Raw genomic sequence first — 57359 nt, forward strand, 5'->3', positions numbered from 1 at the left:
CTACTTTTGCTTGAGTTGAGAAGCCTGCCGAATTTGCTGTACCTGCAAAGCTATTTCCGGAAATATCTGCAGCTATATTCACTGCATCAAGCGTATCAACATTTAATGTACCGTTTAACTTTTTCGTACCGAAATCAGCATCAAACTTTGATGTCCCATCCAACCAATCTTTGTCTTTAAATTGAGCGGAATTACCCGTAACAAGTGCATAGCCGTTATAAGTTGCCGTACCGCTTGTCGGCATAGATTTAGTCGGAGAGCCGTTATAGAACATATACCCTTTCTCACCATCTTTAACAATACCGAAACGTACCGCACTGTATTTATCACAACAAGCGTGTAAACCATTTATATTTAACCAAGTACCGGCATAAATTCCTGAATTCTTATAACTTACGCGAATCGCTTTTCCATCTACATTTAGAGTAGATGTGCTTGGGTCATTAATTTCCACTCGTTTTTCTACTACATTATCATCTTGATTAGCAAGAATAAGAGCGGCTCCCGTATCGGAAGTCGAAGGAATATTATTTGATTGAGACGGATTATTCGTCTTAGGAGTATTATCTGCTATCGGCGGATTCTTAGCAGTATTTGATGAATTACCGCCACCGCTTCCACAAGCACTTAAAACCAACCCGACTAATATACTCAAACCTAGTTTTGCAATTTTCTGCATAAACACCTCCTGATATACTTTTATACAAAAATGAACAATCTAAAAAAATAATGTAAATTACATTTCACTGATAAAAAATAATTTTATTGAGTAAAAAGCGGTAGTATTTGCTATAATTTATGCAAAATCTACCGCCCTACACATTAAATCAATATATTACTTTTGTATTTGTTTAGCCCCAAATACGCCGCCCCAGCTTTTATCGCCGAGTTTGGCACCTTTTTCCTTGGCACTATCGAATGCTCCTGCCAGTTCTTTAGCTTTTTCGCCGTAGAACTTACCTTCAACGAAAGCATCAATATTTTTAAATCGCTCGGATTTAGCGGTACCGGCAAATCCATTACCGGAAATCGTACCATCAACATTAACACTATTATGACCGCTTAGTTTGTCAAACGTTAAAGTACCGGTTAATTTTTTGGTAGAAAAATCAGCTTCGAATTTTGAAGAACCGAATGATTTATCAGGATCTCCCGCTGCTAATAAATAAGCATCACCGGTATAAGTAAATTTACCGGACGTCGGCATTTCCGTCGTTACATTACCATTATAAAATGCATAATCTTTATCGACTTTGCCATCATATACGCCAAAACGAACCGAGTCGTACTTATCGCAGCATACTTTTAAGCCGCCGTCTTTCGATACTTTCCAATTACCTTTAGCTTCCGTTGCATCCGTTAATGTAATAGTAATGTCATCAACCTTGATTGTCGTTAAACTCGGATCGCTTAATTTCGCTTTCGTTAGTTGCGGTTTATTTTTTGAAGCTCCTTCAACGATAAAAACGCCACCGCTTGTTTTATCTTTAGGCTGATCTTGTTTAGGTTGGTCTTGCTTTGGTTGTTCCTGCTTAGGCTGATCCTGTTTCGGTTGATCTTGCTTCGGCTGTTCCTGTTTAGGAGGTTGCTATTTAGGCTGCTCCTGTTTAGGTTTATCGGATTTAGGTTTAATATCAATAGAATGGTTCTTACTGCCACAAGCGGTAATAACCAATCCGGCTAATAAAGTTACTGCAAATTTTGTTATGTTTTTCATATAAAACTCCTCATAGATATTATAGGTGAGAGAATTATACACAAACAACTTTAAATAAATGAACAAAATTTACAATTATTATGTAAAGATAAAAAAGCCAATATTTCTCATATTGGCTTATCTAGGTTTGTTTTACGCTTTCGTTCTGTATTTAGAATGCTGTTTTACCGCCTTACGAATTTGGCGGATATTAGTACGACGACGATTTTTCGTTACATCCACTTTGGTTTCGGTTTCCGCCGGTAGGCCGACAAGCTCACGCAAATAATTTACTTGCTCTAAGCCCATTTCTTCCCAACCGCCGCGCGGTAAACCTTTTTCCAATTTGATATTACCGTAACGAATACGAATTAAGCGGCTAACTTCAACACCTTGCGATTCCCATAAACGGCGCACTTCACGGTTACGTCCTTCGGTTAAAGTTACGTCAAACCACTGATTTAACCCCGTACCGCCAACCGTTTTAATTTGCTTAAAGTTTGCCGGGCCGTCTTCCAACTGCACGCCTTTGCGTAAACGTTGTAACATCGCTTCATCAATATTACCGAACACTCGCACGGAATATTCACGCTCGACTTCACGGCTCGGGTGCATTAAACGATTCGCTAACTCGCCGTCCGTAGTAAACAGTAATAAACCCGAAGTATTAATATCTAAACGACCAACCGCAATCCAACGTGCTCCGGTTAAACGAGGTAAGCGATCAAATACGGTTGCACGACCTTCCGGATCTGAACGAGTACATAATTCACCTTCCGGTTTGTAATACATCAATACGCGACAAATTTCTTTTTGTGCCGGAATTAAGCTGATTAAATTACCGTCAATACGAATTTTAGTCGCACTGCTGACTTGCACACGATCGCCTAAGCTGGCGATTTTACCATCAACGCTCACACGTCCTGCCGCAATAATCTCTTCCAATTCACGACGAGATCCTTGACCGGCACGTGCTAGAATTTTCTGTAATTTTTCACCAGCTACTTTCGTTTTTTTCTCTGCTGTTTCAGCCACAGAAGCGGTCAGTTTTACGGATTTTTTTACTAATGGTTTAGATGTTGGACGAATACGTCTTTCCGATTGTTCATCAAATTTTTTAGATGATGTACGCTTATCTTCGCTACGTTTGTCAAAACGCTTTTCGCTTTGCGAATGTTTAAAAAGCGGTGAACGTTTATCGGTTTGTTTTTTTTGAAATGTTGTCATTAAAATTCCTTAAATTGTCGCTCTCACGAGCGTCTGAAATATGGATTTCTCCGCTGATACACAAGCGGAAAAATACAATTAGTTAAAAGGCGTAATATCGCCCGATCCTTCACGAATAATTCGAGGACTCTCTTCGGTTAAATCAATCACGGTTGTCGGCTCTTGACCTAAATAACCGCCGTGAATAATTAAATCCACACGATGTTCCAAATGTTCTCGAATTTCATCCGGATCCGATTCGGTAATTTCCGTATCAGGTAACATTAGCGAACACGATAAAATTGGCTCGCCTAACGCTGCAATTAATGCCAACGCGATCGCATTATCCGGTACACGAATCCCTATCGTCTTACGTTTGGTCATTAATCTACGCGGTACGTCTTTAGTTGCCGGTAAAATAAAGGTGTAAGGATTTGGGGTGTTATTTTTGATTAAGCGATAAGATTGATTAGTGACTAATGCGTAAGTGGAAAGCTCTGACAAATCACTACATACCAAGGTAAAATTGTGATTTTCAGGTAATTTACGAATCGCAACAATGCGATCCATTGCGTGTTTTTCACCGATTGCACAGCCTAAAGCATAACCTGAATCTGTCGGATAAATAATAACGCCACCATTTTTAATAATTTCTACCGCTTGATTAATCAAACGTGCCTGAGGGTTATCAGGATGAATATAAAAAAATTGGCTCATAGCGTAATATCCTTCGAAAAAAATGTTGGTGCATTATACACCAACATTCTTATATTCTCTAAAGTAATTGTGCGTTATAGAAATCATCTCGTAAAAGAACACTATAGATGAGATTTTTTAACACTACGTACAATAAAAAAAGCAAATGTAGATAAAAGCACGGCAACGATAACAAGTCCGATTGATAATCCCATTGTTTATTCCTCCATCAAATTCTCTTTATTTTTACGTATAAAATCTGCCATAAATAAACATATATACATTGAAAATAAAAGCACAGTGCTATTAAATAATTTATAAAACAAGCCGTTCGGGCTATATAGTACAACAGGAATTGCTAAAATCTCAACCTTACCGATATCATCTAATATCTTACACCAAGCATCCAGACTATCTTTATTAAAGGGTTTCTTAAATATATTGAACATTTACTCCTCCGTTTATCAGAGGATATAAGCCTAAAATAAAAATATATGCTAAACAGCAAGTTAGCTCCATTTTTACGACTTAGATCGCAAAAATTCCATTTATTAAAGTGCCGCTAATTGCTCTAGCGACGGTGCAAAATAATAACTACCGGAAACCGGCTTAGTAAAGCCTAACAAGCGGTCGGTTTTGCCGTCTAATTCGCCAAACATACTTTTAAGCTGTTGGTCGATATTATGTAAACGTTTTGCAAAAGCAATGAAATATAGACCATGCTCACCACTTGCTAAGCCATACGGTAAACTATGGCGTAGAATTTTTAGACCTTCGCCGTTTTCTTTTAAATCCACACGTCCTACGTGAGAATTTTCCGGCACATCATCAAGCTCAACGCTATCTGCTTTTGTTCTGCCGATCACCTGCTCTTGACGCTCCGTGTTCATCTTATGCCATTTTGCTAATTGATGAACATAACGTTGGCTCAAGACATAACTACCACCGGCATCTTCACCCTCTTCAATTAAAGCGACTTCACGCAATTTTTCATCGGTTTGCGGATTTTCGGTACCATCAATAAAACCGGTTAAATCACGTTCTTCCACCCAACGAAAACCGTGGGTTTCCTCCGCAATTTCCGCCACCGCTTTTAATTGTTCCACCACCATTAAAGCGATAGAAAAATTAATATCCGGACGATTAGATTGGATATGCACTAAAAAATCACGTTGGGTTGCCGGTGCATACTCTCGTTCCGCTTTGCCTAGTGCGACAAAATCCTTCAATTCAGCAGCAGAATTAGATTTTAACTGGCTCCAAAGCGTTTTACCGAAAGCAAGGGTAAGCCCTAATGCCTCTGTTGCAAACTGCTGTTGAATTTCTTGAAATTGATTCTGAATGGTATGAACGCTAGAACGAAAGGCTTCAATATTTAACACATTCGCTTCAATAAAAATGCCTGATTTGCGATGGGTTAATGTAATGCCTGATTGTGGAGTTGCCATAATATATCCCGTAAGTAAAAAATAATGGTTATTGTACAAAAGCAAATAAATAAAATCTGTCGTTTTAGTCAAATCTTGCACATTTAAAAAATGTGCTTGACTTATTGAAATCATACTAGTTTAATAGTACATAAATAATTTAAACAAGGAATCGTGAAATGAATCTCCATACTCAGCAAACACAACTTCCCTATTATGAAGATACAACCGTAGCGTTTTATCACTTATGTGATAATAAACCACATACGTTGTTATTGGATTCAGCAGAAATCCACAGTAAAAACAGTCTAAAAAGTTTATTGTTTGCTCAATCCGCATTACATATTTATTGTGATGCTCAAACCGTCACTTTTGAGGCGTTAACTGAAAACGGTAAAGCCATACTTCCTCATCTTCAAACTGTACTGGAGCAATTATCTCTGGCACCCAATTGCAAAGTTTCAACGGAATTTAACCGCTTGTCGGCAACCTTTCCACCCATTGCCCAAAATTTAGATGAAGACAGTAAACTTAAAACCAGCGCCGTGTTTGACGGTTTACGTTGTGTGAGCCAACTTTTTGCCGATAAAGCGGATCCAATCTATTTAGGCGGTTTATTTAGCTACGATTTGGTCGCCCATTTTATTCCGATGGATGGTATTCAACTACAAGATGACGGCTTACGTTGCCACGATTACAGCTTCTATCTTGCCGAACAATTAGTGTTTATTGATCACCAAAAACAGGAATCGGTATTGCACACTTTCTGTTTTGATGAAACACAGCAAAGCCGCTTACAGCAACAAGCGGTCGAATTTAGCCAAATTCTTGCAAAATATCAGCCTTGTGAATTACGTTTACCGATTCAAGCGGCAAGTGGTGAAGTAAAAACTAATATTGAAGATGAAGACTTTAAACAGATCGTTCAAAAACTCAAACATCATATTCATATCGGCGATGTATTCCAAATTGTACCTTCACGCCGTTTTAGTTTGCCTTGTCCAAATATTTTAGCCGCTTATCGCCAGCTTAAAATGAATAATCCAAGCCCGTATATGTTCTTTATGCAAGGCGAAAACTTTACTTTATTCGGTGCATCGCCCGAAAGTGCCTTGAAATATTCGCAAGCTACTCGTCAATTAGAAATCTATCCGATTGCCGGCTCTCGTCCGCGTGGCTTTGATGCTAATGGCAATATCGATCCGGAATTGGATTCACGTTTGGAATTGGAATTACGTTTAGATCAAAAAGAATTGGCAGAACATTTAATGTTAGTCGATCTGGCTCGTAATGATGTCGCACGAGTCTGCCAAGCCGGTACACGTAAAGTGGTGGATCTGATGCAAATCGATCGCTATTCACAAATTATGCACCTTGTCTCTCGTGTAGTCGGCACATTGCGTAGCGATTTAGATGCGTTACACGCTTACCAGGCGTGTATGAATATGGGTACATTAACCGGTGCGCCAAAAATTAAAGCGATGCAATTAATCTACCAAGTAGAGCAACAAAAACGCCATAGCTACGGTGGTGCGGTCGGTTACTTAACTTCGCACGGCGATTTAGATACCTGCATTGTGATTCGTTCTGCATTCGTGCAAAACGGCATCGCTTATGTACAAGCCGGTTGCGGCGAAGTATTGGATTCAGATCCGCAATCGGAAGCGGATGAAACGCGTCACAAAGCGAAAGCCGTATTAAAAGCAATCGCACAAGTTAATACCAAATAAGGACGGATAAGCTATGGCACATATTCTTTTTGTTGATAATTTTGATTCGTTTACCTACAACCTTGTCGATCAATTTCGTGAATTAGGTCATCAAGTGACGATTTTTCGTAACGATTACCCGTTAGAAGATTTTTTGAAAAAAGCACAAACTACCGAAAATTGTATTGTGGCACTTTCACCCGGCCCCGGCACACCGGCAGAAGCCGGCAATATGTTAGCAATCATTAAACAGCTCAAAGGCGTTGTACCGATGATTGGCATTTGTTTAGGGCATCAAGCAATTATCGAAGCATTAGGCGGGCGTATCGTTCATACCGGCACCGTTTTACATGGTAAGGTGTCAAAAATTGAACACGATAACCAAGCAATGTTCCACGGTATTAATAACCCGATGTCGGTTGCCCGTTACCATTCATTAATGGGGGATGAGCTACCGAAGGAGTTAGAAATCAATGCTCGCTTCGATAATATCGTGATGGCGATTCGCCACAAACAATTACCGATTTGCGGCTTTCAATTTCACCCGGAATCAATCCTAACCGTAGAAGGTACTAAATTATTAAAACAATCGGTCGAATGGCTGCTTTCCACACAACATTAAGCAAAAAAATTTAGAAAAATAACCGCTTATCAACATAACAAAAACAGGATAACACTATGCAACTCGACAACATTCTTAGCCAATTATTTGAGAATCAAACGCTCACAAAAGCAGAATCGCAATACTTTTTTGAGCGAGTGATTCAAGGTAATGTTTCTAACGAACAACTTTCCGCGGCTCTTATTGCATTAAAATTACGAGGTGAAACAATTGAAGAAATCGCCGGAGCGGTTGAAGCAGCATTTGCAAATGCAACCGCATTCCCAACTCCCGATTACGATTTTGCCGATATTGTCGGAACTGGTGGTGATGGGCAAAATACGATTAATATTTCTACCGCCAGTGCGATTGTAGCGGCGACCTTAGGCTATAAAGTCGCAAAACACGGTAGCCGTAGCATTTCCAGTAAAACCGGTGCAAGCGATGTATTAGCCGCATTAGGGATTAATGTGGCGATTTCCCCCCAAACCGCACGCCAAGCGTTAGATGAAAATAATCTCTGTTTCTTATTTGCACCGCTTTACCATGCCGGTTTTAAACACGCTGTACCGGTACGCCAAGTGCTGAAAACTCGCACGCTATTTAATATTTTAGGGCCATTAGTCAATCCGGCACACGCTAAACGCCAATTACTCGGCGTATATTCACCGGAAGTTTTGAAAATTTATGCGGAAACAGTGCGTAGCTTAAACCATCAACATTCGATTGTGGTACACGGAGCAGGCTTGGATGAAGTTACTGTTCACGGCGAAACATTAGTCGCTGAAATTGAACATGGCGAAATTCACTATTTCAGTCTCACACCAGAGGATTTTGGGATTCAACGTCATTCGATTGAAGCCTTAAAAGGCGGAGAACCTGCAGAAAATGCGGAAAAAATTACCGCTTTATTACAAGGCAAAGGCGAAGCGGCACATATTGATGCGGTTGCAGTAAATACTGCTATGCTCATGCGTACTTTCGGCGAGCGAGATTTAAAAGCCAACGTACAACGTGTCAAAGATTTGCTCAGCACAGATAAAGCCTATCAGACCTTGCAAAAGCTCGCCCAATACCAGTAACATATCGCCCGCATTTGTGGGCTTTTTTATAGGAATAAGCAGTTGAAAAAAAGTATTTTCGATACCCCGATTTTCTTTGAACGTTATCAACAATTACGTGAAAACCCAATCAGCATGAATGAAGTAGTGGAAAAGCCGACGATGTTTTCACTTTTGCCGGCTCTCACCAATAAAAAAGTGTTAGATTTAGGCTGCGGTACCGGAGTGCATTTGGCGCATTATTTGGAATTAGGTGCGAATAAAGTTGTCGGGCTGGATTTATCGGAACTGATGCTAAAACAGGCGGAAAGCTGTTTAGCAAAAAATTGGCAAAAATCGACCGCTTTCTCACTGCACTGCCTGCCGATGGAACAATTAGATAAAATTCCGGAAGATAATTTTGACGTAGTTACCAGTTCGTTTGCGTTTCACTATATTGAGGATTTTGCCGATTTACTTGCAAAAATTTCCGCAAAAATGATCGCTTGCGGTACGCTGATTTTTTCCCAAGAACATCCGATCGTCACTTGCTATAAAGACGGCTATCGTTGGGAGAAAAATGAGCAAAAACAACAAGTTGCTTATCGCTTAAATTACTATCGAGATGAAGGTGAACGAGATAGAAGTTGGTTCCAACAAGCATTCAAAACCTATCATCGCACCATGGCAACGATTTGCAATCAGCTGATTCAAGCCGGGTTTGAAATCGTGCAAGTGGAAGAGCCGATGCTGGCGGAACAACCGCAATGGCATAATGAGTTTAAAGATCTACAACATCGCCCGCCACTTTTATTTATTAAGGCAGTTAAAAAAAATTAAGCAGCCAATCGACTGCTTAATACTCCTTATGAAAGAGGAAGTTTATAGTCCGGTGTCGGATCCATTTCCGGCATAATTTCTTTTTCCGGGTTTTCTACTTCTTCTTTAGATTGTTTCTCCGGCGAAGTGGTTTCTTTTGCTTTAGCCGGTTCTACCGGCGTTTCCGATTCTAACGGTTTCTCGGCTTGCGTTTCTTTAACCTCTTCCGCTTTTTTCTCTATTGCAACCGCTTCTTTATTAGGCTCTACGCTTTCTTTAGCTTGAGAGTTTTTTTCCGCTACCGCTGTTTGCGAATCAGTCGTCTTATGCTCAGTTACGGCTTCTTTTTTCGTTTCTACCGTTTTTTCAGCTTCTAACGGCTTTTGCTCAACCTGTTCTTTCACACCCGCTTTGTTCTGCGCCGAAGATTTATTCATAATCGGAGAAAGTAAGCTCGGTACTCCGATAGATTTTATCGCTTTAGTCGATTCTAATTTTGTCGATAATTGTTCGGAATCCACCGCTTGTTCCGTATGCGCCGTATCATCGCTCAATTCGGAAACCGCTGAAATATTTTCTTTGCTTGGCTCAAGCGACACTTCCTCTAAACTTTGCGTATATTCCAATGAACGATGAACCACTTGCTCGGCACCTTCCACTTTTTTAGTGATGAGCTTTTGGCTAAACTCAACTTTAGGATCGAGCCAAATCGCTAACATTGCATTATTAAACGCTCGATCAAATTCTTGCTCAATTACCTGATCGTTTAATACAAAATAGCCTTTATCCTCTAAAGCAATATAACTTAGCTCATCATCAGCTTTGATGTCCGGTAAAATCTTACGTAAGCGATCAATCACTTCATCTTGTTTCGGTAACGTAATACCTAAATCCGTCCATGATTTAGCAACGGAAATCGCAAAATCCCGACCGTCCACCGGCTTACTGTATTTTAAAGTCAGCATAATCGGGCGAGATTCTTGTTTGTATTCGCCTGTTTCGGTAAAAAGGGAGATATTATAAATTTTGAAAGGACCCCAAGTGTAATCAATATCATTAATTTTTTCCCACTTAGCGTAAGCCGCACCGCTCAATAAAGCTAAGAAAAAGGATAAGAGAGCTTTGTAACGCATTATTATTGTCCCTATAAAACAAGCTGAGGCAGTATTATACCTGAGCTAATATTAGAGTAAATTCATCAATCTATTCCAAAAGAAATATTTTGTGATCAGCTTCAAAAAATCAAAAGAAAATCAATGCCGAATAAATAAAAAGGAGTAGTATCAAACTAAACCAATTGATTAACTAAGACATAATAGGAGTTGTATATGTTCCCTGAATTTCGTGAATTAATTACTCAATTAAAGAATAGTGATACGCACTTTTCCCGTTTATTTGATAAACATAATGAGTTGGACCAACGGATTAAAAATATGGAATCAAATATCGAGCTTGCTACAAATGATGAAATAGAAGTTCTTAAAAGAGAAAAATTACATATTAAAGATGAATTATATGCAATTCTTAAGAAAAAATCCGCATAGTTTCATCAAGTTCAATATAAACGCTTAGATAATATATAAAAAAATACCCAGCTAAAAAGCTGGGTATTTCAGTTAATCATTACGATTATTATTCAGCAACTACGTTTACGGTAACTGCCGCATTCACTTCAGGGTGTAAGTGAACTTTAACTTCGTGTTCGCCGGTTGTGCGAAGCGGACCTTCACCTAAACGAACTTCTGATTTAGCTACTGCAACGCCTGCCGCTGTTAATGCATCAGCGATATCTTTTGCAGAGATTGAACCGAATAAACGACCGTCATCACCTGCTGTTGCAGATACTGATACTGCTGCGATTTCAGCAATTTTAGCTGCACGAGCTTGTGCTGCCGCTAACGCTTCAGCCGCTTTCGCTTCTAACTCGGCACGACGTGCTTCGAAGTGAGCGATGTTTGCTGCTGTTGCCATAACCGCTTTACCTTGTGGGATTAAGAAGTTACGTGCAAAACCTGATTTAACGGTTACTTGGTCGCCCACAGAACCTAAGTGAGCAACTTTATCTAATAAAATAACTTGCATTGTACTCGACCTCTCTATTACTGATGGTTGTCAGTGTATGGAAGTAACGCTAAGTAACGAGCGCGTTTGATTGCGCGAGCTAATTGACGTTGATACTTCGCACGAGTACCAGTGATACGGCTAGGAACAATCTTGCCGCTTTCAGAAATGTAGTTCTTTAATGTAGCGATATCTTTGTAATCGATCTCAACAACATTTTCCGCTGTGAAACGGCAGAACTTACGACGACGGAAATAACGTGCCATTTGGCTTCTCCTGATCTATAAATTCAATATGTTCGGCATGAACGACTAATTGGCTTAAACCGTTATAGTCTTTGTGAGTGTGGATAAATCCGTAAACTCTAATTTTATCGCCGAGCTTTATTTGTTGGGTTATTAAACTAAATTGATTGCCATTTAAAATCACTTGGATTTTACACCACGCTTGACGCTCTAAATTTACTTCGGTTTGAATTGAACGATGTTCAAGCCAAAAACGATAATTCGGAACCCCTAACGGGTTTTGGCTTTGCTTAACCGTTGAAGCGACCGAGCCGCTCAGAATTAAGCAATTATCAATCGGCGAATTACTCGCCAGCTTCCTCTGATTCAACTTCAGATACCGCTTCAGCAACTTTGCTTTCTTTCGCTTTCACCATTGGTGACGCTTCAGTTACTGCCGCTTTAGTGTGAACGATTAAGTTACGAAGAACTGCATCGTTATAACGGAAGTTAGTTTCTAACTCGTCGATTACACTTTGAGGTGCTTCTACATTCATTAACACGTAGTGTGCTTTGTGAAGTTTGTTGATTGGGTATGCTAATTGACGACGACCCCAATCTTCTAAGCGATGAACTTGACCGCCAGCTTCTTTAACAGACGCTGTGTAACGCTCAATCATTGCCGGTACTTGTTCGCTTTGGTCCGGGTGAACCATAAAAACGATTTCGTAGTGACGCATTGACTATCCTTACGGGTTAGCAGCCTCCAACTTTAGCCAGTCACCGACTTGTGGAAGCAAGGATTAAAAAACAAATGTGACTGAACGGCGGAATTATACGTGAATCTGTTGCTTTTGCAAGCAGAATTTATCGTTAATCCTGCCAATGTAAGAATGAGATTAATCACTTAATATAAAAATAGGTTTTATCTGATAAAAATACGAATAATAGTTCAGTATTTTGCAATCTTCTAGTACAATTGCGCAAACGTTTGCTTTTATTAATTTATAAGGAATCCAAATGAATGTATTAATTATTGGTAACGGTGGTCGTGAACACGCTTTAGCTTGGAAAGTTCGTCAATCGCCTTTAGTCAAAAAAGTTTTTGTCGCACCGGGGAATGCCGGTACTGCTCTGGAAGAAGGTATCGAAAATGTGGCAATCGCCGCAACTGATGTTCCTACATTAGTTGCTTTTGCGAAGGAAAACCAAATTGGCTTAACGATTGTTGGACCCGAAGCACCGCTTGTTATCGGTGTAGTTGATGCATTCCGAGCGAACGGCTTAAAAATCTTTGGCCCGACTCAAGCGGCGGCACAGTTAGAAGGTTCAAAAGCCTTTACTAAAGATTTCTTAGCTCGCCATCAGATTCCGACTGCCGAATATCAAAATTTTACCGAAGTTGAGCCGGCACTTGCTTATTTAAAACAAAAAGGTGCGCCGATTGTAATTAAAGCGGACGGTTTAGCTGCCGGTAAAGGCGTAATTGTTGCAATGACGCTCGAAGAAGCGGAAGAAGCGGTAAAAGATATGCTATCGGGCAACGCATTCGGCGAAGCCGGTAGCCGCGTAGTTATCGAAGAATTTTTAGACGGTGAAGAAGCCAGTTTTATCGTGATGGTGGACGGTAAAAACGTTGAGCCGATGGCGACCAGCCAAGATCACAAGCGTGTTGGCGAAGGAGATAAAGGTTTAAATACCGGCGGAATGGGGGCATACTCACCGGCTCCGGTCGTTACGCCGGAAATCCATAATCGTGTTATGCAAGAAGTCATTTACCCGACTGTGAAAGGTATGGCGGCGGAAGGCAATGCATATACCGGTTTCCTCTATGCCGGTTTAATGATTATGCCGAACGGACAGCCGAAAGTAATCGAATTCAACTGCCGTTTCGGCGATCCGGAAACCCAGCCGATTATGATGCGTTTAGAGTCGGATCTTGTACAACTTTGTTTAGCGGCTTGCGATGAAAAACTTGATACGATTAAATCAAAATGGTGTGAACAAGCGGCGTTAGGCATCGTGCTTGCAGCGGAAGGTTATCCGGGCGATTACCGTAAAGGCGACGAAATCAGCGGTATTCCAACTCAAGCACAAAAATCACAGAAAGTATTCCTTGCCGGTGTAGAGCAAAAAGACGGAAAATTAGTCACTAACGGCGGGCGTGTTTTATGTGCAACCGCATTAGGTAATTCGGTGTTTGATGCACAGCAACAAGCGTTAAAACTTGCCGAGCAAATTCAATGGCAAGGACGTTTCTATCGCTGTGATATCGGCCACCGTGCGGTGGCAAGAGAAAAAGCGTAATTTGCTTTTAAGCTAACAGCAAAAAATCAAGCGGTCTAATTGGTAAAATATTTTGCAAATTAGACCGCTTGTTATTTATTAATAAAAAAGACTAACGCTGTGCACTTTTCTCTAACTGTGTCCAGTTATAGAAACCGTAGAGCGAGTTAAGCAGATAAGCTCCGTACATTAAATACATCGCCGGTGTTTCCGCCCATAAGGCGATTGATAACACATTAAGTACAATCCACAATAACCATTGTTCACGATAGCGTAAAATCATCAGCAATTGTGCCGCTACGGTTGTGATAGTGGTAACGCCGTCTAAACCGGTCGAGCTACCGCCCGCCGCTTTGAGTGCTTGAATAAATAGAAAAGTCCCGATACCGATTGCCGCTAACAGAATAATCCAGCCTTTGACACTTAACGACTTGGCAATCACCGCTCCACCGCCTTGGCTGTCTTTTTGCATATTCGCTTGCCACACGAAGTAACCGATAAATTGCGCCGGCAAATACACATAAAGCACACTGTTCATTTCCCCGATAAAATTATTACCCCACGCTACATAAAAATAGGTATAAGCAAAAATTAGACCGAATAAATAGTTACTGACTTTCCCCTTACTGACCAATACAACACAGATGATACCGGCGATACCGGAAATCATTGCTAAGATAGAATCAGGTGCTTGTACATAAGCCCAAACTTGAGCGGCAATAAAGGCTACAAGCCAAATCACTTCAAAAGGTTTCCAGCCGGAAAGTTCTTGTTTAACAAAATTTGAAATTGTTTGCGTATTCATAACTCGACCTCCAAATATAATAAAACCTGTACCATTCTAAGTGAAAACAAATATTAATGTAAAATATAAATCACATAATTTCCGATAAATATAAAAAAATAGGGCTGCACAAACAGCCCTATTTCGATTATAGATTATTTAAACGTACGTCAATCAATACTTTATCTTGATTGGTTGCGCTCGCTTTCGCTTTTTCATAAACGCCTTTCGCCGAAGCCTTATCGCCTTTCGCCACCAGAATATCGCCGGTTAAGACTAATTTACGTTGCTCCCATACTTGATCCGTAATTTGACCTAAAGTCGCCAACGCATCATCATAATTTTTTAATTGATAATCCAGCGTTGCCAAACGGAAACGAATGATCGTTTGTAAGCTGGCATCACTTGTTGAAGCCAGTGCGCTTTGCAATACGGTTTTCGCCGTTGCAAAATCCGCTTTTTCAACCGCTTGTTTTGCCGATTCCAATTGTGAGAACACCGCATAACTCGAATCTTTATTCTCATTGATAAACTTCTCGACTAGCGGTTGGTTTTTCTCGGGATCTTGCAAATAGCTTTCCATAATATTTTGGTAGGTCGCCGAGGTTTGTTGCGCCGCCTGGACTTGGTGATTCTGCCAAAAGTTCCAGCCTAAAGTCGCCGCACAAGCAATGATGACGGCAACTAAAATCGGCGTACCGTTCTCTTTAAACCAATTTTTCGCCTCTTCAAACTGCTGTTCTTCCGTTTTATTTAAATATTCGTTACTCATTCATTTTTCCTAATGTTAAAAACGTTTTGTAAGTTCCGCGATTAAATCCGCTTGCGCGATTGTGACTTGTTCCGCACCGCTTTGTAAATCTTTTAGCACCACGGTTTGTTGTTCAACTTCGCTTTCGCCGATAACCAATGCGATTTGAGCTTCCACTTTATCCGCACGTTTAAATTGTTTTTTGAAGTTACCGCCCGAGCAGTGAGTCATCACACCTAATTGCGGTAATTCGCTACGGATTCGTTCCGCCATTTGGAACACATTTAAAGTCGCGCCTTCACCCGAATAAACCACATAGACATCAACCGCTTTCGGTAAGTTGATTTCTTTATTCACTTCTTGAACTAGCAGAACCAAACGCTCTAAGCCCATCGCAAAACCGACGCCTTGCGTTGCATGACCGCCGAGTTGTTCGACCAAGCCGTCATAACGACCGCCGCCGCATACCGTGCCTTGAGAACCTAATGCCGAAGTTACCCACTCGAATACGGTTTTATTGTAGTAATCCAAACCGCGTACCAGTTTCGGATTCACTTCATAAGTGATACCCATCGCATCTAGTAAATGACAAAGGTGCGCAAAATGCTCACGGCTGTCATCATCTAAGTAATCCAATAATTTCGGCGCATCATTAAGTACTTCTTGTAACGCTTGGTTTTTGGTATCAAGAATACGTAACGGATTTTTAACTAAGCGTTCTTTTTCTTCATCGCTCATTAAAGCGGTGTGATTTTCTAAGAATTTTACCAATGCCGAACGATAATTCGCACGAGCTTCAAGCGAACCGATAGAGTTTAATTGTAAAGACACGTGTTGATCGATGCCCAGTTCTTTCCATAAACGTGCGGTTAAAATAATTAATTCCGCATCAATTTCCGGATTAGGAATACCGAAAACCTCTACACCGGCTTGGTGGAATTGGCGGTAACGACCTTTTTGCGGACGCTCGTGACGGAACATTGGACCCATATACCATAAACGTTGTTCGTTATTGTAAATCCACCCGCGTTCGATCGCCGCACGCACGCAACCTGCCGTCCCTTCCGGACGAAGGGTTAATTGTTCGTCATTATCCCAGAAGGTGTACATTTCTTTTGAAACCACATCGGTCACTTCGCCGATTGCACGTGCGAAAAGCGGGGTGCTTTCGACAATCGGCATACGCACTTCGGAATAACCGTAACCGGCTAATACGTTACGTACTTTATTCTCAATCCACTGCCATAACGGCGATTCTGTCGGTGAGCAATCATTCATCCCACGAATTGCTTGAATATTTTTAGCCACTTTATTTTCCTTTTATTACGCTAAAACCACGGACAACACAAAATAGTACGGCTGGTAAATTTTTGAAGAAAATTGACCGCTTGTTTTACACAATATCCGTAAATCGGTGTCACCGTGGTTACTAAAATTAAATTTGTTCGATTTGAATTCGATTGTGTTGTTCGGCAACTCTTGCTCGAATTTTTGCTTCCAGTTGGTCAATTAATTTTTCATTATCGAAACGCTCTTTTTGGCGAACGCCATCAAGATAAAAACCGCTCATTTTATTGGAACCGGTTACCCCTAAATCGGAAATCAGCGCTTCACCCGGCCCGTTTACCACACAACCGATAATGGAAACGTCCATCGGAGTTAAAATATCTTCCAAACGTTGTTCCAACGCATTTACCGTAGCAATAACGTCGATTTCTTGACGTGAACAAGTCGGGCAAGCAATGAAGTTGATACCGCGAGAACGAATACGCAACGATTTTAAAATATCGAAACCGACTTTCACTTCTTCAACCGGATCCGCTGCAAGCGAAATACGCAACGTATCACCGATACCTTCAGACAGTAATAGTCCTAAACCGACTGCGGATTTGACCGAACCGGCTCTCGCACCGCCCGCTTCGGTAATGCCTAAATGCAACGGCTGTACGATTTGTTTGGCTAAAAGACGGTAAGATTCAACCGCTAGAAACACATCGGACGCTTTTACGCTCACTTTGAAGTTCTCAAAATTAAAGCGATCTAAAATATCTACGTGACGTAATGCCGATTCCAATAATGCCTGCGGAGTCGGCTCGCCGTATTTCTCTTGTAAATCACGTTCAAGTGAACCGGCATTCACACCGATTCGAATCGGAATATTTTTATCTTTCGCACAGTCCACAACGGCGCGAATACGCTCTTCGTTACCGATATTACCCGGATTGATACGTAAACAATCCACACCGTATTCCGCCACTTTTAATGCGATACGATAATCGAAATGAATATCCGCCACGAGCGGTACGTTCACTTGCTGTTTAATCACTTTAAACGCTTCCGCCGCATCCATAGTCGGTACCGAAACGCGTACGATATCCGCACCGACACGCTCAAGCGATTTGATTTGTGCAACGGTAGCTTCCACATCGGTGGTACGCGTATTGGTCATCGACTGCACCGAAATCGGCGCATCGCCGCCGACTGCGACATTCCCCACCCAAATCTTTTTAGATTCGCGACGTTTAATTGGCGATTGATGAATTGACATTTCCAATCCTTATTGTGCTAAAGGTAATCTAATACGAGCGACACGCCCGTCAATTTTTAACGGTACTTCTTGGCCTTTATAATAAAGTTTTACATTCGCCGGCGCACCAATGGTTAAACGATACTGTTCATCGCCGTTAAATGTCAGCACTTCACCGTTACTATATAATTTTTCCGCTAAACTTTTCTTACTCTTACTGCCTTTTACCGTGATCCAGCTTTCTTTACCGGTAATTTCGATACGTAACTCATCATTACCGACGGCAGCCGCTTGAGGTTGTTCCGCTGCCGGTTCAATAGCCGGTTGTTGTAACACATTAACCGCTTCGGTTGTCGCTTCCGGCATAACGCTAACTTGCGGTTGTTCTGTAGCCGCAGCCGTATTTAGCGCATTATTTTCCGTTGGCATCGGTGAGGTAGTTTCCGCTTTAGGCGTTTCCATAACAGGTGCAACGGCTACAGGTGCAGGCGGTGTTTCTACCACAGGGGCGGTAATTGGCGCAGTAACCTGTGTCGCCGTCGGCTCTACAACGGAACTGCTTACAATATGTTCTCGGCTTTCTTGTTCTTTTTGGTAATCTTGCCACCACCAAAGTAACGTCATCCCCACCGCACCTAATAAGACAAGAATAGTAAGATACTTCACCCATTTCGTTTGAGATTTTTGCACGACTTTAGGCGAAGGCGTTTTAACCGCGTCTTTAGGAATAATCACCTCGCCGTAATTTACGGTCGAAACCAAGGCTTCCGGCAGACGTAAGAAGCGTAAATAATTACGCACATAACCGCGTACGAAGGTCGGCGCTACATTTTGTAAAATAAAAATATCGTTTTCTAAAGACTCGATGTGAGATTTTTTTAAATTCGTTTTTTTGGCGACATCCTCAATGCTTAAATGCAACGCTTCACGCGCTTGTTTCAGCTTTTGTCCTAAAGGAATATCTTGATTTTCTTGCATTGGATGAGTTGATTCGGTCATAACGAGGCTCTTGATTAAAAAATTACAAAAAATTATTCGGAAGTTTAAAGATGTCACGCTTGTTTTGCAATCTTAACTCGCAATTTTGCACGAAAAATTTTCTTACCATGAATATTTTCGGCAAATTTATTCCATAGAATAAAAGAATTATCAAAATCTCTGATATAAACCAAAGATTATGCCGGTAAAAGGCGTAGAATATATTTCGCACTTTAGTCATTGTGCTAAAGCATGCTCGAAATATAGAAATAAAAAATATAGAAATAAGTGGTACCCATAATGATTTCCGAAAAAGATAAAACCCGTTTATTTAAACAAAATTTTGCCTCCGGTTTAGTCGTATTTTTAGTCGCCTTACCTCTATGTCTCGGTATCGCATTGGCGTCGGGCGCACCGCCGCTTTCGGGAGTCGTATCAGGTATTATCGGCGGTATCGTTATCGGCGCATTGAGTTCGTCACATATCAGCGTGGCAGGGCCTGCCGCCGGGTTGGTTGCGATTGTGCTTGCGGCGATTACTCAATTAGGCTCATTCGAATTATTTCTTTGCGCAGGTATCGTCGCCGGCGTTATTCAACTCTCGCTCGGTTTTTTACGTGCCGGCAGTATTACCAACTATATTCCGATTGCAGTGATTGAAGGGATGTTAGCCGGTATCGGTATTTTAATTATTTTCTCGCAACTGCCGTACGCATTGGGGAATAAACAATTCTTCCAAGAACTGAGCCAATCCTTTATTAATATTCATCTAGGCTCGTTCAGCATTGCTCTGCTTTCGCTGTTTCTTATGTTGGGTTGGGACTCTTCCCCTACGCTCAAAAAAATTAAAATGCTTCCTTCGGCATTAATTGCGGTAATTATCAGTATTTGTCTGAATCGCTTATTTATCGGTATGGACAGCTCACTAGCCATTCCTGCAACACAGCTCGTCCAGTTACCAATTCCTAATTCTTGGGCGGAAATGAGCGATTTAATTCGTTTTCCGGATTTTGCCGGTTTCAGTTCGTCAATTGTCTGGGTAACCGGTGCAACCATGGCGATTGTCGCCTCAATCGAAACGTTATTATCAATTGAAGCCGCCGACCGTTTAGACAGTAAACGCCGCATTACCGATACCAACCAAGAATTACGCGCGCAAGGGGTGGGCAATATTGTTTCTTCCGTATTAGGCGGCTTACCGATTACTGCCGTGATCGTACGTTCTTCCGCTAACGCCAATGCCGGTGCAACCCACAAATTATCCAGTATCATTCACGGTGTTTTATTGTTGGTCTGTGTTTTAGCGATTCCGAGCATTTTAAATCAAATTCCGCTAGCCACTTTATCTGCCGTCTTAATTTTGGTCGGTTATAAATTGGCTCGTCCAACGGTTTTCAAACACTTCTGGCATAAAGGGATTTATCAGTTTATTCCGTTTGTGGCAACGGCAGCGGCAGTGGTAGCGTTTGATTTACTCAAAGGGGTCGGATTGGGCTTAGTGATTAGTATTATCTTTTTATTACAAGGTAATATGAAGCGAGCTTACTATTTAAGCCGTGAAGAATTGGAAGACGCAAGTTACATCAAAATGCAGCTTTCCGAAGAAGTTTCTTTCTTAAATAAAGCGGCGATTAAAAAGACCTTAAAAAATATTCGCCCGAATTCTAAAGTGATTATTGATGCCTCTCGCACCTCTTATATAGCTTCGGACGTATTAGAATTAATTGAAGATTTCGCCAATATTACCGCACGAGAAAATCATATTCGCGTGTATTTAAAAGGCTTTAAATCCGATTACAATAACCAAGAAATCGACCACGCCAGCCACGTCAAAGTGGAACACGGTAGCCGAATTTAGATATTATTCTGAACCACGGAAAATACCGAATACACAGAATAAAAGAGAATTTGTCGTGCGTAGGCTACAAATAAACAAGCGGTCTGATTTTGCAAATTTCTTACAAAATCAGACCGCTTGATCTTATCCAAATCTCCAAAGATAGTACTCAACTCCTGTCGAGTGCTACTCGTTAATTGATATATAAGTAAAAAATTAAAGACACTCGTCAAAGACTAGTACCATCACAAAGTGTTCTAGAGCCACAGAGTGGCTCACTCAGCCGTAGGCTGATCGTAACCACGTACGGCTTGCCGTGCGTGGTAAAACTAAGCCCCTAAATTTACTTTAGCCGCTTCAATCGCTTCACGGACACGTTCTGGATTTACCCCGCCTTTCGCGCTACGTTTTTCTAAACAAGATTCTAACGAAAGAATCGGGTAAACGTCTTCATCAATCACCGGGTGGAACTGTTTAAATTCCGCTACGCTTAACGCTTCCAACGGTTCACGTTTGCTGATGGCATAAACTACCGCTTCACCCACGATATGATGCGCTTCACGGAACGGAATACCTTTCGCCACTAAATAATCGGCAAGTTCGGTCGCATTGGAATAACCTTGCTGTGCCGCTTCACGGGTACGTTCTACGTTTACATTGATATCTTCCAACACTAACGCCCCAATCTCTAAGCAAGCCTGCCAGGTTTCCATCGCATCAAAGATGCCCTCTTTGTCCTCTTGCATATCTTTATTATATGCAAGCGGTAAGCCTTTTAAGGTAGTGAGTAAACCTGATAATGCCCCGAAAACACGGCCTGATTTACCACGAATTAGCTCACACGCATCCGGATTTTTCTTTTGCGGCATTAATGAAGAACCGGAAGTAACACGATCCGATAATTCCAAGAACGCTGATTCACCACTATTAAAGAAAATAAGATCTTCAGCAAAACGTGATAAATGCACCATACTGATCGAAGCGGTTGAGAGCAATTCCAACACGTGGTCACGATCCGAAACCGAATCCAAACTGTTACGTGTACTAATCGCAAAGCCGAGATCCTGCGCAAGCGCATCACGATCAATTGAATACGCCGTGCCGGCTAATGCGCCTGAACCTAACGGGCAGGTGTGCATACGTTTATAAGCATCGGTTAAACGGCTGAAATCACGCTCTAACATTTCGTAATACGCCATACACCAGTGTGCAAAAGTAATCGGCTGCGCACGTTGCAAATGGGTATAACCCGGCATCACCGCATTTTGATTTGCTTCGGCGGTTTCAACCAATTTGTGTTGTAAGTTACGGATACGCTCTTGCAATACGACCGCTTGTACTTTACACCACATTTTCATATCCACCGCAACTTGGTCGTTACGACTACGACCGGTGTGAAGCTTTTTACCTAAATCGCCCACTTTTTCGATCAGTTTCGACTCAACCCAGCTATGAATATCTTCCGCATCATCACGTAAAATAATAGCAATATTCGGCTCGATTTCCGCACGTAATTCTTTTAATGCCGCCACTAATTGTTGGTGTTCTTGCTCGGTTAAAATGCCAACCGAAGTAATCGCTTTCGCCCAACCGATTGAACCGTCAATATCTTGTAATGCTAAACGATAGTCAAAACGTAACGAGTCATTGAAAAATTTAAATTTTGCATCAGCTTCTTGTTTAAAACGTCCACCCCAAAGTGCCATATTGTGTTCCTTTTCGCTTCTTTAATCTTCTTAAAAGATGTCCTGTACATTTGAATAGGGATATTTTGCATAAATATGCAAAATTATTCAATAATTATTTATTGCAAGCGGTGAAATTTCCCCGTTTTTTTGCAATTTGTATGATTTACATACAGAAAATTGTAAATGTAGGCGAGTTAGATAGAGAGATCAAGAGATTTAAAGGCTATTTAGCAAAACAAAAAGCGGTGAAATTTGCAAAATATTTTACAAATTCCACCGCTTGTCATCTCAAATTTTTCTTACAACTTGATTTTCTGCCCATTACTTGCACTTTCAAATGCCGCTTCGATAATCTGTAAAACCAATATCACTTCCGCTAATTTAACGATAGGTTCAATACCTGCGGTAATCGTTTGATACAAATCATCTAGCAAATTTTGATAACTGGCTTGCGCATTCGGATAAGGCTTACGAATGACTGCGCCGTCAATTTCCGTATGCAATACGCCCCATTCGCTTTCCGGCTCAACGTTCCAATCACCAATCGGCATCACTCCGCTGTTTAAATGCGTTTCTTGGCTGTCGAGCGATTTTTTCACATAAGAACCGTTTTTACCGTGTAATACGAAGGTCGGACTTGGCTCTCGTGCGTATTTAGATGCTTGTAAGGCAACCTTTAAGCCGTTTGCATAATAAAGATGTATATCGAAGTTATCGTCCACCAATGCGCCGTCGTGTTGATAACGAATATCGGCAAACACCGCTTGCGGTTTACCGAATAGATAAATGGATTGGTCGATTAAATGTACACCCAAATCATAAACTAAACCGGTACCGCGATCGCCGGCTTCTTTCCATGCTTTAGCATTTTTGCCTTTCGCATAACGATCAAAGCGGATTTCGCAATCCACGACCTCGCCCACTAAATTTTTAGCCAAAACTTCTTTTGCGGTGGCAATATGGCTGTCCCAACGGCGGTTTTGATAAACGTACAGCACGACATTTTGCTGTTTGGCTAACCGTTCCAGTTCTAATGCCTCCGCCGAGCTTGCGACTAACGGTTTTTCAACCAACACGTGTTTACCGGCTAATAAGGCGCTTTTTACCATATCATAATGCGTTTGGTTCGGCGTAGTAATAATAACCAAATCGATTTCCGGCGTAAGTAACGCTTGATATTCATGCACAATATTCACATCCGGCAGCCATTCTTTTGCTCGCTCGGTAGTACGCTCGTACACTTTCTGAATATGAAAGCGTTTGTCATTTTTAAGAAAAGGAATATGGAACAAGCGACTGGAATAACCGCTACCGGCAATCGCAACATTAAGAATTTTCATCATTTATGCTCCTGATTAAAGAAAATTAAATCCAGTATAGAAGAAAAAGAAAAAAATGCCCCGCTTTTTCTAGCTGTGGTTATTGTTTATAGTAATCCGAATCATTATGACAAGCGGTCTTTTCTTACGAAAATTTGTTAAAACTCAACCGCTTGCCCGATCTTTTTCTAACTTTTCAATTCTTATCAAACATTTATATATTTTATGCTATTTTTATAATGCGATTTTTATTCTGAATTTGGAGGTTATATGGCAGCAGAAGGGGCAAGCCAACTCACGAGCGTAGTGGCTTTGCTTGGTGCGGCAATTATTGCCGTACCGATTTTTAAACGTATCGGTTTAGGATCCGTATTAGGTTATTTAGCCGGCGGTTTAGCCATCGGGCCTTTCGGCTTCGGTTTATTTTCCGATCCGCATACCATTTTACACGTTGCCGAACTCGGCGTGGTGATGTTTCTGTTTTTAGTCGGGTTGGAAATGCAGCCGGCGCATTTATGGGGCTTACGCAAATATATCTTCGGCTTGGGCAGTTTTCAGGTGATTGGCGCGGCGATTGCGCTCACCGGTTTAGTGATGGCATTCGGCTATTCATGGCAAGTGGCATTTGTCAGTGCCTCAGGTTTTGTACTGACTTCTACGGCAATCGTGATGCAGGTGTTAAGCGAACGAGGTGAAATGACTTCTGATCGCGGTCGCAAAATGGTATCGATTTTGCTATTTGAAGATATGTTAATCGTACCGCTATTGGCAGTAGTCGCTTTTCTGTCGCCTATCCATTCCTCGGAAACAGCCAGCACGCCGATTTGGCAAAAAATTGCGATTGCCGTGTTTGCGATGGTTTTCTTATTTATTATCGGCACCAAAGTACTGAATCCGTTCTTTAAAATGCTGGCACGCACCAAAATCCGAGAAATGATGACCGCCGTAGCACTTTTCGTGGTGCTTGGCTCTGCGTTATTAATGGAAGTGAGTGGACTTTCAGCTGCAATGGGGGCATTTGCTGCCGGCGTATTGCTTTCCACTTCCAGCTTCCGTCACCAATTAGAAGTGGATATCGACCCGTTTAAAGGTTTATTGCTCGGCTTATTTTTCCTTGCGGTCGGAATGTCGTTGGATTTGAATGTGGTGTGGGATAACTTAGGGTTGATTCTATCCGGCGTGGCATTGATGATGCTAATTAAAGGCGGTGTGATTTTTCTAGTCGCTCGCCTTTCCGGCAGTAACAATTTAGACGCACACGACCGTGCAATCGTAATGGCGCAGGGTGGTGAATTTGCGTTTGTATTATTTGCTGCAGCGCACGCTCAAAAAGTAATTGATGACACGGTACACGCCAATATGACGGCAATTGTGGTGCTATCGATGGTCTTCACGCCGTTAATGATTATTGTGAGCCAGAAATTTATCGTGCCTCGTTTGCAAAAAATTGATGAAATTAAACCGCATGATCATATTGAAGAACAGAACCCGATTATCTTGGTCGGCTTGGGTCGCTTCGGTCAAGTGGTCAATCATTTATTGCAAATGACAGGCTATCATCCGACCATTATCGAGCTGAATCCGAAACTTATCGCCGGTATGAAAAAGCGTGGCGTAAAAAGTTATTACGGTAACGGTGCTCACCCTGATTTACTTAAAGCGGCAGGCATTCAAACCGCACAAATGCTGATTGTGGCGATTGATAATCCGAAACAAACGTTAGAAATCGTGAAATACGCACGCAGCGTGAATCCACATATTAAAATCATCGCTCGTGCTTATGACCGTTACCACGTTTACGACTTGGTACAATCCGGTGCGGATATTGAAGTGCGAGAAACCTTTGACGGGGCATTGCGTACCGGCAAACAAGCGTTACGCGAACTCGGGCTGGATGCGGATAAAGTGCATGAAATCGGTAATATGTACTTCGGCAAAGATCGCCATAGTGTGAAGCTTATGTCAGAGGTGTACGACCCGAAAATCGAGCGTTTCAAAAACGAAGAAATGTATCGTATCGCACTCGAACAAGACCAAGAAATTATGGCGGAAATCCAAAAGATTTTGGCGAGAGAGTAATATTTACAAGCGGTTAAATTTTGCAAAAAGTTGGCGAATTTTAACCGCTTTTTATTCCCTATTACTTATAATCCAATATACTTATCTCTTCTATTTATAAATGAAACTTTTAGCAATTATATAAAAAGTTTAAAGTATAATTGAAACTTTTTGAAATTATCACTATAGTATCAATTATAAATTAAGGGAGAGTTATGAAAAAAGATTTAGTCTATCGTAGAAAATATCTGGAAAAAGTTCGTCCATTTATCGGTAAAAGCTTAATTAAAGTCTTCACCGGGCAACGCCGTGTTGGCAAAAGCTACTTACTATTTCAGATTATGCAAGAGATCCAAGCTGGGGATAGAAACGCCCACCTCATTTATATCAATAAAGAAGATCTCGCTTTTAGCCACATCACAAATGCCGAAACACTAAATACGTTTGTTCAGGAACAGAAAAAGTGCGGTCAGAAAAATTATATTTTTATTGATGAGATCCAAGAAATCACAGATTTTGAACAAGCATTACGTTCACTCCTGCTTGATGACGAACTAGATTTATATTGTACAGGTAGCAATGCTCACTTGCTGTCACGAGATATTGCAGGGGCATTAAGCGGACGGGCGATAGAAATTAACGTACATCCGCTTTCTTATTTTGAATTTTTAGAATTTATGCAGTTAGAAGACAGCGACAAAGCCATGTCGTTGTTTTTGAAATATGGCGGATTGCCTTATTTGAAAGACTTGCCGTTGCAAGACAATATCGTGTTTGAATACTTGCGAAACATTTATTCCACCATCGCAATTCGAGATATTGTAAATCGTTATTCTCTACGTAATGTGCAATTTTTGGAACAACTGACGCAATTTTTAGCGAGTAATATTGGTAATTTATTTTCGGCAAAGAAAATCTCGGACTTCTTAAAATCGCAAAAAATCACAACTTCCACCACACAGGTGCAAAACTACGCCGAATACCTTGCCAATGCCTTTTTAATCCACAAAGTGCCACGCTATGACATTGAAGGTAAACGTATTTTTGAAATTGGCGAGAAATACTATTTTGAAGACTTAGGCTTACGCAATGCCCTCATCGGCTATCGAGTACAAGACCGAGGAAAGTTGCTAGAAAATGCTATTTTCAATCATCTTCAAATTGCAGGCTATGAGGTTAAAATCGGTGGCTTAAACAGCCAAGAGATTGATTTTGTTGCAGAAAAAAATGGCGAACGCATTTATGCGCAAGCCACACTGACAATCAACGAGGAAAAAACGCTAGAAAGAGAATTTGGTAACTTGCTGAAAATCCAAGACAACTACCCGAAATATGTGGTTACAATGGATGAGTTTGAGGGAAATACGTTTGAGGGAGTGCAGTGTTTGAGTTTGAGGGAGTTTCTTGGGGGGTTGGGGATTAGATAAAAAATACCGTCTGAATGTTATTGTTCAGACGGTGATATGTACTTTAAATATGCACATATTTGTAAAATACTTGATTAATCATCATGAAATTTATATAGAAAAAAATAAATGTATTTCTATATTAAACACTTATTCTTTTATTAGAATAACTTAAAAAATCATTCTTTATTAAAGCAATATACTTACTTGATGATGGTTCAAAAAGGTTAAGATAATTAAGTAATCCTAGTAAAGAATCTTTAACTTTTTCCAATTCTTTAAGCGATATTTCTTTATTCTTTATAAAATTTTTCCATTCTCTTAATTTAATTCTACGTTTTTTATAAAGTTCTTTGCTTGCTTCCATTATATCTCCACTAATAAAAATTCCAGTGACAGATTTATTCTCAGTTGAATGTCTTATCTGAGTTTTATTTTTACTAACATTAAATCCATGTTTTTTAATGATCTTCTCAACCACATAAATAACGCTAGAATCAATCTTATCCCCCGAAAAAGAAACATCATCAACCCAAACACTCATTTTTAGATTTTTATCTTTAGCAAACTTATATAAATCATCAAATAATTTCTTATTTACTAAATAAGCTAACCTCATACTTATCTGACTCCCTGTTGGAATGTGGTTATTTATTGAACATAAATAAGACATAATATCAGATATTTCTGATGAGCATTGCATAGAATATTTAAAAAATGAATAAATTTTATTTCTATTAGTTGATGGAAAAAACTTAGATATATCTACATTCAGTAGCATTTTACAGCCAAAGTGAACTATAGCATTATCATATATGCTACAACCTTTTTTATCAGAGAAAAGGTAATCAGGAGTAATAATTGCTCTTAAATGATGAGCTATTCTATTATGTATACGATATAGAATTCTATATTTCTTAGGAGATTGAATATCTCTATTATTCTCTATTATTCTCTATTCGAATAGAATAATAACTAGTAGGATTATCTAATATATCTTTTAATTCCTCTTGAGACACTCTTAATATAGATAATAATTTTTTAATTGATACAAGCTTAAAGAATGGGCTTTGATTTAAATCATATTCTTTAGTTTGTCTAATTGGAATTTTTAGAGATTTTCTTCTTATCTTGTTCAATTTTCCATTCCATAATTTTTAGTATTTTATCAGCAATAAAAGTTCTTACATTGTGACTAAATGGTTTTTCATTTTCTAATTGTTCGGAAAACAGTAATATTTGAGATGTTTTTATATCAAAAACAGATGAATATTTATTTAATAATTCCATAGATATGGAATTTTTACCTGATTCTATTTCGGATAGATGAGATGGAGATATACCTAACTTGATAGCCATATCTTTTTGTTTGATATGATTGAATTGTCTAATCAACTTTAATGCTTTAGCTAACATAATATAATTCTCAAAAGTTAGGGGTTTTCAAATCATTAAAAAAACTCCTTTAACTGATTAAAAAAATCAATTAATTTATCAATTACATTAGCAATTTTTGTAATGCATTCAAGTAATGATAATAATTTTTTTACTAAGGATTTTCGCTTGTTTTTATCTTTAGATAAATTTCTGCGACTTTTTTTCTTGATTAACGAATACCAAAGGTTGTGTAACGTATACATTTTCATAAATGCACTCCTGTTATTCCTGCATCCCTTTAAAACACAATGTTTTAAACTTGGCAGTGTCATCGCAATAACAAGTCTGCTTTGGTATTCTCAACCCCTAAGATTGAGCAGCTGGCTCAGTCATAAGCCAGCTGCATTACATTTTATGCATTTATATTCTAAATACTTGAATACTTGTGCCCTGTAAGTGTTAGGATTTCTCCCAGTTCAAAAGAACTATATATGTAGTACTGACGACATTCAGAAAAATTCACAACGAGCGAATTTTATCAAACACATGAATATTAAGTCAATAAAAATTCGGTAATTGTGAATTTTAATAACATAGATACAGCCGCTAGAGTCTTTATAATATACTCTGCAATCAGAACGAATATATAAATTTCATAAAAAAACAAGCGGTCGATTTCCTGCAAAACCTTGCAAATCGACCACACTTTCTCTTTCCCCTACCAATCCCCCTTCCCCTCAAACTCTTCCACTAAAAAATCCACAAAGCTGCGGACGGTTTTGGGGAGTTGGCGGCGGGAGGGATAGACGGCGTACACTTGATAAGTCAGCATTTGCCAATCGGGTAACACAATTTGTAGTTGGTTATTTTTGGGCTGTTGTTCAATAAAATATGTTGGCAACATTACGATCATCTTCTCTCCCAATATTGAAACGATGATTGTGCTTCGCATTGTGCAGGGTTTATCTTCGGCGGGAAGTGTGGTGATTTCTCGTGCGGTGGCGACAGATTTATATCGTGGGCACGAGATGACACGATTCTTCGGTTTATTAATGGCAATCAACGGCATCGCCCCGATTATTTCCCCTGTGTTGGGTAGTGTGTTATTAGAAGTGGTAAGTTGGAAAGGTATTTTCGCCTTTTTAGCATTGATTGGCGTGATCGTTACGCTATTTAGCTTGCGATTACGAGAAAGCCTAAAACCTGAAAATCGCTTACAAGGCTCAATTTGGGCAACATTCGGCACCTTTGGTAACATCATTAAAAACCACCAGTTTATGCGTTATGTTGGGATTGAAAGTTTCCTCTTTGCTGGAATGTTTGCTTATATCGCCGCATCGCCTTTTACTCTACAAAGCGTTTATGGCTTATCCGCTTTGGCATTTAGCCTGTGCTTCGGTGCAAATGGCGCAGCGTTGGCGATTAGTTCTGCCGTAGGGAGTAAATTTTCTAATGCAACCTCTTTACGCCTTGGCGATTCGGTTTTAGTATCACCGCCTTTTACACCGCTGTAATGCTAGTTATTCAGCCTGATTGGCTTTGGGTGGAACTTGGCTTCTTCGCAATGCTATTCGTTACAGGCTTACCGCTACCAGCGATTTCTGCCTTAGCAATGGAAAGTGAGCGCCAATATGCAGGTGCAGCTTCAGCCTTGCTTGGCTGCACACCGTTTTTACTCGGTGGCATTGTTTCGCCATTAGTGGGCGTGGGCGATATTTTTATCGCAAGTGCAATGGTGATTATCATTTGCTCAATTATCGCCTTACTCATTTATTGGCGAGCGAAAAGAGAGCTATAAGGTTTTCAATTCAGCCGTTCTTATCCTAAAAAAGCGGTCAAATTTCGCAAAATTTTTACGAAATTTGACCGCTTTTGAAAGGGATTACCTATATCGAATTAGTATTTCAACACTTCGCCTTCAGTTGGCACAGCCACTTGTTTCAAGCCTTTCGCTTTCACAAATTCACGCATATCTTTTGTGCTGACTGTTGCGTGGTTTACCGCGTCCATATGCACAGTAACGATGTCTGCTTTCGGTACGGCTTGACGCATTTTCGCTACATCTTCTTTACCCATAATGATCGCACCTTTTGGCTCTAACATTTCCGCACGACCGGTGTTCATTACGATCACTTCAGGTTTGAAATCTTCTAATGCATTATCTACAGATTGATTCCAAATCGTATCGCCTACAACGTACGTTGTTTTCTCGCCTTTCGCTTCCATCACAAAGCCCATCGCATCACCTAACATTTCCGCTAACATTGGGTTTGCGTACATTGCGTCTGTACCGTGCTGCCCACCTTTAACACGTGTTAATTTCACATCGTTAAATTCAGTGTGGTTGCCCACTACACGCACATCTTTAAAACCTTGACCACGAATGATTTTCGCATCGTCTGCATTTTGTACGAAAATCGGTAAATCTTTTGGTAATTTCTCTTGAGCCGCTTTATCCCAGTGGTCATCGTGCGTGTGAGTAACGATAACCGCTTGCACACCTTTAATTACATCTTCCGCTGATTGTTTCATATCAATCAATGGGTTACGTTTTTCAAAGTTCACTGTGCCAGCAAAACCTTCATAAGCACCTTTAGTTGCTAAATATGGATCAACTAAGAATGTTGTGCCTGCGTAGTTGATTTTTGCTGTCGCATTACGGACGTGTTGATATTCCATTGCTGACGCTGAATTTGCTACGAATAAACCTAATGTTAATGCTGATAAAGTTGCTTTTAATTTCATTTGTTACCTCTGTTGTAAAAATTTTTTAAAAAATGACCGCTTGTTGCGATGTAGGGTATTTTAATGAAAATCACGTCTTGCAAAATAGGCAATATTGCCATTTATCGAAAGGATTTTGCCATTCTTTTATGTTGTTATGTTAAAATCGACAATATCTTCTACTCGATAAAGCGATTTTTAAATGAACACACCACCTCGCCTTGCTTTATACGCCCAAAATGGCTACAACGATTTTATTTTTAATATTCCCTTTTCGCTGTTTCAAGCGGAGTATGACGGCAAAAAGCTGTTTGATTTTCAAATTGTGAGTGATAACGGCAAGCCAATCATTAGTCAATTAGGAATGAAACTTACACCACACGGCGACTTAGATAATTTAGACAACGTGGATATTATTGTGATTTCAGGCTGGGTTGGCGAAAAACCGTCTAAAAAGTTTATTCAGAAATTGCAAACACATCATAAAAACAATAAGAAAATCATTGCCTTATGCTATGGCACATTTGGGTTGGCGTGGGCGGATATTTTGCAAGAAAAAACGGTTGTTACCCATTGGGCAGGCGAGAACGAATTTAGAGAAAAATTCCAATCAGTTCAATTAGATAGTAATAGGCTTTATATTGATGACGGCAATATTTTGACTTCCGCAGGGGCGTACGCAGGTATGGACTGTTGTTTGTATTTTGTGCGGTCATTATATGGCACAAAAGTTGCCAACACGCTCGCTAGAATGTTTGTTACCGCCCCACAACGAGAGGGCGGACAAGCACAGTTTAGCGATATTTCGCCCATCAGCCACGTTAAAAATGAAAAAATTGACCAATTATTGCAGTTTTTAAGTGAAAATTTGGCGGACAATCATCGCCTTGACGATTTGGCAAATCGTATCCATTTGTCCAAACGCAGCTTTAACCGCCATTTTAAGGCAGCAACCAATTTAACTTTATCTGAATGGTTGATCGCCAAACGCCTCACGTTAGCACAAACGCTGTTGGAAAATGGCGATGACGATATGGAACGTATCGCCCAAAAAGCAGGCTTTGGCACAGCGAGCAATCTGCGAATACACTTTAAAGATCGGTTTGGCGTATCTCCGCAAACCTGGCGGAAAAGTTTTGGTACGGCTTAATGAAATACGCCTAATGCTCTTTACACGCCCATTCCGTTACCACCAACTTCATTACCGCAATGCGTTTGAGTTCGTTTTCTTCAAACTGCCAATCGGATTTGCCAGTGTAATGAGCCATTAAGTATTGAAGTGCGGTAATTTTTTCTTCTCTTTCTTCAAGTAGTGAAATTTCGCCTTTGCCAATAATGCTTTGGTAGCGGAAAGAATAGTGGCGGGCGATGTCAGCGTGGACAATTTCGTTTTTGCATTGTTGTTCTCATTGTGTTTTCAAATTGACAGTCAGTGTAAAACAGGAACTGGGAAATTTCCAACCACGTACCGCTATTGGCGAATTATTTAATATTTTTCTAATTCACATCAGCCCAATGAATAGCGGAGAATCTTTGGGGGAATAGATAAAAAAGCGGTGGTAAATCTCCAACAATTTACCACCGCTTGCACATCAAACTTCCACCCGTTTGCCGATGTCTTTGAGGTTGGAAAATTCTTCGAGTAATCTTGGGGCGTCGTCAAGGCTGATTGCGAATGTCCAAAGGTAGGTGATGACGGCATAGATATGCCCTGCTTGCACGCCATTAGTGGTGGCAAGCTGAACAACGGTTACGCCAAACAAAATAGCGGACGCTATGCCAATCCATAAGTAGCCCATTGCCTCTCGGTTGAAAAGGCGGATTCGCAATTTCGCTAACAGATCGTAGTGTTTATCGAGCTGATAAGGCTCGCTTTTTTCGATCACTTGCACTTCTCTTTCCAAACGATTATTGAGCTTTAAATAGAGCAGATCGTTGGTTTTAGCGTATTTTGGCAGCAAGATTGTGAAAAATAGCAAAATGCCAAATGCCGTAACACCTGCCCAAAATTCGATGATCAGCAACATAACTGCCGCCCCGATAATCGAGAAACCAGACATTATCAATATAGGTAAATGTTGCTCAAAAAAGTCCACAAACTGACGAGATAATGCCACTCGTGCGGTAATCGCAGACGTATCCAAACCTTTCTCACGCTGGCTTAGCACCACAGGTACGGCAAGTTCCGCATAAATGCGAGCGAAGGCTCGGGTGTCCACCGCACGACGTGTCGCCCCTATGCCCCAAATGACAAGCACTACCAATGAATAAGTGAGCGACAGCCAAATATCGCCCTGCATCATCGCATTGACGGCAAAACTGCCGAACAGCGGATAGGTCAAAAACAGTGTGTTTTCAAGAGCAACCAAGAAAAAAGTGCCGAGTAGCCGTTTTTTGTTATTTTTCGCAATAGATTTCAAATTTTCAATCGCATTCGCTTGCATTTTAAGCCCCTAAATTTCGGTTTAATACTCGGTGTAGTGCTTGTAACTCTTTGACTAATAAGGCTAATTTTTCTTCGCCAAATTCCACCGCACTTTGGCTTTCCAGTGCAGTTTGCTCAGCGATAATCGGTTCAATTTTCGCCTTACCTTGTTCCGTCAAGCGGAGTAATTTGCCTCGTTTATCATTTGGATTAGCTTCGGTCGCCAACCAACCTCGCTCAATCAGTTGCTTACAGACAAAAGAAATCGTCTGTTTCGGTAAACACCATTCTTCACAAATCGTTTTTTGCGAACATTGCTCGTTGTGATAAACCGAGTACAGCACAAAATACTCATTCTCTGGTAAACCGTTCTTCTTCGCCCATTGCACATAAATATCCAACGTTTTCGCCATTGTTTCAGCGAGTAAATCTATGTTGTTCATTCGTTATTTCCTAAAAAAGTCCAAAATAAGACTATGCTGGTTATTTTAGTCTTATTTTGGACTTTTTCAAGTATTTTTAGGTTGATGATAAGAGACAGTTCTGTACGGTCAATTTCCGCTAATATTTCAAACAATGCTTCATGTCAGCTACTAATAAGTGGAGGAAGACTTTTGGGAGGCGGAGTAAAATAACCTCCCTTTTGGTTGGAGTTATCATTCCAATTTATTAATAAAAACAAAGAATTGGAATTATACTTCCAATTATGCTAAATTAGCATTAATTTAGAACTACATTTCCAATTTATTATGATTATACGTAATCAATACCTCCAGCAACTGATTCAGTTCAAAGATACTGACTTCATAAAAGTGATTTCCGGTGTTCGCCGTTCAGGGAAATCTATATTGCTAATGCAATATCAAGATTATTTACAAAACCAAGGCATACAAGCGGAAAATATTATCTACCTCAATTTTGAGAGTTTTGAATACCAATGGGTAAAAAATGCCGATGATTTTCAAGCACTTATTACGCAAAAAATCCCCAACAATTCAGATAAAATCTATTTTCTGATTGATGAAATCCAATTTGTTGAAAATTGGCAAAAAATTATCAATGCGGTGCGAGTCAGCTTTAATACTGATATTGTGATTACTGGCTCTAATGCGAATTTGCTTTCTGGAGAATTAGCAACGCTATTGAGTGGTCGTTATGTGGAAATTAAGGTTTACCCACTATCATTCAAAGAGTTTTTGCAGGCAAAAAATATCGATCCGCAATCACGATTGGTCGATCAGGCTTATGTGGAATATGAAAAATATGGCGGTTTTCCGAGTGTAGTATTGGCTGATGAGATGCTGAAAGACACAATTTTATCGGGTATTTTTGATTCTATTGTGCTAAACGACATTGCTCATCGAGCTGGTGTTCGAGATACACATATTCTAAAAAATGTGATTTTATTTTTGGCTGACAATGTTGGGCAATTGGTGAACCCAAGCAAAATTAGTAACACGCTAACTTCTGAACGAGTACCCACCTCTAACCATACGATCAATAAATATTTGGAATTATTGGAAAATGCGTTCCTGTTTTACAAAGCAAAACAATACGATATTCGGGGTAAGGGCTATCTAAAAACCAATGCTAAATATTTTATCGCAGATAATGGTTTACGCCGTTATGCCATTGGACAAAAAGATGCAAATTATGCAAATCGATTGGAAAATATTGTCTTTTTGGAATTATTAAGACGTGGGTACATTGTAGATGTCGGCAAATTAGATAGCAAAGAAATCGACTTTATCGCCCGTAAAGCGGATGAAATCTTGTATGTGCAAGTTGCCTACGATATCCCCAACAACACACATGAAACTGACAATTTGCTACATATTCGTGACAATTACCGCAAAATCCTAATTACAGGCAGATACCAGCCAGAAAAAGAGATTGACGGTGTACCAGTAGTATATGTGGTGGATTGGCTATTAAATGAATAACTACTATTTTTATTTAATGAATTAAATATGAATGAACTTGAAATACCTAAAAAATCTGAATCAGCCATTGAGCAAGAAAAGCTTGTCTTATCAGAAGGTTCTACAACAATTATTATCGGTGCTAACGGTACTGGCAAGACAAGATTAGCTGTTTATATTGAAGAACAAAAATAGCATTTTGCTCACTATTTCAAATAGTTTTAAAAATCAGGGAAATTAAACTATTTGTGAATATAACTACTAAACAAAACCGTTCATTACTATCAAACACTTTTGTTCATTAGTAATGAACGGTTTTGCTTTCTTGACATACGCTCCAAATAACAAGTAGTCATAAATCCCCAACAATTTACGACCGCTTGTCTTTTAGAATCGACTCAACTCCAATCCGCCAGCTGTTTTCTCATTCGCTTTGAGATAAGCTGGATGGGTTTCGATTTGTTCGAGGTAATGTATGATATTTGGGTAATCCGCTTTGTTCACATAGTTTAGGCCCCATTGTAGTGGGAAGCTTAACGAAAAATCTGCGCCGGTGAGTTGTTCGCCTACGATCCAAGTTTTGCCTTCTAACGATTTTTCTACGTGATTGAAATATAAACCCACTTGCGCATTGGCGTATTGGGCGAAGTCGCCTAAATCACCTTTCTTCGACACTAACGCCAGTAAGTTTGCGGAGAACATTGAGGCTGAAATCGCTAGCCAGTAAACGTAATTAGAATAAGCATCGGTTTTGTGTGCTGGGGTGAAGCGGTTTTCAGTATCATAACGATCAAGCAAGTGTTGGATAATCGCATTGCCTTCCGCTAACACTAAATCGCCGTCTTGTAACACAGGTGCTTTGCCGAGTGGGTGTTGCGCTTTTAGTTCTTCTGGTGCGAATCCAGTGCCTTCTAAGCGGTCATAAATTTTGAGTTCGTAATCCACGCCTAAGGCTTCAAGCAACCATACGATACGGTGTGAACAAGATTGTTTTAAATAGTGTAATGTGATCATCGTTATTCTCCTCGATAACATTATCAATGAATTACAAATTATGTAGATTTGTAAGTTTTTCTTAAAAGTGTATGAAGTTATTTGCTAATTGTTAATTTGTATTAAATGGAATATCATTTTATCTCACTATTCAACAGTATAATGTAAACAGGATCTATGATGAGTTTTCAAAAAGAGCAAATGCAACGTTTTCAAACTGCAATCAACACTGCTGATGAAGCATTAATGTGTGAGTTAGTGGCTGACGATGCCCCATTTTATACACCAATGTTCCCTGAACCAATGGTTGGCGGAAAAGGTTATTTAGCGATTGTTCATTTATTCCGCCAAAGCTTCCCTGATGTTCAATGGCAAGCCGAAGCAATGGTCGAAGAAGACAATATCGTTGCGGTGCAATGGCTATGCACAGGCACTCACTTAGGCGATTTTATGGGTAAAGCCCCTACGGGGAATAAATTCGCAACACGCATAATGAATTTTTATTACTTCAATGAACAAGGCAAAATTATCAACGATGTAGCAGCAGAAGGCTTGATTAAAATCATTGAAACCGTCGGTTTGTTAAGACGCTAATTTTTCCTTCATTTATGTTTATTACAAAGAATACTAATCCAAACGGTCGTAAATTTTCCACAATTTACGACCGATTATTTTTTATTCCAACTTTACTTCCCCTACACGTTCACAGACTTTGAATTTGTTTGATTAAGCTCTCTGCGTGTTCATCGGCTTTCGCTTGCACTTGGGCTAAATCGTCTTCTGAACTTACTCCCGGAATATAAAGCATTCCGCTGCTATGCACTGGTGCTTGCCATACTAAACCAGAGAATTTTGCGGTGTCTTTTAATGGGGCTAATAAATCATCAAGACGGTGGAACAATTCGCCATTGTAAGCCTCTTCTCCGCCACCAACCGTGTATGAGAAAATCACTTTTTTGCCGTGTAATTTGTCGCCATTAGTGCCGTAAGCAAAACCGTAGGCAAACACATCATCAAAATAGCGTTTGAGAATAGCAGGAATGCTGTACCAATGCATTGGATATTGGAACACCACTACATCCGCTTGCACTAACGCCGCTTGCTCAGCAGCAACGTCAATATCCTGATTGCCGTAAAGCCCTGCTAAATCACGCACTTGTACATTGGCAATTTCATTTTCTAAGCGTTTAAGAATACGTGCATTCGCTGTTGAATGAGATAAATTACTATGACCTGAAATCACTAATACGTTTTTCATCGTTGTGTCCTCTCTATTGATTGATAAAGTGCGGTTAGATTTACAAATTTTTTAGAAAATCTCACCGCTTAGTAGAAAAAATGCCGCCTGAAGCATAAACTTACAGACGGCATTGGTGGGGGATCTTACTTACAAAATATGACCAACTTCACTCAAGCAGCCTGAGTCTCTGTTAGTAATCACGCCTATTCACTATAAAAAATACCGTAGTTTCAAAAGCTAACATTTGCGTTTCGTCGTGTATATTGAAAGTGCGGTTATTTTAGGGAAACATTTTCATAAGTGGGTAGTTTATTTCTCTAAATAACTTGCCTATTTCTCTAATTCCTAAACTATTCATGGAATACCACAGTTTCACTCAGTGGCGCACGTGGTTGAATATAACTGTTGGCAGTAGAATTCGGTTTTGGTCTGCCGAAAGAAATACCTAGCACTAATTTATAATTATCAGGCACATTAAATTCTTGGCGCACTACATCAGGACTATAAGTTAATGCAATTTGCGGCACGCTGCCGAAACCGTGCGCGGTGAGTGATAGCATAAAATTCTGAGCCAACATACCAACATCTAATGCGGTAAATACGTTGTCGGTAAAATCAGGCATAAAGAAAAACGCTGCGTGCGGTGCGCCATAAAAACGTTTGTACGAATCACGCATACGATCTTCATAAACACCCGTCAATGCGTGTTGGTCAAAAATAAAATCAGGGGCAAGATTGCCAGTGCATCTTTTAAGACAGCATCCATTTCTTCTTTGGTGAGTGGTTCTGGTAGATATTCACGAATAGATTTACGAGTTTGTGTGGTAGTTGAAAAATCTAACATTTTGTTGTCCTCTGCTTAAATGAAAAGTGCGGTCGGGTTTCACTCATTTCTTTAGCGCCGTTGGCAAAGCCAACATTCAAACGTCAGCATTTATGCAAAATGTTGAGGAAATTTAACCGCTTGTTGCCATTATCATATGCAGGCTAAGGAATAATCGGTATCGCATTTCTCTAAATTTTATGCCTGATTCTACAAATATTTATTTCATGGTCAGATCATAGCTCCAATCTAACAGCTTTTTCATTTCGTCAAAATCAAAGCCGTGATCAAGCACAATACTCAGCCAATGTTTTTTGTTCATATGGTAAGCTGGTAAGACATTTTTATCTTGTTGCAGAATACTCACCATCTCAGGATCGCATTTTAGCGTAACGATATCGGAGACTTCTTCACCCGCTAAACCTAAACTTTTATTGGGGACCGTCATCAACAAAGCAAACCACTTTTGTTTGGCATTTTGGTGGTGTAATACCGCAATTGCATAAGAAGGATATTTATCGACAAAAAGAAATTCAGGCTCTACGCCGTATTGTGTTTTAGCATAATGCAAAATCGCTTGTCGTTGATTCATACCAAACTCCTTACGATACTATTATTCGAGATGAAAAAAATGCCGCCTAAAATTTCAGGCGGCATCTTGTTAATTACAAGTCAAAAGTTTGCATCACATTCACGTGTAAACGTACATCGACATTGCCACGTGTGGCATTTGAATATGGACAAGTTGAGTGTGCTTTTTCAATTAAAGTTTTTGCTTCTTCTAAGCTAATTCCTTCCACGGTAATCGTGATGTCAATTTCAAAGCTGAATGCACCGTCCCGTTTTTGACCGATACCCACCCCAACAGTTGTTGAGTGTTTAGTCGGTTTAATGCCCAGTGTTGGAGCAACGTGGATAATCGCATTATCAAAACACGCTGCATAGCCCATTGCGAAAAGCTGTTCAGGGTTAGCGCCCTCTTTGCCACTTTCGTTTTGGAAACCAACTAAATCTAAACCGAGTGAACCGTCATCTACTCGTGTATGACCGTCACGACCGCCTACTGCTGTTGCTGATGTTTTGTAAAAAATTTTCATAATATTGTCCTTGTTGAAGTGTTGTCTGAATGATGATTATTTTATGGTTTTCATGCACCAATGCGGTAGCACATTTCTTTAAAATTCTTGCCTATTTCTCTAATTTCGCTTTAAAACCGGCAACCGTACTATCTGCCGCACTCGCAAGAAAAGCAGTGTCTGCCCCAAGTGCAAAGAACGATACGCCAAGATCAGCATAGTGTTTCGCTTGTTCCGGAGTAGCGGCGATTGTCCCCACCGGTACGCCGAATTCACGAATACGCTTGATCGCATATTCCATTTTTGCCACTACGTCCGGATGCAGAATATTCGGACCTAATCCCATATCCACCGCTAAATCCGCAGGGCCTAGGAAAATCGCGCCTACGCCTTTTGTGCTTGCAATAGCATCTAAATTTTCCATACCTTTTAGGCTTTCGATTTGCAACATAATCATTGATTCATCATCAATGCGTTGTTGGTAATCAGGAATACGCCCAAAGCGAGATGCTCGCACTACTCCAGCCCCCATACCACGTTTGCCTTCAGCCGGATATTTCGCCCAACGAATGATTTGTGCCGCTTCTTCGCCACTTTCCACCATTGGTACGATGATATTTTGAACCCCTGAATCCATTAACTGCTTGAATGTGCCAGCGGTTGCCTCGCCCACACGCACCACTGGGGTCATTTCGTAAGGGGCAATCGCACGAGCCACGTTTAAAATGGTTTGAATGTTGTGCGGGCCGTGTTCAGCGTCAATGAAAAGCCAGTCATAATCAGTAGTCGCAAGCACTTCTGCTACATCAGCTGAGGTGGTTTCTAACGCCACGCCATACTGCATTTTGCCCGCTTCAATGTTACGTTTAAGGTTGTTATGTAAGAAATCTTTTACCATTGCCATTGTTTGCTCCTTATAGCATTTTTGCTAAATAAACTTGTTTTCCGACCGCTTGGATTAAGTCAATTTGCGACTTCGTCCAGTTCAAATCTTCTTCCTCATCTTTGTAATATTCTTTGATAAGGTCGTAAGTGGTAATATCCAAATAACCTGCATTTAACACGTCTTCCACGATTGGCAAGCCGTCTTGCGAGGCTTTCAAATCATACGCCAAGAAATCTTCAATATCGTTGAACAGTTGGCGTGCAGGAATTGTATCTTGGCGAAGTTCGCCGTCTAAATCTAAAATACGGTTATGGAATTGAGCGATAAAATCTAATTCTGACGCGCCGTGTTCCGCATATTTTTCTGCTAATTTGGTAAATCCTTGACTAGCAAACACACGAGACATCATTTGATGATTTAACGCATTTGCGGTGAGCTGTGTTGAAATATGTTGTAAAATCTCAATCGTTTTTTGTACATCTTTCATTTTGTTTCTCCTTGATCACATCGATAAATTCATTGCGTTTGAAACTGTGCTTATCTTATGATAACTTTCATCTCACAGGTATATTATTTCTCCAAACAACTTGCCTAATTCTATAAATATGCAAATTATTGATAAATTATTACCGCTTGTGCCTAAAAACCAAATTTGGCAAACGCCGATTGATGGACTTGTGATTCAGCACGCTGATCGCCCTACACCGGTGGCGAACACAATTCTTGAACCTCGCATTTGTATTGTGTTGCAAGGCGAGCGAAAAATTTGTATCGGCGATCAATGTACGCTATTCAGCAATCAACATTTTATGTTCTGCCCTGTGAATGTTCCGTTATCGGTGGAAGTGGTAGAAGCCAGCCCTGAAAAGCCCTATTTGATGATGACGATGAAAATCGATCTGAAAATGGTGGCAAGTATCGTGCCTCACATCCCAAACAAAATTGCAAAAAATCAGCCAAAATCGACCGTTTCTTTGAAGTGGCAATTGGAAGAAAATTTGCTAGCTCAGTTTGAGCATCTGATTGATTTACTCAAAACGCCGGAAGATATTGATTTTCTTGCGCCGCTTATTCAGCAACACATTTACTATGTTCTGCTAAAAAGCGAGCAAGGGCAAAAATTAAGAGAACTCGTTAATGAAGGAAGCCATACCCAGCGTATAGCCCAAACTGCGTTTTGGATCGAGCAACATTTGTCTGAGCCGTTACGGGTGGATGATTTGGCGAAACAGGCGGGAATGTCGGTCTCCGGCTTTCATTCGCATTTTAAAAAAATGACCAATATGTCGCCGTTACAATATCAAAAATCACACCGCTTACTGGCTGCACAACGTTTGATCCAAGCCAAACAGAGCAATATCGCAAGCGTTGCTTTCCAAGTCGGTTACGAAAGTCCAGGTCAGTTTAGCCGAGAATATAAAAGACATTTTGGGGTAAGCCCAAAAGGAGATGCGAGCTAGTGTATTAGTGATAACAAGCGGTCTAATTTCCCTCATTTTTTGCAAATACGTTCGTCAATTATTGTTTCGTCAAACTCTCCACCAACAAATTTCTGATCCATTGATATGCTGGGTCTTGGTGGGTGCGTTCGTGCCATGCCATTTGGATTGCAAAGCCCTGTACTTCAAGCGGAAGCTCTTTGCAAATCAATCCGCTAAAGTTATGAGATAAACGTGATGGCATCAATGCCACTACGTCTGTGCTACGTAAGATATTCGGTAGCAAAGAAAAGTGATTGACTGAGACTGACACACGACGAGCTTTACCGAGTTTAGCCAATGCCTCATCGCACACACCGTAAAATTGTCCGCCGTCATAGGACATCATTGCAAAATCCAATTCACAAAAGTTGTCTAAATTGAGCGGTTGATTTGCCATTGGGTGATCTGCTCGCATCACACAAACATAATGTTCTGTCAGCAACGGTTTGCTGTGTAAATCCGCCGGAATATGTTGGGTGGAAACCAAGGCGATATCAATTCTCGCCTGTTCAAATTGGGCTAACAAATCCACGTCTTGTGCCGGTAAAAATGCCACTCGAATTTTCGGCGCAAGTTGTTTTAAATGCGCTAAAAAAGGCGTACCGATTGCTTCCAAACCGTAATCGGTGGAAGCAATATTAATCGTCATTTCTGCTGTTTGCGGATCAAATTCCACCGGACGCAACATTCGATTTACTTCCGCCAAAATAGTCTTGACCGAAGGCATTAATGCCAAGGCTCTGGCGGTCGGTTCAATCCCGTGTTGTACACGCACAAATAACGGGTCACCAAAACTGTCACGCAGGCGATTAAGCATTGCACTCATTGCCGGCTGAGTCACGGATAAACGTTGTGCCGCTTTGGTTACGTTACGTTCTTGTAAGAGTGCATCAAACGCTTTCAATAAATTTAAGTCAACAGTTCTAATATCACGCATAATTATATTTGATATAAAAAATTATGATTAGATTTTATATCTTTAGCTGATTAAGATCTATTCGTTTTTTAGACATAAAGGATTAGACCCATGGCAAAATTTAGATATTTACAAACACCTTTCAAGCTCAAAAATCTTGAACTCAAAAACCGTATCGTGATGCCACCAATGTGCCAATATTCGGCTACAGACGGTGTGCCGAATGATTGGCACTTAGTTCATTACACAGCCCGTGCAATTGGTGGTGTCGGCTTAATTATTGTGGAAATGACCAACGTTGCGCCAAACGGTCGTATCACGCCGAATTGTTTAGGTTTATGGAATGACGAACAACGTGATGCATTTAAACCGATTGTTGATTCCGTGCATAAATACGGTAGTAAAATTGCGGTGCAAATTGGTCACGCCGGTCGTAAAGCGCAAGATTGCGATGATGTGGTTGCACCTTCGGCAATTCATTACGGTGAATTAGATTATGCAGGTCAGAATTTAAAAACACCTCGTGAATTAAGCAAAGCGGAAATTCAAGATGTGATTCAATCTTACCAAGATGCGGTAAAACGTGCAGTGGAAGCCGGCTTTGATGCGATTGAAATTCACGGCGCACACGGTTATTTAATTCACCAATTCTCATCACCGAAATCAAACCAACGTACTGATGAATACGGTCAAGATTGCTTCTTATTCGGTGAGCAAGTAATTAAAGCGGCTAAAGCGGTCATGCCGGCAGATATGCCGTTAATCGTACGTATTTCGGCACAAGAATTCGGTGCGGACGGTTTTGATGCAGATTACGGTGTGGAAATCGCAAAACGCTTTGCAGCAGCCGGTGCGGATTGTATGCACGTAAGTGCCGGCGGTGACGGTGTGTTAGCCGAAGGAAAACATCCACCATTTAATGCGGGCTATCAAGTATATCTAGCTCGTGCGGTAAAACAAGCGACCGGTTTACCAACCATTGCCGTGGGTATGTTAGATGATGCGAATGTGGTTGATCACGTATTAGCGATTGGCGATGCGGATTTAGTAGCGGTTGGACGTGCGTTATTACGTGACCCGCAATGGGTATTAAATGTACAATATGCACAAAATGCGACAAACAGCAGCGGTGTTGAATTTGTGCCGGCACAATATCAACGCGGTTATCTGTAATTAGTTCTCGTATAAGCGGTGTAAAAAGTCGTATTTTTTACACCGCTTTTCTTATTTGTAACACTCGGATTTATCACACAATGCAACTTTCTATTTTAAACCTCGTCCCAGTGCGTGAAGGACAAGACTACGCACAAGCGATGCAATCGATGATCAAACTGGCACAACTGGCGGAAGAGCTGGATTTGGCACGTTATTGGATTGCCGAACACCATAATATGAAAAACTTAGCTAGTTCAGCGACCGCTCTGCTGATTCAACACGCGTTAGCTAATACTAACAAAATTGCGGTCGGCTCAGGCGGTGTGATGTTACCGAACCACAGTCCTTATATTGTAGCGGAACAATACGGTACGTTAGCTACGCTTTATCCAAATCGTGTCCAACTTGGCTTAGGCAGAGCGCCCGGCACCGATATGCGTACTGCTAACGCGTTACGCCGTGGGGCAAAACACCTCGAATTTCCGGATGAAATTGCCGAACTGCGTGGTTATTTCCAAAATACTAATCCGGTTTCCGCTTACCCTGCCGCCGGTTTAGATATCCCGTTCTATATTTTAGGCTCCAGCACCGAAAGTGCTTATTTAGCTGCAGAACTCGGCTTACCTTACGCATTTGCCGCACATTTTGCACCACGAATGATGATGGAAGCGGTCGAAATTTATCGCCGTTATTTCAAGCCGTCCGACTATTTGGCAAAACCTTATGTGATTATGGGCGTGAATGCGATTGTGTCGGACAGCGATGCGGAAGCACAAAGCCTGGTGACAACCCAAACGCAATTCTTTATTAATGTCGTGACGAACGCACAACAGAATTTACAACCGCCAATGGCAAATGACGCGGAAGTATGGCAAAACTTTAACCGCACGGAAAACGAGTTGCACTTCGGACCGGTCGATTTACGTGAAATGCAGATTTACCACCAAGAAAAAGCGGTAGTGGAACAAATGACCGCTTGTACGCTAGTCGGCTCGCCAGCAACGGTTAAAACCCAATTGACACAATTAGCTAAACGAGTGGAAATTGATGAAATTATGGCGGTAACTTATATATACGATGAACAAAAACAAGCGAAATCTTACCGCTTGTTGAAAGAAATCGTAGCGAGTATGTAATATAAAAAGCGGTCGTAAATGATCTGCCCCCAAAAAGTTAGACTATTTAATTTAAGGACTGAGTTCTGTATTGTACAGGGCTCAGTCCTTTTAATTTCACTTGAATACGCTCATTGTTGTAATAATGAATGTACTCGTGAATCACTTTCTCAAGTTGTTCGAAAGTGTCAAATCGCTTACCAAAGTAACATTCCGTTTTCAATCGCCCAAAAAAACTTTCCATTGCCCCATTATCCAAACAATTCCCTTTTCTCGACATACTTTGTTTAATATGATGTTTTCTCAGCATTTCTTGATAGTCTGCCATCTGGTATTGCCAGCCTTGGTCGGAATGTAAAATCGGTTTAGCGTCCTTAGGCAGTTTTGCGACCGCTTGCTTTAGCATCCGCATCACTTGCTCAAAGTTAGGGCTTCTTGCTAAATCATAAGCAAGAATTTCACTATTAAATAAGTCTTTAATGGGGGATAAATAGAGCTTGCCTTCCGCACATTTAAACTCAGTGATATCCGTTACGAGCTTTTCATTTGGCGAGTCTGCGTGAAAATCCTGTTGCAATACATTCTCGGCAATTTTACCCACTTCACCTTGATAAGAACGATATTTCCTCTGCTTACATTTCCCTTTTAAATCAAGCTGTTGCATTATCCTTTGAATACGCTTATGGTTAATCGCACCAAAAAAATCACGTAACTTTAACGTAATACGACGATAGCCATAATTGCCATCATTATCCTAATAAATCTCAATCACTTTCTGCCTCATCACTGCATTTTTATCGATTTTAGGCGGTAAGTGATAAAAGAACGTACTACGTTTTAAACCCGTCAAAGGGAGGAGGATTTCTAAGGGAAAATCCACTCGCAACGTTTTTACGATGGCTGCTTTTGCCGCATTTTTTGTTGGTTGAACTCCCGCAGCTTTTTTAGGTAAGCTACCTCCGCTTCCAGCTCTAAAATACGATAACGTAAGCGTTCTTCTTCAGTTTTAGGTGGAGGAGGCATTTTCGGGTATTTCGGTTTCATTGTCGGACGACCTTTTGGTTTGGGTAATAAGCCGTTTATACCTTGTTCTTCAAAGATGTGCAACCATTGGCTAATCGAACCTGAATTAGCAATACCAAAATGAAGGGAGGCGCTTTCCGCAGAAAATTGCCCTTTTTTGACCGCTTGTATGACGGTTAATTTGAATTCGGGGGAATATTTTTGCTTCTTACCCATCACCGCTAGTCCATTGATTCCGTTGTGATTAAATTGAGCAATCCACCGAGTTAAGGTTTTCTTGGATAATTGAAAATGTCGTTGAGTGAATAAACGTTTTTTATCATTTTGGAGATAAAACTCGATGACTTGTTGTTTGAATAGCGAGTTATATTTAGTCATAAAAAATCTGCACCTTAATCCGTTGGAGGTTTAGTCCAACTTTTGGGGGGCAGATCAAAATTTTTACGTCGCTTTTTATAAAACCTAGCCTTAATTGATATGTAAACTTCTAAATTAACTTATCCGCACTTGTTTGAATAGTAGATATATGTTCAGATGTTTTAATTTCGATGATCAATTCGCTCCCATTCTTCAAATAAGCTTTGCCCTAAATACTCAAGAAGAAACCAAGAAAATGAGCTAATAACCATTATTTTGTTATTTGGTTCAATATGTTTCTTATTTTGTTTAGCATAAATTAAAGATTGAGATATTTCCTGAGTTTCAACATAATTTCTTGGTAATGAAAAAATATCATTAACCAAATCATTTGAACTTTTCAAATGTGGTAAAAATAATCTTAACCAATCATTTTTATTTAACTTTGTCACTTGTTCTGTTCTTTTCTCACAAATTTCTGCAACACTTGTTTTATAATGAACCTTACCCACAATATCAATTACCTCTGACTGTTCTTCAATTGGGTGTTTATAGCTTTCAACCATAGGATAATTGATATAGAGCTTTCCATTCTATGTTTCATTATCAAATAGTGCTAACATATCAACAATACTATTCGGATATCTACTTGCTAATGTATCATGTCCGTCGTAATCAAAAAATAGAAATATCTCACTAATTTGATTACGATTTAATTTAAGAAACTCAGGATCATTGCTACTTGGCTGTTCTTGAATAATTTCCTTAATAACAGAAAAAACATCAATAAAATCTGAACCAAAACCATCATTTTCCGATAATTTTTTATATAAATTATAGATATTTAAACAAATAGGAAAAATCTCAACCTCTTTTTGGGGTAAGAAAATAGACTTTAATTTTTTCAAAATTCTAATATCTAGCTTTTCACCTTCAGTGATCATCAAGACAATTTCAGTTTTACCCATTAAAATGCCCTGCTTGGTAAAGTTTTTCTAAGTTATGAACTTCTCGAATTTCTTTTTGAGTTAAATGATTAAGCGATTTTATTTTCTTCCCATCAATCACAAACCCACAATCAGGTCGAATTAACTCATTAGATAATAAATTTGTATTATGCGTTGTTAAAATAACTTGTGTATCGGGTAGCTGTTTTAACTTTTCTACCATTTTTTCTGATAATGAAAAATGATATGAGCAGTCAAATTCATCAATAAAAAGTAATGGAATTTTATTCTCTTTGATACTTTGCCACCAATAATAGAAGAAAGTTAAACTTAATGTACCCGTAGAAACAATATCAAAAAATGGTAAAACTTTATCTCCCATCTTTACTCCAATAACGCTCTTATTTAACTGTCTCACATTAATAAGTTGAAGATTTAAACCAAAATCAGAAAGAAATGTTTCTAGACCTTTTAAATTTCCATTAGTCAAAATATCTTGCTCTATATTATTTAGCCCCTTATTATATCCAGCAAAAACTTTTCCTTCAAAAACACTCCTGAAATATAAAATATGTCCAACAAAATCCATAAACTTACTAAAAATGGCATTATTATAATTTCTTCTATCTAAACTGCTATTACTATAAATATATTTTATGGCAGATAAATTTTGCACTGGGTTAATATTTCTATTTAAATGTTCTGTACCTGTTAAGTTAGTAAAAAAAGGTTGGTTTAATTGATAATCTAAAACTAATTCATCACCAATCATTACTTTTTCAGAAATCAAGGTATTTCGTTCATCTTTTTGATATTCATACACTAACTCTTTACTCTTTTCATATTCATCTAAAAAAGAAAACTCAAATTTAAAATTAGCGTATTTTTCTTTTGAAAAAGCATTTAGAATATTTTCTGTTGGTGTGTTGTTTTCATTATCTGTCAAATGCGAAACTAAATCAAAAATTGCCCAACCTAACGTAGATTTACCTACTCCATTTTCTCCATAAACTAGAGCTAATTTTACCAAATTTCGTTTTATACAATTCGTATTAAATGTATAATTACTCGCCGTTAAATCAAATTCTAATGTTTCATTGAATTGGCGATAATTATAGACAGAGAATTTTTTTAACATAGCAAATACCTTTATAAGACAATCTAAAAGTCAAGTATTGACAAATAAATTTTTTATATTCTAACACAACTACCCGTAGAAAAAATACGGAAGAATGATTTTTTCTATTAATTAATATAAAAAGCAGGCAATTTCGCAAAAGTTTGCAAACTTTACCTGCTTAGACAATAAAAAACTCTATCAGAGCTTTATCTGACAACATTTTTTAAGATTAGAACAATTATTTCGCTAATTGTAAGTAAATGCCCGAAACGTCTTGACTACCTAAATCCGCTTTTACTGCAGCACGATATTGTGCGGCAACGGTTTCAATCGCCGGTAACGTTAAGCCGGCTTTTTCCAGTTCTCCGCAAGCGAGATTAAGATCTTTGCTTGCGTGTTTGAGCATAAATGCCGCCGGGAATGATTTTTCTAACAATAACGGTTTTTTGGTTTGGAACATTGGCGAGTTCATTGCCGATCCGCCAATCGCTTCAGCAAGATCATTTAAATTAATACCGAATTGTTCGCCCATTAACATTGCTTCCGCATAAGCTTCGCCGAACACACCAAGTAACGAATTCAGTACCAATTTCGCACCGGAGCCTTTACCCACATCGCCAAAATGGAAAGTACGCTGACCGAGTACGTCAAATACCGGTTGTAACGGTTTTAATACCGCTTCTTGTCCACCGAATAAAATCAGTAAAGTACCGTTAGTCGCCGGCACAACCGAGCCGGATACCGGTGCTTCGGCAAATAAACCGCCGTGTTCTTCCACCAACACTTTTAATTTTAAGTTTTCGGTTGGTGAAACCGTACTCATATTGACGATAACTTTACCCTGCAATTTGGCACAAACGTCCGGATTTAAAATATCTACAGCCGCCGCATAGTCCGAAACCATTAAAATGACCGCTTGGTTTTCAGATACTAATTGTTCTACCGAACTGGCAACTTTTGCACCTTTTGCTGCAAATTCAGCACTTTTCGCCGCATTTCGGTTATAAACGCTGACATCGATATTATTCGCCAGTAAACGATTAACCATAGGTACGCCCATTTGACCTAAGCCGATCCAACCAATTTGTGTAAATGTTGTTGTCATAGTATTTTCCTTCTGATGTGGGACAAATTTAATTGATTGTAGCTTATTTTTTAAGGTTGTAAACGCTTAAAAAGCGACTTTCTAACATAAATTTCAATTATATTCTATATAATAAAATATGATTAGATTTTATATCTTGGCATACATTAAACTTCAGAATCATTCTTATATTATTTTTTACTCGGAAAGCAAATGTGAAATTGTGCAGAGTTATCGCATCTTTAACGATTGCACTAACTAAGCCAAGCAAATAATATGGATAAGCTTGTTGCGGCAAGTTATCCAAACCTATAAAGAAAAGGAAAAAACAATGTTTAATATTGAAAAAGAAAACGTTTTAGCGGCATTTAAATATCGTCGTGCAACACGTAACTATGACGCTTCTAAAAAAATCAGCGATGAAGATTTCGCTTATATTTTAGAGTTAGCGCGTCTTTCACCAAGTTCTGTCGGTTCAGAGCCATGGAAATTTGTGGTGATTCAAAACCAAGAATTACGTAACAAATTAAAACCGGTTGCGTGGGGTATGGCGGCACAAATGGACGCCGCAAGCCATTTAGTGGTTTTACTTGCCAAGAAAAATGCAAGCCACGATAGCGAATACTTCAAAAAAGCGTTGGAACAGCGTGGTTTAACTGCTGAAGAAATGGAAAAAACTTTAGCGTTATACAAACAATTCCACGTGGAAGACATTAAGATTGCCGGTAACGAGCGTGCGTTATTCGACTGGTGCTCAAAACAAACCTATATCGCTTTAGGCAATATGATGAGCGGTGCAGCGATGATCGGTATCGATAGCTGCCCTATCGAGGGTTTTAACTACGATGCGGTGAATAAAATCCTTGCGGAAGCCGGTGCATTCGATCCGAATGAATACGGCGTTTCCGTAATGGCGACTTTCGGTTATCGTGCCGGTGAAATCGCACCGAAATCACGTAAACCGATCGAAGAAATCGTAAGTTGGATTAAATAATCTTTGATACATTAAACGGTATGAGATCCTCTGATTTCATACCGTTTTTACTTATTACCTCCCCCACCCAAAAACACTGCTTTTATCGCCTTGACGAAATCGAAAATTCTGTTACTTTAACGAATAACTAAGTGATTTATTTGGAGTTTTACTGTGTTTGATTCATTAATTGTACAGTTTGTGGTGCTATGGGCGGTGATTGATCCGATAGGTTCTATTCCGGTCTATTTAGCCAAAACCAGTCATCTTTCCGCAGCAGAACGAAATAAAGTCGCTTTAAAAGCGGTCGGAATTGCCACTATCATCTTGCTCTTCTTCTTAGTTGCCGTGCAATCCTTATTTGAAATGATGCAAATTCCGCTTTCCGCCTTCCAAATTGCCGGCGGTTTAGTACTTTTGATCTTTGCTTTAACTATGATTTTTGGCGAAGGTAAACCGGAAAACGAGATCAAAATGCAAACCAGCTTAAGCGAATTAGCGGTTTATCCGCTTGCCGTTCCGTCTATCGCCTCTCCCGGTGCAATGATGGCGATCGTATTATTAACCGATAATCACCGCTTTAGCCTAACGGATCAATTTATTACCACGCTGATTATGTTAGCGGTGTTGCTCATTACCTATTTCCTACTTCTTGTAGCAAGTAAAATTCAAAACGTCATCGGCAGTGTTGGTGCTTCAGTTATCAGCCGCGTAATGGGATTAATTCTCGCCGCCGTTGCAGTAAATAACTTGTTGGTTGGGATTCAGCAATTCTTCGGTTTAGCAAGTTAATTTGCTAGTAATATAAACGGAAGCGGTAGTAAATTTTTAGGTAATTTACCACCGCTTGTTTTTAAATAGGTATATAAAATGCAAAAAGGCAGACTATTTTGTTTAATCACGATAATGTTTTATTTCGTTAACTAAACGAGCTAAACGTTTTTCACGTAACGTCTTATTTTTCAATTCGCATTCCCAAATAATAATAACGTGAATCCCCGAATCCTCAAGTAATCGAATATTTTTTACATCCCGTTCTTTATTTTTCATGATTTTATTCTTCCAAAACTCGGTACGGCTAGAAGGTAAACCACCTTTAGCACAAGTATGTCCGTGCCAAAAGCAACCGTGTACGAAAATTGCCGTTTTATATTTCGGTAAGAGAATATCGGGTACTCCCGCATATCGTTTATCGTTTTTCCGATAACGAAAACCCATTGAAAATAAAAACGTTCTAACAATTATCTCGGGTTTAGTATTTTTACTTTTAACCCTAGACATTATTTCAGAACGTTTTTGAGGAGAGAAAATATCGGTCATTTATTTTTTAAGTCTTCATATTTGTCAATAAACTCATTATGATACATCTTTGCATTTGCAAGTAATTCGGAATATGTTTTCACATATACATTTCCATCATTTCTATACGAACGAGCTTTTCTTTCTACCGATTTATCTTGGACCAATCTTTCTCCAATTAAATAACAACATACTTTCGTACCTGTTTCATTCCCTAAATGATCTTCAATAAATGTTACATAATCAAGGGCTTGATCCAGTTCTTTATCACTCAATTTACTTTTAGGACGCTTTAATTCGATAATGAAAACACTGTCAGCAAATCTTTGACATAAAAAATCAATTCTACGATCATCAATACTTAAGGTGTCATCAGGATATTTTTCCCGTAATAGCGTTGAAAAAGTAACTTCATCCCTAAAAGACATAATCCTTGGGTCTAACAACCAAGGAAACTGTTTTAGAAAATTATGAAGAGTTGGTACTTCTCTTGCATTATTTTGAATATAGTTTTCAAATTTATTAATCGTTTCTAATCTAACTTTTGCAAGTTTATAAAATTCTCTGGCTTCAATAAGTTGCCATTCTTTCATTAAAGCAATTAATTTTTCCGGTTCTTGGAAATCATCATTAGCAATATCATGAGCAAGCTCTTTGAAAGATTCAAATTGATAAGAATCTTGTACAAATTGCACTAAACTTCTGGCTTTATCCGGCTCTAATCCTTCTGCATTAACGATCTGCTTCATTATCTTTTTAGCTAATACCCGCTCATGTTTAGGCAAAGTTGCATACCATTCTTCAAAATTAATACCGAGATCTCGTTCAATTTTTTCTTGTTTATCTTGTTCTCGTTTACTTTTTTGAAAGTTATATAATTTTTTAATCATTATTTGAAGAACTTCTTCAAGTCTTTTCGTTTCATCCAACTCCCAATTTAATGAACCTCTATCCGTCGAAATTACATCCCCTGGAAAATCTTCGATAAAATCAACATTTAACCAACCAGTAATATAAGAATAACCGAAACTGGTTGCAGACAATCCGTAAAATGAATATTTGTTTACTAATTTTCCTCGAGAAAATAAAGCTACGCCTCGCATTTTTTCAGGAATAGTCTCTCTACCGCCGGCAATTAACTTACCCGTTATTTTTTCCAGATAATTTTCACAAGTTTTTTCTTCATCACTATTTAGCTTTAATTCATTCCAAGGACTTTCCCAAGTAACTAACGTATCTATTCCCTCATAACGTAAATCATTAGTAACAGGAAAAGGAGATTTCTTATTATCATCGTTATGATAAATAAACACATTAAAATCTTCCTCATTAAATACTTGAAAATATGCGGAGAGAGAGTGAGCTAAATCCTTTGCGTCAAACTTAGACTTGCGTTTAATTTTCATTAACTTAATAATCGTACCGGATTCTTTATCTACAGACTTCTTATGATCTAAGATTTTTGGATGATACGTTCCTTTTTCACTCTCTTGATTTTGCATTTCCTCCCAATCTAATAAAAAAGTTGTTTGCTTATAATTTTGAATTGTTGAAATTGTAATTTCATTAGCAATGCCAAAAAACGCTAATTTTCCAATCCCTTTTTTCCCTATAACATCCCTTTTACCGTTTTTACTTTTTTCCGATTTTTCTTCCTTTCTTCGATTACGACCAATGACTAAAAACTTTTGATTAATTTCTTCAAAACTCATCCCATGTCCGTTATCTTCAATGATAATTGACTTTTCATCACTTTTATCATTTAAGAAAATATTAACATCTTCTGCTTCAGCATCATAAGAATTAGATACAAGCTCAGCAACGACAGGTGGTAAAGTAGAATACATTTGTATACCTAAATGCGTAATTACATTAGGATCAAATTTCATTTCTAAAATATCATTAGCTGATGTCATTTTATATCTCCATATATTTCTTTGAATTATTCACAATCGCTTTACCGATTTGTTCGGCATATTTAGGCGGAACGGCATTACCGATTAATCGCGCTATAGCCTCCCTTCCCTTCGCCTTAAACACATAATCTTTAGGAAAGGATTGTAAAGTAGCTCCTTCACGTAAAGACAAGGCCCGATCTTCTTCCGGATGAGCAAAACGCCCGTTGGAAATACTGAAAAATTTTGTTGTAATCGTAGGCGAAGGCTGATCCCACCATAAACGACCGAATGTATCTTTAAAGTAGTTATCTTTTCCAATAAAGCATTTAAGTTGTAAGTCAGGTCTATCAGCGAAAGCTAGGCGAGTGCCGCCGTCTTTAGGCACTAAACGCAAACGTTGCATATTAATTTCGGATAATCCTGCACAACTATGCAGATATTCGCTTTCATCCTGATGACCTGCGGGAATTTTCGGAAAGCCGTTTTCTTCTCCCAATACATCGCGAACTGTTAATATTTTGCCTTTTAATTCCAACGGTTCTAATTTATCCTGAGTCACTCGATTCGCAATTAAAGTGAAACGTTTACGACTTTGCGGAACACCGTAGTTCTTTGTATTATGTATTCCAAAATGAACTGTATACTCTAATTCTTCCAATCTTCTCACAAAAATATCCAGACCGCTTTCTTCTTGACGAGTGAAAATCCCCGGAACATTTTCTACAACAACATATCCCGGAACAAAATATTCAACGAATCGTTGAAATTCGGACAGTAGGCTTTTAGATTTTTCCGATTTTTCTTTACTGGTTCGAATAACACTCCAATATTGGCAGGGGCTACAACCGACTAAAATCAAATTATCGTCTTTTCTAGAAATATCTAGAGTCTTTTCTAATTCTTTTTCCGTTAATTCAAAAACGTTTGCATGAATAAAGGAAGCTCCTTTTATATTCGTCTCGTAAGTTTCTTTACAATTTATTTCGTAATCGATCCCTGCAAGTATTCGAATACCCGCTTTTTGTAGACCGTAACTCATTCCCCCGCCGCCACAGAAAAAATCAACGGCTTTCAATTGTTTCATCATATTTTCAACCATATTAAACTCTATATGCCAATTGTATGACATTGCTATTTCTTTTTCAGGAAATGATAACCGTATATCCTTTAATAAGGAAGCTATTCTAGACAACAAGTAAGATTCTTTTCTCATTGATTGTTAAAAATTACCCCTGTTGTCTTCTTAAATAACTTAAAGTCAATTAAATCAAAATTCACTTATCCTAAAATTTCGGATCACGACCAATTGCAGTCAAATAACTAAATCTAAATTCAGGCGGATATAGAACTCAATCCTACTATGAAATTATATTATTACCATAAAAAACTCTCCTAAACCTAACGCACTTTTCCAAGTCCTGTTTTTTAATCTATTTTCCTAATTTCTTTTCTCTACCTACTAAGCTATCATTCGCTAATCATCAATGAACCCCTAATAAACCACCATGAACTTTCTTGCCCACAGTATGATTTCCTTTGAATTGGATACAATAATACCGAATAGCCGTACCTTATTCGGTAATTTTGCCGGCGATTTTTATAAAGGACGAATCGAGAATTTAGCGGTGGCAAGCCATATTCAAAACGGGGTTAGGTTACACCGTTTGATCGACAGCATGACAGATCGGCGAGAAAATTTCCTCAATCCATTACTTGCCGAAGAATTAGGGCGATTTAAAGGGATTGTGTCGGATATTGTGATTGACCACTTTATCGCAAAAAATTTTAACCGCTTGTTTGGGCAAGAACTGGCACAAGTTGAAACCGACATTTTGAATAACATTGTCCAATATCAATCAATTTTTCCACAAGGCTTCTCTTCACTATTTAATTGGTTGGCACAGAATCGAGCGTTATCTCACTACGCTGACTTTGATTTTTTAGTTGAGCGAGTATTTACAGGAATGGCACAACGTATCACACGAGGCGAGATACTGCGCTCCACAGGAAATGTGTTGAAAAAGCACTATATAGAATTGGAAATATTGGCGATACAAGAATTTAGCTACACCAAACAGGAAAGCCTACGTAAATACTTAACAGAATTTAATAACTAAAATCACAAACAAGCGGTCAAAATTTGCAAATTTTTTGTAAAATTTAACCGCTTACTTGTAATCAGTATTCTTCTTAGCGATCTTTCTGTGATTCCATTAACGCTTTTGCATGAAATGCGATATGTTTTTCGATAAAACTCGCGATAAAGAAATAGCTGTGATCATAGCCTTCGTGCAAATTGAGCGTCACATCAAAGCCTAGCTTTTGCGCTTTTTCGGTAAACATTTCCGGTTGTAATTGGGTTGGATAGAAGCTATCGGCAAGTCCTTGTTCAATCAAAATAGGGCGGATTGGCGATACGTTATCTAATAACGCAAAGCTGTCATATTCCGCCCAAGCGGTCTGATTTTCGCCTAAATAAGCGGTGAAGGCTTTTTGTCCCCACGGCACTTGGCTTGGGGTAACGATCGGCGAGAAAGCCGAGATCGCACAGTAACGATCAGGATTCTTTAGACCGATTTGGATCGCACCGTGTCCGCCCATACTGTGACCTGAAATCGAACGTTTATCGCTAACCGGGAAGTTTGCCTCAATAAGTGCCGGCAGTTCTTGTACAATGTAATCGTACATTCTGAAATGCGTAGCCCATGGTTGTTGGGTGGCATTGAGGTAGAAACCGGCACCTTGACCTAAATCATAGCCTTCATCATTTGCCACATTTTCGCCACGGGGAGAGGTATCCGGCATCACAATAGCAATACCGTACCGGGCGGCAAATTGTTGCGCACCGGCTTTGGTGGCAAAGTTTTCATCGGTACAAGTCAGCCCTGAAAGCCAATAAAGCACCGGTACTTTTTGCCCTTGTTCCACTTGCGGCGGCAAATAGATGGCAAAAGTCATTTCACAGTGGGTGCTGTTTGAATAATGCGTATAACGTTCGTGATAGCCGCCAAACATTTTATAGCGGGCAAGTTGAGTAAGAGCGGTCATTTTTCTCCCTTTTTTTACGGTTTAATCGGACGATATTCTTTTGCTAAGGCACGAATCACAGCCGGACGGTTAGCAATCTGTTCCGCCCAACGCATCAGGTGCGGATATTCGTGTACCGCTAAAAATTCAGCAGCGTCATACACGCGATTTAACACGATTTGTCCATACCAGCCCCAAATTGCAATATCGGCAATGCTGTAATGTTCACCGCAAATATAGTTTTTGTCGGCAAGCTGTTTATTTAACAAATCCAATTGGCGTTTCGTTTCAAGAGTAAAACGATTGATCGGATACTCTTGCTTAGTCGGTGCATATTTGTAGAAATGCCCGAAACCGCCGCCCACGTAAGGCGCACTTGCCATTTG

61 protein-coding genes and 3 pseudogenes (2 of these 64 cut by a window edge) are annotated in these 57359 nt (G+C 39.6%); 21 read left to right on the forward strand and 43 right to left on the reverse strand.

Annotated features, from left to right (window positions below):
• From DY200_RS05815 to DY200_RS05840, 6 genes and pseudogenes are all read right to left on the reverse strand, one after another.
• Positions 1 to 679, reverse strand: partial view of a Slam-dependent surface lipoprotein gene (locus tag DY200_RS05815; RefSeq protein WP_115587264.1) — the 5' portion only. 110 nt of this gene lie to the left of the window's left edge; only the first 679 of its 789 coding nucleotides appear in the window; it begins with the start codon at positions 677 to 679; the stop codon falls past the left edge of the window.
• A 156-nt stretch (positions 680 to 835) separates the two neighbouring features.
• Positions 836 to 1717: pseudogene (locus tag DY200_RS10860) on the reverse strand (Slam-dependent surface lipoprotein).
• Between the two features lie 132 nt (positions 1718 to 1849).
• Positions 1850 to 2923 carry a 23S rRNA pseudouridine(2605) synthase RluB gene (gene rluB / locus DY200_RS05825; RefSeq protein WP_115587268.1) on the reverse strand — a complete coding sequence of 358 codons (1074 nt, stop codon included), beginning with the start codon at positions 2921 to 2923 and terminating at the stop codon, positions 1850 to 1852.
• 78 nt (positions 2924 to 3001) lie between these two features.
• A complete protein-coding gene (locus DY200_RS05830; protein ID WP_005598073.1) occupies positions 3002 to 3619 on the reverse strand; it encodes an L-threonylcarbamoyladenylate synthase in 618 nt (205 codons plus the stop codon).
• Between the two features lie 197 nt (positions 3620 to 3816).
• Positions 3817 to 4047 carry a hypothetical protein gene (locus DY200_RS05835; RefSeq protein ID WP_115587270.1) on the reverse strand — a complete coding sequence of 77 codons (231 nt, stop codon included), beginning with the start codon at positions 4045 to 4047 and terminating at the stop codon, positions 3817 to 3819.
• 102 nt (positions 4048 to 4149) lie between these two features.
• The gene (locus DY200_RS05840; protein WP_115587271.1) at positions 4150 to 5046 is read right to left on the reverse strand and encodes a Dyp-type peroxidase; all 897 of its coding nucleotides are present in this window, start codon (positions 5044 to 5046) and stop codon (positions 4150 to 4152) included.
• 158 nt (positions 5047 to 5204) lie between these two features.
• On the opposite strand from DY200_RS05840, the gene DY200_RS05845 reads away from it, so the two are divergent.
• The 4 genes from DY200_RS05845 to DY200_RS05860 are packed head-to-tail and all read left to right on the forward strand — an operon-like array spanning position 5205 to position 9215.
• The gene (locus DY200_RS05845) at positions 5205 to 6755 is read left to right on the forward strand and encodes an anthranilate synthase component 1 (protein WP_115587273.1); all 1551 of its coding nucleotides are present in this window, start codon (positions 5205 to 5207) and stop codon (positions 6753 to 6755) included.
• Positions 6756 to 6768: 13 nt separating this feature from the next.
• Positions 6769 to 7356: an aminodeoxychorismate/anthranilate synthase component II gene (locus tag DY200_RS05850; protein ID WP_115587274.1), complete on the forward strand. Its 588-nt coding sequence runs from the start codon at positions 6769 to 6771 to the stop codon at positions 7354 to 7356.
• A gap of 56 nt (positions 7357 to 7412) precedes the next feature.
• Positions 7413 to 8417 (forward strand): anthranilate phosphoribosyltransferase, encoded by a 1005-nt coding sequence (gene trpD / locus DY200_RS05855; protein ID WP_115587276.1) that lies wholly within the window; start codon positions 7413 to 7415, stop codon positions 8415 to 8417.
• Positions 8418 to 8459: 42 nt separating this feature from the next.
• On the forward strand, positions 8460 to 9215 hold the full coding sequence (locus tag DY200_RS05860; protein ID WP_115587278.1) for a class I SAM-dependent methyltransferase: 756 nt from the start codon (positions 8460 to 8462) through the stop codon (positions 9213 to 9215).
• 26 nt (positions 9216 to 9241) lie between these two features.
• Here the strand turns inward: DY200_RS05860 and DY200_RS05865 are convergent, their stop codons facing one another.
• Complete coding sequence (locus tag DY200_RS05865; protein ID WP_115587280.1) at positions 9242 to 10327, reverse strand: prolipoprotein diacylglyceryl transferase; 1086 nt, start codon at positions 10325 to 10327, stop codon at positions 9242 to 9244.
• Positions 10328 to 10522: 195 nt separating this feature from the next.
• On the opposite strand from DY200_RS05865, the gene DY200_RS05870 reads away from it, so the two are divergent.
• Positions 10523 to 10738, forward strand: a complete 216-nt coding sequence (locus DY200_RS05870) for an HP1242/YdcH family protein (RefSeq protein WP_005598087.1) — start codon at positions 10523 to 10525, stop codon at positions 10736 to 10738.
• An 88-nt stretch (positions 10739 to 10826) separates the two neighbouring features.
• Here DY200_RS05870 and rplI read toward each other — a convergent pair whose 3' ends face one another.
• The 4 genes from rplI to rpsF are packed head-to-tail and all read right to left on the reverse strand — an operon-like array spanning position 10827 to position 12219.
• Positions 10827 to 11276: a 50S ribosomal protein L9 gene (rplI, locus tag DY200_RS05875; protein ID WP_005617644.1), complete on the reverse strand. Its 450-nt coding sequence runs from the start codon at positions 11274 to 11276 to the stop codon at positions 10827 to 10829.
• A 17-nt stretch (positions 11277 to 11293) separates the two neighbouring features.
• Positions 11294 to 11521: a 30S ribosomal protein S18 gene (gene rpsR, locus DY200_RS05880; RefSeq protein ID WP_005598105.1), complete on the reverse strand. Its 228-nt coding sequence runs from the start codon at positions 11519 to 11521 to the stop codon at positions 11294 to 11296.
• The gene (priB, locus tag DY200_RS05885) at positions 11496 to 11870 is read right to left on the reverse strand and encodes a primosomal replication protein N (protein ID WP_005598106.1); all 375 of its coding nucleotides are present in this window, start codon (positions 11868 to 11870) and stop codon (positions 11496 to 11498) included. Before priB ends, rpsR begins: the two co-directional genes overlap by 26 nt.
• Positions 11845 to 12219 (reverse strand): 30S ribosomal protein S6, encoded by a 375-nt coding sequence (gene rpsF / locus DY200_RS05890; protein WP_115587282.1) that lies wholly within the window; start codon positions 12217 to 12219, stop codon positions 11845 to 11847. The genes priB and rpsF overlap by 26 nt, the downstream gene beginning before the upstream one ends.
• 280 nt (positions 12220 to 12499) lie before the next feature.
• On the opposite strand from rpsF, the gene purD reads away from it, so the two are divergent.
• Positions 12500 to 13786: a phosphoribosylamine--glycine ligase gene (purD, locus tag DY200_RS05895; protein WP_115587284.1), complete on the forward strand. Its 1287-nt coding sequence runs from the start codon at positions 12500 to 12502 to the stop codon at positions 13784 to 13786.
• A 91-nt stretch (positions 13787 to 13877) separates the two neighbouring features.
• Here the strand turns inward: purD and pnuC are convergent, their stop codons facing one another.
• The 5 genes from pnuC to DY200_RS05920 form a co-directional block, all read right to left on the reverse strand.
• On the reverse strand, positions 13878 to 14570 hold the full coding sequence (pnuC, locus tag DY200_RS05900; RefSeq protein WP_005598109.1) for a nicotinamide riboside transporter PnuC: 693 nt from the start codon (positions 14568 to 14570) through the stop codon (positions 13878 to 13880).
• A 127-nt stretch (positions 14571 to 14697) separates the two neighbouring features.
• Positions 14698 to 15321: a YfgM family protein gene (locus DY200_RS05905; RefSeq protein WP_115587285.1), complete on the reverse strand. Its 624-nt coding sequence runs from the start codon at positions 15319 to 15321 to the stop codon at positions 14698 to 14700.
• Positions 15322 to 15336: 15 nt separating this feature from the next.
• Positions 15337 to 16608, reverse strand: coding sequence for a histidine--tRNA ligase (gene hisS / locus DY200_RS05910; RefSeq protein ID WP_115587287.1), 1272 nt, complete (start codon positions 16606 to 16608; stop codon positions 15337 to 15339).
• A 127-nt stretch (positions 16609 to 16735) separates the two neighbouring features.
• Complete coding sequence (ispG, locus tag DY200_RS05915) at positions 16736 to 17848, reverse strand: flavodoxin-dependent (E)-4-hydroxy-3-methylbut-2-enyl-diphosphate synthase (protein ID WP_005598113.1); 1113 nt, start codon at positions 17846 to 17848, stop codon at positions 16736 to 16738.
• 9 nt (positions 17849 to 17857) lie between these two features.
• Positions 17858 to 18826 carry a RodZ domain-containing protein gene (locus tag DY200_RS05920; protein ID WP_115587289.1) on the reverse strand — a complete coding sequence of 323 codons (969 nt, stop codon included), beginning with the start codon at positions 18824 to 18826 and terminating at the stop codon, positions 17858 to 17860.
• Positions 18827 to 19105: 279 nt separating this feature from the next.
• On the opposite strand from DY200_RS05920, the gene DY200_RS05925 reads away from it, so the two are divergent.
• Complete coding sequence (locus DY200_RS05925; RefSeq protein ID WP_005612605.1) at positions 19106 to 20662, forward strand: SulP family inorganic anion transporter; 1557 nt, start codon at positions 19106 to 19108, stop codon at positions 20660 to 20662.
• A gap of 308 nt (positions 20663 to 20970) precedes the next feature.
• Here the strand turns inward: DY200_RS05925 and argH are convergent, their stop codons facing one another.
• Both argH and DY200_RS05940 read right to left on the reverse strand, forming a co-directional pair.
• The gene (gene argH, locus DY200_RS05935) at positions 20971 to 22347 is read right to left on the reverse strand and encodes an argininosuccinate lyase (RefSeq protein WP_115587292.1); all 1377 of its coding nucleotides are present in this window, start codon (positions 22345 to 22347) and stop codon (positions 20971 to 20973) included.
• 281 nt (positions 22348 to 22628) lie between these two features.
• On the reverse strand, positions 22629 to 23672 hold the full coding sequence (locus tag DY200_RS05940) for a Gfo/Idh/MocA family oxidoreductase (protein WP_115587294.1): 1044 nt from the start codon (positions 23670 to 23672) through the stop codon (positions 22629 to 22631).
• 246 nt (positions 23673 to 23918) lie between these two features.
• Here DY200_RS05940 and DY200_RS05945 point away from each other — a divergent pair, with 246 nt between their 5' ends.
• Together DY200_RS05945 and DY200_RS05950 are read left to right on the forward strand one after the other, a co-directional pair.
• Positions 23919 to 25727 carry a monovalent cation:proton antiporter-2 (CPA2) family protein gene (locus tag DY200_RS05945; protein WP_115587296.1) on the forward strand — a complete coding sequence of 603 codons (1809 nt, stop codon included), beginning with the start codon at positions 23919 to 23921 and terminating at the stop codon, positions 25725 to 25727.
• Between the two features lie 194 nt (positions 25728 to 25921).
• On the forward strand, positions 25922 to 27133 hold the full coding sequence (locus DY200_RS05950) for an ATP-binding protein (RefSeq protein ID WP_115587297.1): 1212 nt from the start codon (positions 25922 to 25924) through the stop codon (positions 27131 to 27133).
• 121 nt (positions 27134 to 27254) lie between these two features.
• On the opposite strand, the gene DY200_RS05955 is transcribed toward DY200_RS05950, so the two are convergent.
• The 3 genes and pseudogenes from DY200_RS05955 to DY200_RS05970 form a co-directional block, all read right to left on the reverse strand.
• A complete protein-coding gene (locus DY200_RS05955; protein WP_342352670.1) occupies positions 27255 to 28064 on the reverse strand; it encodes a reverse transcriptase family protein in 810 nt (269 codons plus the stop codon).
• Positions 28065 to 28210: 146 nt separating this feature from the next.
• Complete coding sequence (locus DY200_RS05960) at positions 28211 to 28528, reverse strand: helix-turn-helix domain-containing protein (RefSeq protein ID WP_018650759.1); 318 nt, start codon at positions 28526 to 28528, stop codon at positions 28211 to 28213.
• Positions 28529 to 29207: 679 nt separating this feature from the next.
• Positions 29208 to 29399: pseudogene (locus DY200_RS05970) on the reverse strand (LysR substrate-binding domain-containing protein); the annotation flags it as partial.
• A gap of 25 nt (positions 29400 to 29424) precedes the next feature.
• Here DY200_RS05970 and DY200_RS05975 point away from each other — a divergent pair.
• Both DY200_RS05975 and DY200_RS10805 read left to right on the forward strand, forming a co-directional pair.
• Positions 29425 to 30003: an MFS transporter gene (locus DY200_RS05975; protein ID WP_244924185.1), complete on the forward strand. Its 579-nt coding sequence runs from the start codon at positions 29425 to 29427 to the stop codon at positions 30001 to 30003.
• Positions 30003 to 30287 carry an MFS transporter gene (locus DY200_RS10805; RefSeq protein ID WP_244924186.1) on the forward strand — a complete coding sequence of 95 codons (285 nt, stop codon included), beginning with the start codon at positions 30003 to 30005 and terminating at the stop codon, positions 30285 to 30287. Before DY200_RS05975 ends, DY200_RS10805 begins: the two co-directional genes overlap by 1 nt.
• A 98-nt stretch (positions 30288 to 30385) precedes the next feature.
• Here DY200_RS10805 and DY200_RS05980 read toward each other — a convergent pair whose 3' ends face one another.
• Positions 30386 to 31234 (reverse strand): MBL fold metallo-hydrolase, encoded by an 849-nt coding sequence (locus tag DY200_RS05980; RefSeq protein WP_115587299.1) that lies wholly within the window; start codon positions 31232 to 31234, stop codon positions 30386 to 30388.
• Between the two features lie 181 nt (positions 31235 to 31415).
• Here DY200_RS05980 and DY200_RS05985 point away from each other — a divergent pair, with 181 nt between their 5' ends.
• Positions 31416 to 32363 carry a GlxA family transcriptional regulator gene (locus DY200_RS05985; protein ID WP_115587301.1) on the forward strand — a complete coding sequence of 316 codons (948 nt, stop codon included), beginning with the start codon at positions 31416 to 31418 and terminating at the stop codon, positions 32361 to 32363.
• Between the two features lie 442 nt (positions 32364 to 32805).
• On the opposite strand, the gene DY200_RS05995 is transcribed toward DY200_RS05985, so the two are convergent.
• Together DY200_RS05995 and DY200_RS06000 are read right to left on the reverse strand one after the other, a co-directional pair.
• On the reverse strand, positions 32806 to 33657 hold the full coding sequence (locus DY200_RS05995) for an ABC transporter six-transmembrane domain-containing protein (RefSeq protein WP_115587303.1): 852 nt from the start codon (positions 33655 to 33657) through the stop codon (positions 32806 to 32808).
• Between the two features lies 1 nt (position 33658).
• Positions 33659 to 34081 (reverse strand): MarR family winged helix-turn-helix transcriptional regulator, encoded by a 423-nt coding sequence (locus DY200_RS06000; protein ID WP_115587305.1) that lies wholly within the window; start codon positions 34079 to 34081, stop codon positions 33659 to 33661.
• A 306-nt stretch (positions 34082 to 34387) separates the two neighbouring features.
• Here DY200_RS06000 and DY200_RS06005 point away from each other — a divergent pair, with 306 nt between their 5' ends.
• Complete coding sequence (locus DY200_RS06005; protein WP_115587306.1) at positions 34388 to 35581, forward strand: ATP-binding protein; 1194 nt, start codon at positions 34388 to 34390, stop codon at positions 35579 to 35581.
• A gap of 27 nt (positions 35582 to 35608) precedes the next feature.
• A complete protein-coding gene (locus DY200_RS10680) occupies positions 35609 to 35755 on the forward strand; it encodes a hypothetical protein (RefSeq protein WP_172539901.1) in 147 nt (48 codons plus the stop codon).
• Positions 35756 to 35947: 192 nt separating this feature from the next.
• On the opposite strand, the gene DY200_RS06010 is transcribed toward DY200_RS10680, so the two are convergent.
• Positions 35948 to 36574, reverse strand: coding sequence for a glutathione S-transferase family protein (locus DY200_RS06010; protein WP_115587308.1), 627 nt, complete (start codon positions 36572 to 36574; stop codon positions 35948 to 35950).
• Positions 36575 to 36733: 159 nt separating this feature from the next.
• Between DY200_RS06010 and DY200_RS06015 the strand changes: the two genes are divergently transcribed.
• Positions 36734 to 37147, forward strand: coding sequence for an ester cyclase (locus DY200_RS06015; protein WP_244924187.1), 414 nt, complete (start codon positions 36734 to 36736; stop codon positions 37145 to 37147).
• A 109-nt stretch (positions 37148 to 37256) separates the two neighbouring features.
• Here the strand turns inward: DY200_RS06015 and DY200_RS06020 are convergent, their stop codons facing one another.
• The 7 genes from DY200_RS06020 to DY200_RS06045 form a co-directional block, all read right to left on the reverse strand.
• The gene (locus DY200_RS06020; RefSeq protein WP_115587312.1) at positions 37257 to 37811 is read right to left on the reverse strand and encodes an NAD(P)H-dependent oxidoreductase; all 555 of its coding nucleotides are present in this window, start codon (positions 37809 to 37811) and stop codon (positions 37257 to 37259) included.
• A 332-nt stretch (positions 37812 to 38143) separates the two neighbouring features.
• Complete coding sequence (locus DY200_RS06025) at positions 38144 to 38470, reverse strand: nitroreductase family protein (RefSeq protein WP_244924188.1); 327 nt, start codon at positions 38468 to 38470, stop codon at positions 38144 to 38146.
• A 20-nt stretch (positions 38471 to 38490) separates the two neighbouring features.
• Positions 38491 to 38637: a hypothetical protein gene (locus tag DY200_RS10810; RefSeq protein ID WP_244924189.1), complete on the reverse strand. Its 147-nt coding sequence runs from the start codon at positions 38635 to 38637 to the stop codon at positions 38491 to 38493.
• Between the two features lie 199 nt (positions 38638 to 38836).
• The gene (locus DY200_RS06030) at positions 38837 to 39208 is read right to left on the reverse strand and encodes an MmcQ/YjbR family DNA-binding protein (protein WP_115587313.1); all 372 of its coding nucleotides are present in this window, start codon (positions 39206 to 39208) and stop codon (positions 38837 to 38839) included.
• Positions 39209 to 39281: 73 nt separating this feature from the next.
• Positions 39282 to 39713, reverse strand: a complete 432-nt coding sequence (locus DY200_RS06035; protein WP_115587315.1) for an organic hydroperoxide resistance protein — start codon at positions 39711 to 39713, stop codon at positions 39282 to 39284.
• A gap of 91 nt (positions 39714 to 39804) precedes the next feature.
• Positions 39805 to 40596 (reverse strand): HpcH/HpaI aldolase family protein, encoded by a 792-nt coding sequence (locus tag DY200_RS06040; RefSeq protein ID WP_115587316.1) that lies wholly within the window; start codon positions 40594 to 40596, stop codon positions 39805 to 39807.
• A gap of 10 nt (positions 40597 to 40606) precedes the next feature.
• Positions 40607 to 41065 (reverse strand): ferritin-like domain-containing protein, encoded by a 459-nt coding sequence (locus tag DY200_RS06045; RefSeq protein ID WP_115587318.1) that lies wholly within the window; start codon positions 41063 to 41065, stop codon positions 40607 to 40609.
• 118 nt (positions 41066 to 41183) lie between these two features.
• Here DY200_RS06045 and DY200_RS06050 point away from each other — a divergent pair, with 118 nt between their 5' ends.
• A complete protein-coding gene (locus DY200_RS06050; protein WP_115587320.1) occupies positions 41184 to 42038 on the forward strand; it encodes an AraC family transcriptional regulator in 855 nt (284 codons plus the stop codon).
• A gap of 58 nt (positions 42039 to 42096) precedes the next feature.
• Here DY200_RS06050 and DY200_RS06055 read toward each other — a convergent pair whose 3' ends face one another.
• The gene (locus DY200_RS06055; RefSeq protein ID WP_115587322.1) at positions 42097 to 42996 is read right to left on the reverse strand and encodes a LysR family transcriptional regulator; all 900 of its coding nucleotides are present in this window, start codon (positions 42994 to 42996) and stop codon (positions 42097 to 42099) included.
• 90 nt (positions 42997 to 43086) lie between these two features.
• Between DY200_RS06055 and DY200_RS06060 the strand changes: the two genes are divergently transcribed.
• Complete coding sequence (locus tag DY200_RS06060; protein WP_115587324.1) at positions 43087 to 44148, forward strand: NADH:flavin oxidoreductase/NADH oxidase; 1062 nt, start codon at positions 43087 to 43089, stop codon at positions 44146 to 44148.
• Positions 44149 to 44228: 80 nt separating this feature from the next.
• Complete coding sequence (locus DY200_RS06065; protein ID WP_115587326.1) at positions 44229 to 45266, forward strand: LLM class flavin-dependent oxidoreductase; 1038 nt, start codon at positions 44229 to 44231, stop codon at positions 45264 to 45266.
• A 46-nt stretch (positions 45267 to 45312) separates the two neighbouring features.
• Here the strand turns inward: DY200_RS06065 and DY200_RS06070 are convergent.
• From DY200_RS06070 to DY200_RS06090, 5 genes and pseudogenes are all read right to left on the reverse strand, one after another.
• Positions 45313 to 46646, reverse strand: a pseudogene (locus DY200_RS06070) (IS3 family transposase).
• A gap of 161 nt (positions 46647 to 46807) precedes the next feature.
• Positions 46808 to 47191: a hypothetical protein gene (locus DY200_RS06075; RefSeq protein ID WP_115587327.1), complete on the reverse strand. Its 384-nt coding sequence runs from the start codon at positions 47189 to 47191 to the stop codon at positions 46808 to 46810.
• 27 nt (positions 47192 to 47218) lie between these two features.
• Positions 47219 to 47593 (reverse strand): hypothetical protein, encoded by a 375-nt coding sequence (locus DY200_RS06080; protein ID WP_115587329.1) that lies wholly within the window; start codon positions 47591 to 47593, stop codon positions 47219 to 47221.
• Complete coding sequence (locus DY200_RS06085) at positions 47586 to 48710, reverse strand: AAA family ATPase (protein WP_115587331.1); 1125 nt, start codon at positions 48708 to 48710, stop codon at positions 47586 to 47588. Before DY200_RS06085 ends, DY200_RS06080 begins: the two co-directional genes overlap by 8 nt.
• 220 nt (positions 48711 to 48930) lie before the next feature.
• Positions 48931 to 49830 (reverse strand): NAD(P)-dependent oxidoreductase, encoded by a 900-nt coding sequence (locus DY200_RS06090; RefSeq protein ID WP_280523264.1) that lies wholly within the window; start codon positions 49828 to 49830, stop codon positions 48931 to 48933.
• Between the two features lie 277 nt (positions 49831 to 50107).
• On the opposite strand from DY200_RS06090, the gene DY200_RS06095 reads away from it, so the two are divergent.
• Positions 50108 to 50770, forward strand: coding sequence for an NAD(P)H-dependent oxidoreductase (locus DY200_RS06095; protein WP_005604960.1), 663 nt, complete (start codon positions 50108 to 50110; stop codon positions 50768 to 50770).
• A gap of 153 nt (positions 50771 to 50923) precedes the next feature.
• On the forward strand, positions 50924 to 51541 hold the full coding sequence (locus DY200_RS06100; protein ID WP_005601708.1) for a MarC family protein: 618 nt from the start codon (positions 50924 to 50926) through the stop codon (positions 51539 to 51541).
• A gap of 102 nt (positions 51542 to 51643) precedes the next feature.
• Here DY200_RS06100 and DY200_RS06105 read toward each other — a convergent pair whose 3' ends face one another.
• From DY200_RS06105 to DY200_RS06115, 3 genes are read right to left on the reverse strand one after another with little or no spacing between them, the layout of a single operon-like run.
• Entirely contained in the window at positions 51644 to 52069 is a 426-nt protein-coding gene (locus DY200_RS06105) for a very short patch repair endonuclease (RefSeq protein ID WP_115587334.1), read from the reverse strand.
• Positions 52066 to 53964, reverse strand: a complete 1899-nt coding sequence (locus DY200_RS06110; protein ID WP_115587335.1) for an ATP-binding protein — start codon at positions 53962 to 53964, stop codon at positions 52066 to 52068. Before DY200_RS06110 ends, DY200_RS06105 begins: the two co-directional genes overlap by 4 nt.
• A gap of 1 nt (position 53965) precedes the next feature.
• Entirely contained in the window at positions 53966 to 55075 is a 1110-nt protein-coding gene (locus tag DY200_RS06115; protein ID WP_244924190.1) for a DNA cytosine methyltransferase, read from the reverse strand.
• Positions 55076 to 55451: 376 nt separating this feature from the next.
• Here DY200_RS06115 and DY200_RS06120 point away from each other — a divergent pair, with 376 nt between their 5' ends.
• Entirely contained in the window at positions 55452 to 56063 is a 612-nt protein-coding gene (locus tag DY200_RS06120; protein ID WP_172539912.1) for an ACP phosphodiesterase, read from the forward strand.
• Positions 56064 to 56136: 73 nt separating this feature from the next.
• Here DY200_RS06120 and fghA read toward each other — a convergent pair whose 3' ends face one another.
• Together fghA and yghU are read right to left on the reverse strand one after the other, a co-directional pair.
• Positions 56137 to 56994 carry an S-formylglutathione hydrolase gene (gene fghA, locus DY200_RS06125; protein WP_115587338.1) on the reverse strand — a complete coding sequence of 286 codons (858 nt, stop codon included), beginning with the start codon at positions 56992 to 56994 and terminating at the stop codon, positions 56137 to 56139.
• A gap of 14 nt (positions 56995 to 57008) precedes the next feature.
• On the reverse strand, positions 57009 to 57359 hold the end of the coding sequence (yghU, locus tag DY200_RS06130; protein WP_115587339.1) for a glutathione-dependent disulfide-bond oxidoreductase. 444 nt of this gene lie beyond the right edge of the window; the window shows 351 of its 795 coding nt (coding positions 445-795); its start codon lies off the right edge, out of view — the gene reads right to left on this strand; the stop codon is at positions 57009 to 57011.

The sequence above is a fragment of the Actinobacillus lignieresii genome, from assembly GCF_900444945.1.
Taxonomy (GTDB): domain Bacteria; phylum Pseudomonadota; class Gammaproteobacteria; order Enterobacterales; family Pasteurellaceae; genus Actinobacillus; species Actinobacillus lignieresii.

Bases quoted from the DNA above. Each gene is read 5' to 3' on its own strand.
- DY200_RS05850 (WP_115587274.1), top strand. From the start codon at position 6,769: ATGGCACATATTCTTTTTGTTGATAATTTTGATTCGTTTACCTACAAC.
- rpsF (WP_115587282.1), bottom strand. From the start codon at position 12,219: ATGCGTCACTACGAAATCGTTTTTATGGTTCACCCGGACCAAAGCGAA.
- DY200_RS05985 (WP_115587301.1), top strand. From the start codon at position 31,416: ATGAACACACCACCTCGCCTTGCTTTATACGCCCAAAATGGCTACAAC.
- trpD (WP_115587276.1), top strand. From the start codon at position 7,413: ATGCAACTCGACAACATTCTTAGCCAATTATTTGAGAATCAAACGCTC.
- purD (WP_115587284.1), top strand. From the start codon at position 12,500: ATGAATGTATTAATTATTGGTAACGGTGGTCGTGAACACGCTTTAGCT.
- pnuC (WP_005598109.1), bottom strand. From the start codon at position 14,570: ATGAATACGCAAACAATTTCAAATTTTGTTAAACAAGAACTTTCCGGC.
- DY200_RS05865 (WP_115587280.1), bottom strand. From the start codon at position 10,327: ATGCGTTACAAAGCTCTCTTATCCTTTTTCTTAGCTTTATTGAGCGGT.
- DY200_RS05995 (WP_115587303.1), bottom strand. From the start codon at position 33,657: ATGCAAGCGAATGCGATTGAAAATTTGAAATCTATTGCGAAAAATAAC.
- DY200_RS06095 (WP_005604960.1), top strand. From the start codon at position 50,108: ATGTTTAATATTGAAAAAGAAAACGTTTTAGCGGCATTTAAATATCGT.
- DY200_RS06060 (WP_115587324.1), top strand. From the start codon at position 43,087: ATGGCAAAATTTAGATATTTACAAACACCTTTCAAGCTCAAAAATCTT.
- DY200_RS06025 (WP_244924188.1), bottom strand. From the start codon at position 38,470: ATGCGTGATTCGTACAAACGTTTTTATGGCGCACCGCACGCAGCGTTT.
- DY200_RS05980 (WP_115587299.1), bottom strand. From the start codon at position 31,234: ATGAAATTAAAAGCAACTTTATCAGCATTAACATTAGGTTTATTCGTA.
- rluB (WP_115587268.1), bottom strand. From the start codon at position 2,923: ATGACAACATTTCAAAAAAAACAAACCGATAAACGTTCACCGCTTTTT.
- DY200_RS06085 (WP_115587331.1), bottom strand. From the start codon at position 48,710: ATGTTAAAAAAATTCTCTGTCTATAATTATCGCCAATTCAATGAAACA.
- DY200_RS06075 (WP_115587327.1), bottom strand. From the start codon at position 47,191: ATGGTTGAAAGCTATAAACACCCAATTGAAGAACAGTCAGAGGTAATT.
- rplI (WP_005617644.1), bottom strand. From the start codon at position 11,276: ATGCAAGTTATTTTATTAGATAAAGTTGCTCACTTAGGTTCTGTGGGC.
- DY200_RS05960 (WP_018650759.1), bottom strand. From the start codon at position 28,528: ATGTTAGCTAAAGCATTAAAGTTGATTAGACAATTCAATCATATCAAA.
- DY200_RS05945 (WP_115587296.1), top strand. From the start codon at position 23,919: ATGGCAGCAGAAGGGGCAAGCCAACTCACGAGCGTAGTGGCTTTGCTT.
- DY200_RS06035 (WP_115587315.1), bottom strand. From the start codon at position 39,713: ATGAAAATTTTTTACAAAACATCAGCAACAGCAGTAGGCGGTCGTGAC.
- DY200_RS05975 (WP_244924185.1), top strand. From the start codon at position 29,425: ATGATTGTGCTTCGCATTGTGCAGGGTTTATCTTCGGCGGGAAGTGTG.
- DY200_RS06040 (WP_115587316.1), bottom strand. From the start codon at position 40,596: ATGGCAATGGTAAAAGATTTCTTACATAACAACCTTAAACGTAACATT.
- DY200_RS06030 (WP_115587313.1), bottom strand. From the start codon at position 39,208: ATGAATCAACGACAAGCGATTTTGCATTATGCTAAAACACAATACGGC.
- DY200_RS06120 (WP_172539912.1), top strand. From the start codon at position 55,452: ATGAACTTTCTTGCCCACAGTATGATTTCCTTTGAATTGGATACAATA.
- DY200_RS05920 (WP_115587289.1), bottom strand. From the start codon at position 18,826: ATGACCGAATCAACTCATCCAATGCAAGAAAATCAAGATATTCCTTTA.
- DY200_RS06105 (WP_115587334.1), bottom strand. From the start codon at position 52,069: ATGACCGATATTTTCTCTCCTCAAAAACGTTCTGAAATAATGTCTAGG.
- argH (WP_115587292.1), bottom strand. From the start codon at position 22,347: ATGGCACTTTGGGGTGGACGTTTTAAACAAGAAGCTGATGCAAAATTT.
- DY200_RS06015 (WP_244924187.1), top strand. From the start codon at position 36,734: ATGAGTTTTCAAAAAGAGCAAATGCAACGTTTTCAAACTGCAATCAAC.
- DY200_RS06110 (WP_115587335.1), bottom strand. From the start codon at position 53,964: ATGACATCAGCTAATGATATTTTAGAAATGAAATTTGATCCTAATGTA.
- DY200_RS10805 (WP_244924186.1), top strand. From the start codon at position 30,003: ATGCTAGTTATTCAGCCTGATTGGCTTTGGGTGGAACTTGGCTTCTTC.
- DY200_RS06065 (WP_115587326.1), top strand. From the start codon at position 44,229: ATGCAACTTTCTATTTTAAACCTCGTCCCAGTGCGTGAAGGACAAGAC.
- DY200_RS10680 (WP_172539901.1), top strand. From the start codon at position 35,609: ATGAATGAACTTGAAATACCTAAAAAATCTGAATCAGCCATTGAGCAA.
- DY200_RS10810 (WP_244924189.1), bottom strand. From the start codon at position 38,637: ATGTTAGATTTTTCAACTACCACACAAACTCGTAAATCTATTCGTGAA.
- DY200_RS05830 (WP_005598073.1), bottom strand. From the start codon at position 3,619: ATGAGCCAATTTTTTTATATTCATCCTGATAACCCTCAGGCACGTTTG.
- DY200_RS05950 (WP_115587297.1), top strand. From the start codon at position 25,922: ATGAAAAAAGATTTAGTCTATCGTAGAAAATATCTGGAAAAAGTTCGT.
- DY200_RS06010 (WP_115587308.1), bottom strand. From the start codon at position 36,574: ATGATCACATTACACTATTTAAAACAATCTTGTTCACACCGTATCGTA.
- DY200_RS05845 (WP_115587273.1), top strand. From the start codon at position 5,205: ATGAATCTCCATACTCAGCAAACACAACTTCCCTATTATGAAGATACA.
- DY200_RS05870 (WP_005598087.1), top strand. From the start codon at position 10,523: ATGTTCCCTGAATTTCGTGAATTAATTACTCAATTAAAGAATAGTGAT.
- DY200_RS05940 (WP_115587294.1), bottom strand. From the start codon at position 23,672: ATGATGAAAATTCTTAATGTTGCGATTGCCGGTAGCGGTTATTCCAGT.
- DY200_RS05905 (WP_115587285.1), bottom strand. From the start codon at position 15,321: ATGAGTAACGAATATTTAAATAAAACGGAAGAACAGCAGTTTGAAGAG.
- fghA (WP_115587338.1), bottom strand. From the start codon at position 56,994: ATGACCGCTCTTACTCAACTTGCCCGCTATAAAATGTTTGGCGGCTAT.
- DY200_RS06055 (WP_115587322.1), bottom strand. From the start codon at position 42,996: ATGCGTGATATTAGAACTGTTGACTTAAATTTATTGAAAGCGTTTGAT.
- DY200_RS06005 (WP_115587306.1), top strand. From the start codon at position 34,388: ATGATTATACGTAATCAATACCTCCAGCAACTGATTCAGTTCAAAGAT.
- DY200_RS06045 (WP_115587318.1), bottom strand. From the start codon at position 41,065: ATGAAAGATGTACAAAAAACGATTGAGATTTTACAACATATTTCAACA.
- DY200_RS06115 (WP_244924190.1), bottom strand. From the start codon at position 55,075: ATGTCATACAATTGGCATATAGAGTTTAATATGGTTGAAAATATGATG.
- DY200_RS06050 (WP_115587320.1), top strand. From the start codon at position 41,184: ATGCAAATTATTGATAAATTATTACCGCTTGTGCCTAAAAACCAAATT.
- DY200_RS06020 (WP_115587312.1), bottom strand. From the start codon at position 37,811: ATGAAAAACGTATTAGTGATTTCAGGTCATAGTAATTTATCTCATTCA.
- DY200_RS06080 (WP_115587329.1), bottom strand. From the start codon at position 47,593: ATGGGTAAAACTGAAATTGTCTTGATGATCACTGAAGGTGAAAAGCTA.
- rpsR (WP_005598105.1), bottom strand. From the start codon at position 11,521: ATGGCACGTTATTTCCGTCGTCGTAAGTTCTGCCGTTTCACAGCGGAA.
- DY200_RS06000 (WP_115587305.1), bottom strand. From the start codon at position 34,081: ATGAACAACATAGATTTACTCGCTGAAACAATGGCGAAAACGTTGGAT.
- DY200_RS05835 (WP_115587270.1), bottom strand. From the start codon at position 4,047: ATGTTCAATATATTTAAGAAACCCTTTAATAAAGATAGTCTGGATGCT.
- DY200_RS05840 (WP_115587271.1), bottom strand. From the start codon at position 5,046: ATGGCAACTCCACAATCAGGCATTACATTAACCCATCGCAAATCAGGC.
- ispG (WP_005598113.1), bottom strand. From the start codon at position 17,848: ATGTCAATTCATCAATCGCCAATTAAACGTCGCGAATCTAAAAAGATT.
- DY200_RS05925 (WP_005612605.1), top strand. From the start codon at position 19,106: ATGATTTCCGAAAAAGATAAAACCCGTTTATTTAAACAAAATTTTGCC.